This is a genomic window from Flavobacterium sp. 38-13 (assembly GCF_001899155.1).
GTDB lineage: Bacteria > Bacteroidota > Bacteroidia > Flavobacteriales > Flavobacteriaceae > Flavobacterium > Flavobacterium lindanitolerans.
The window spans coordinates 29509-85069 of sequence record NZ_MKVG01000006.1; the positions used below are offsets into that span (position 1 = coordinate 29509).

The 55561-nt window shown below is 38.0% G+C and carries 48 protein-coding genes and 1 tRNA gene; 33 read left to right on the forward strand and 16 right to left on the reverse strand.

The features are described 5' to 3' along the window. The 7 genes from kdpA to BGO88_RS02240 form a co-directional block, all read left to right on the forward strand. A partial coding sequence (gene kdpA / locus BGO88_RS02210) for a potassium-transporting ATPase subunit KdpA (protein WP_286705788.1) occupies positions 1–1011 on the forward strand: 1011 nt, incomplete at its 5' end. A gap of 17 nt (positions 1012–1028) precedes the next feature. Further along, entirely contained in the window at positions 1029–3074 is a 2046-nt protein-coding gene (gene kdpB / locus BGO88_RS02215; RefSeq protein ID WP_286705789.1) for a potassium-transporting ATPase subunit KdpB, read from the forward strand. Positions 3075–3086: 12 nt separating this feature from the next. Continuing rightward, entirely contained in the window at positions 3087–3647 is a 561-nt protein-coding gene (locus BGO88_RS02220; RefSeq protein WP_286705790.1) for a K(+)-transporting ATPase subunit C, read from the forward strand. 2 nt (positions 3648–3649) lie between these two features. After that, entirely contained in the window at positions 3650–4735 is a 1086-nt protein-coding gene (locus BGO88_RS02225; protein WP_286705791.1) for a porin, read from the forward strand. Positions 4736–4753: 18 nt separating this feature from the next. Further along, positions 4754–5884, forward strand: coding sequence for a sensor protein KdpD (locus BGO88_RS02230; RefSeq protein WP_056066604.1), 1131 nt, complete (start codon positions 4754–4756; stop codon positions 5882–5884). Between the two features lie 57 nt (positions 5885–5941). Further along, a complete protein-coding gene (locus BGO88_RS02235; protein WP_286705792.1) occupies positions 5942–6304 on the forward strand; it encodes a four helix bundle protein in 363 nt (120 codons plus the stop codon). A 182-nt stretch (positions 6305–6486) separates the two neighbouring features. Then, a complete protein-coding gene (locus BGO88_RS02240) occupies positions 6487–8217 on the forward strand; it encodes a sensor histidine kinase (RefSeq protein ID WP_286705793.1) in 1731 nt (576 codons plus the stop codon). 1 nt (position 8218) lies between these two features. Here BGO88_RS02240 and BGO88_RS02245 read toward each other — a convergent pair whose 3' ends face one another. Continuing rightward, positions 8219–8653 (reverse strand): nuclear transport factor 2 family protein, encoded by a 435-nt coding sequence (locus BGO88_RS02245; protein WP_286705794.1) that lies wholly within the window; start codon positions 8651–8653, stop codon positions 8219–8221. 108 nt (positions 8654–8761) lie between these two features. Here BGO88_RS02245 and panB point away from each other — a divergent pair, with 108 nt between their 5' ends. The 5 genes from panB to BGO88_RS02270 all read left to right on the forward strand — a co-directional run bounded on the left by panB (position 8762) and on the right by BGO88_RS02270 (position 13933). Next, complete coding sequence (panB, locus tag BGO88_RS02250; protein ID WP_056066593.1) at positions 8762–9580, forward strand: 3-methyl-2-oxobutanoate hydroxymethyltransferase; 819 nt, start codon at positions 8762–8764, stop codon at positions 9578–9580. Positions 9581–9635: 55 nt separating this feature from the next. Further along, on the forward strand, positions 9636–10325 hold the full coding sequence (locus BGO88_RS02255; protein ID WP_286705795.1) for an RluA family pseudouridine synthase: 690 nt from the start codon (positions 9636–9638) through the stop codon (positions 10323–10325). An 87-nt stretch (positions 10326–10412) separates the two neighbouring features. Then, positions 10413–11750: a DUF5723 family protein gene (locus tag BGO88_RS02260; protein ID WP_056066585.1), complete on the forward strand. Its 1338-nt coding sequence runs from the start codon at positions 10413–10415 to the stop codon at positions 11748–11750. Between the two features lie 10 nt (positions 11751–11760). After that, on the forward strand, positions 11761–13086 hold the full coding sequence (locus BGO88_RS02265) for an aldehyde dehydrogenase (RefSeq protein WP_286705796.1): 1326 nt from the start codon (positions 11761–11763) through the stop codon (positions 13084–13086). Positions 13087–13144: 58 nt separating this feature from the next. Beyond that, complete coding sequence (locus BGO88_RS02270) at positions 13145–13933, forward strand: hypothetical protein (RefSeq protein WP_286705797.1); 789 nt, start codon at positions 13145–13147, stop codon at positions 13931–13933. A 69-nt stretch (positions 13934–14002) separates the two neighbouring features. Here the strand turns inward: BGO88_RS02270 and BGO88_RS02275 are convergent, their stop codons facing one another. From BGO88_RS02275 to BGO88_RS02290, 4 genes are all read right to left on the reverse strand, one after another. Next, complete coding sequence (locus BGO88_RS02275) at positions 14003–14659, reverse strand: response regulator transcription factor (RefSeq protein ID WP_056066579.1); 657 nt, start codon at positions 14657–14659, stop codon at positions 14003–14005. Beyond that, the gene (locus tag BGO88_RS02280; RefSeq protein ID WP_245867777.1) at positions 14646–15311 is read right to left on the reverse strand and encodes a sensor histidine kinase; all 666 of its coding nucleotides are present in this window, start codon (positions 15309–15311) and stop codon (positions 14646–14648) included. Before BGO88_RS02280 ends, BGO88_RS02275 begins: the two co-directional genes overlap by 14 nt. A gap of 98 nt (positions 15312–15409) precedes the next feature. Then, positions 15410–15946 carry a hypothetical protein gene (locus BGO88_RS02285; RefSeq protein WP_235498551.1) on the reverse strand — a complete coding sequence of 179 codons (537 nt, stop codon included), beginning with the start codon at positions 15944–15946 and terminating at the stop codon, positions 15410–15412. Positions 15947–16056: 110 nt separating this feature from the next. After that, positions 16057–16569, reverse strand: coding sequence for a hypothetical protein (locus BGO88_RS02290; RefSeq protein WP_235498550.1), 513 nt, complete (start codon positions 16567–16569; stop codon positions 16057–16059). A gap of 280 nt (positions 16570–16849) precedes the next feature. On the opposite strand from BGO88_RS02290, the gene BGO88_RS02295 reads away from it, so the two are divergent. The 6 genes from BGO88_RS02295 (at position 16850) to BGO88_RS02320 (ending at position 23863) form a co-directional block, all read left to right on the forward strand. Beyond that, complete coding sequence (locus BGO88_RS02295; protein WP_056066571.1) at positions 16850–18859, forward strand: hypothetical protein; 2010 nt, start codon at positions 16850–16852, stop codon at positions 18857–18859. 77 nt (positions 18860–18936) lie between these two features. Continuing rightward, entirely contained in the window at positions 18937–21084 is a 2148-nt protein-coding gene (locus BGO88_RS02300) for a hypothetical protein (RefSeq protein WP_286705798.1), read from the forward strand. Beyond that, positions 21081–21905 (forward strand): N-acetylmuramidase domain-containing protein, encoded by an 825-nt coding sequence (locus tag BGO88_RS02305; RefSeq protein WP_286705799.1) that lies wholly within the window; start codon positions 21081–21083, stop codon positions 21903–21905. The genes BGO88_RS02300 and BGO88_RS02305 overlap by 4 nt, the downstream gene beginning before the upstream one ends. Before the next feature lie 27 nt (positions 21906–21932). After that, positions 21933–22307 carry a hypothetical protein gene (locus BGO88_RS02310; RefSeq protein WP_286705800.1) on the forward strand — a complete coding sequence of 125 codons (375 nt, stop codon included), beginning with the start codon at positions 21933–21935 and terminating at the stop codon, positions 22305–22307. 94 nt (positions 22308–22401) lie between these two features. Then, positions 22402–23262, forward strand: a complete 861-nt coding sequence (gene ypfJ, locus BGO88_RS02315; protein WP_277017099.1) for a KPN_02809 family neutral zinc metallopeptidase — start codon at positions 22402–22404, stop codon at positions 23260–23262. Between the two features lie 67 nt (positions 23263–23329). Next, positions 23330–23863 (forward strand): GNAT family N-acetyltransferase, encoded by a 534-nt coding sequence (locus tag BGO88_RS02320; protein ID WP_286705801.1) that lies wholly within the window; start codon positions 23330–23332, stop codon positions 23861–23863. Between the two features lie 7 nt (positions 23864–23870). On the opposite strand, the gene BGO88_RS02325 is transcribed toward BGO88_RS02320, so the two are convergent. Beyond that, positions 23871–25406 (reverse strand): YifB family Mg chelatase-like AAA ATPase, encoded by a 1536-nt coding sequence (locus BGO88_RS02325; RefSeq protein WP_286705802.1) that lies wholly within the window; start codon positions 25404–25406, stop codon positions 23871–23873. 192 nt (positions 25407–25598) lie between these two features. On the opposite strand from BGO88_RS02325, the gene BGO88_RS02330 reads away from it, so the two are divergent. Both BGO88_RS02330 and BGO88_RS02335 read left to right on the forward strand, forming a co-directional pair. Continuing rightward, positions 25599–26801: a sensor histidine kinase gene (locus BGO88_RS02330; RefSeq protein WP_286705803.1), complete on the forward strand. Its 1203-nt coding sequence runs from the start codon at positions 25599–25601 to the stop codon at positions 26799–26801. 67 nt (positions 26802–26868) lie between these two features. Further along, positions 26869–28227, forward strand: coding sequence for a CoA-disulfide reductase (locus tag BGO88_RS02335; RefSeq protein WP_286705804.1), 1359 nt, complete (start codon positions 26869–26871; stop codon positions 28225–28227). A gap of 112 nt (positions 28228–28339) precedes the next feature. On the opposite strand, the gene BGO88_RS02340 is transcribed toward BGO88_RS02335, so the two are convergent. The 7 genes from BGO88_RS02340 to BGO88_RS02370 all read right to left on the reverse strand — a co-directional run bounded on the left by BGO88_RS02340 (position 28340) and on the right by BGO88_RS02370 (position 36911). Continuing rightward, positions 28340–30319, reverse strand: a complete 1980-nt coding sequence (locus tag BGO88_RS02340) for a protein-disulfide reductase DsbD family protein (protein WP_056066543.1) — start codon at positions 30317–30319, stop codon at positions 28340–28342. Beyond that, positions 30316–31620, reverse strand: coding sequence for a tRNA lysidine(34) synthetase TilS (gene tilS / locus BGO88_RS02345; RefSeq protein ID WP_286705805.1), 1305 nt, complete (start codon positions 31618–31620; stop codon positions 30316–30318). Before tilS ends, BGO88_RS02340 begins: the two co-directional genes overlap by 4 nt. A gap of 39 nt (positions 31621–31659) precedes the next feature. Next, positions 31660–32946 (reverse strand): anthranilate synthase component I family protein, encoded by a 1287-nt coding sequence (locus tag BGO88_RS02350; protein WP_286705806.1) that lies wholly within the window; start codon positions 32944–32946, stop codon positions 31660–31662. A gap of 115 nt (positions 32947–33061) precedes the next feature. Beyond that, complete coding sequence (gene lpdA, locus BGO88_RS02355; protein WP_286705807.1) at positions 33062–34468, reverse strand: dihydrolipoyl dehydrogenase; 1407 nt, start codon at positions 34466–34468, stop codon at positions 33062–33064. A 192-nt stretch (positions 34469–34660) separates the two neighbouring features. Then, positions 34661–34873, reverse strand: coding sequence for a hypothetical protein (locus tag BGO88_RS02360; protein ID WP_286705808.1), 213 nt, complete (start codon positions 34871–34873; stop codon positions 34661–34663). Between the two features lie 135 nt (positions 34874–35008). Continuing rightward, positions 35009–36361, reverse strand: coding sequence for a Na+/H+ antiporter NhaA (nhaA, locus tag BGO88_RS02365; protein ID WP_286705809.1), 1353 nt, complete (start codon positions 36359–36361; stop codon positions 35009–35011). A gap of 91 nt (positions 36362–36452) precedes the next feature. Beyond that, the gene (locus BGO88_RS02370; RefSeq protein ID WP_056066528.1) at positions 36453–36911 is read right to left on the reverse strand and encodes an Lrp/AsnC family transcriptional regulator; all 459 of its coding nucleotides are present in this window, start codon (positions 36909–36911) and stop codon (positions 36453–36455) included. A gap of 168 nt (positions 36912–37079) precedes the next feature. Between BGO88_RS02370 and BGO88_RS02375 the strand changes: the two genes are divergently transcribed. Beyond that, positions 37080–38303, forward strand: coding sequence for an aminotransferase class V-fold PLP-dependent enzyme (locus BGO88_RS02375; RefSeq protein WP_286705810.1), 1224 nt, complete (start codon positions 37080–37082; stop codon positions 38301–38303). A 473-nt stretch (positions 38304–38776) separates the two neighbouring features. Then, positions 38777–40960: a S9 family peptidase gene (locus BGO88_RS02380; RefSeq protein ID WP_286705811.1), complete on the forward strand. Its 2184-nt coding sequence runs from the start codon at positions 38777–38779 to the stop codon at positions 40958–40960. A 55-nt stretch (positions 40961–41015) separates the two neighbouring features. Here BGO88_RS02380 and BGO88_RS02385 read toward each other — a convergent pair whose 3' ends face one another. After that, positions 41016–42950: an amino acid permease gene (locus BGO88_RS02385; RefSeq protein WP_056066519.1), complete on the reverse strand. Its 1935-nt coding sequence runs from the start codon at positions 42948–42950 to the stop codon at positions 41016–41018. Between the two features lie 296 nt (positions 42951–43246). On the opposite strand from BGO88_RS02385, the gene BGO88_RS02390 reads away from it, so the two are divergent. The 11 genes from BGO88_RS02390 to BGO88_RS02440 all read left to right on the forward strand — a co-directional run bounded on the left by BGO88_RS02390 (position 43247) and on the right by BGO88_RS02440 (position 53904). Continuing rightward, complete coding sequence (locus tag BGO88_RS02390) at positions 43247–43882, forward strand: peroxiredoxin (RefSeq protein WP_056066516.1); 636 nt, start codon at positions 43247–43249, stop codon at positions 43880–43882. Between the two features lie 63 nt (positions 43883–43945). Beyond that, entirely contained in the window at positions 43946–44254 is a 309-nt protein-coding gene (locus BGO88_RS02395; RefSeq protein ID WP_056066513.1) for a thioredoxin family protein, read from the forward strand. A 30-nt stretch (positions 44255–44284) separates the two neighbouring features. After that, positions 44285–44542 carry a DUF6952 family protein gene (locus BGO88_RS02400; protein WP_056066510.1) on the forward strand — a complete coding sequence of 86 codons (258 nt, stop codon included), beginning with the start codon at positions 44285–44287 and terminating at the stop codon, positions 44540–44542. A gap of 774 nt (positions 44543–45316) precedes the next feature. After that, positions 45317–45814: a thiol peroxidase gene (gene tpx, locus BGO88_RS02405; RefSeq protein WP_286705812.1), complete on the forward strand. Its 498-nt coding sequence runs from the start codon at positions 45317–45319 to the stop codon at positions 45812–45814. A gap of 14 nt (positions 45815–45828) precedes the next feature. After that, positions 45829–46203, forward strand: coding sequence for a diacylglycerol kinase family protein (locus BGO88_RS02410; RefSeq protein ID WP_056066505.1), 375 nt, complete (start codon positions 45829–45831; stop codon positions 46201–46203). Positions 46204–46243: 40 nt separating this feature from the next. Continuing rightward, the gene (locus BGO88_RS02415) at positions 46244–48724 is read left to right on the forward strand and encodes a DNA translocase FtsK (protein WP_286705813.1); all 2481 of its coding nucleotides are present in this window, start codon (positions 46244–46246) and stop codon (positions 48722–48724) included. A 1-nt stretch (position 48725) separates the two neighbouring features. Further along, complete coding sequence (gene lolA1 / locus BGO88_RS02420; RefSeq protein ID WP_286705814.1) at positions 48726–49370, forward strand: outer membrane lipoprotein periplasmic chaperone LolA1; 645 nt, start codon at positions 48726–48728, stop codon at positions 49368–49370. A 7-nt stretch (positions 49371–49377) separates the two neighbouring features. After that, a complete protein-coding gene (locus tag BGO88_RS02425; RefSeq protein ID WP_286705815.1) occupies positions 49378–50835 on the forward strand; it encodes an LptF/LptG family permease in 1458 nt (485 codons plus the stop codon). Next, positions 50835–51971, forward strand: a complete 1137-nt coding sequence (ribB, locus tag BGO88_RS02430) for a 3,4-dihydroxy-2-butanone-4-phosphate synthase (RefSeq protein ID WP_286705816.1) — start codon at positions 50835–50837, stop codon at positions 51969–51971. The genes BGO88_RS02425 and ribB overlap by 1 nt, the downstream gene beginning before the upstream one ends. Before the next feature lie 157 nt (positions 51972–52128). Further along, positions 52129–52213 (forward strand) — tRNA-Ser (locus BGO88_RS02435). A 296-nt stretch (positions 52214–52509) separates the two neighbouring features. Beyond that, positions 52510–53904: a site-specific integrase gene (locus BGO88_RS02440; protein ID WP_286705817.1), complete on the forward strand. Its 1395-nt coding sequence runs from the start codon at positions 52510–52512 to the stop codon at positions 53902–53904. 61 nt (positions 53905–53965) lie between these two features. Here the strand turns inward: BGO88_RS02440 and BGO88_RS02445 are convergent, their stop codons facing one another. Together BGO88_RS02445 and BGO88_RS02450 are read right to left on the reverse strand one after the other, a co-directional pair. Continuing rightward, on the reverse strand, positions 53966–55195 hold the full coding sequence (locus BGO88_RS02445) for a tetratricopeptide repeat protein (RefSeq protein ID WP_286705818.1): 1230 nt from the start codon (positions 55193–55195) through the stop codon (positions 53966–53968). A 14-nt stretch (positions 55196–55209) separates the two neighbouring features. Next, positions 55210–55561: hypothetical protein (locus tag BGO88_RS02450; RefSeq protein ID WP_286705819.1), on the reverse strand; the 352-nt coding region annotated here is incomplete at its 5' end.

The following is a 55561-nucleotide window of genomic DNA, read 5'->3' on the forward strand; positions in this document are numbered from 1 at the left end:
ATAAAGCATGTGGGGACAAATGGTGGAGGTTTTTTTGGTACCAATTCAGCCCATCCACTTGAAAATCCTAATTACCTGACCAACATTGTTGAAATGATTGCCCAGATGATTATTCCATTTGCGATGGTGTTTGCTTTAGGATTTTACTTAAACAGAAGAAAACTATCCTGGATGATTTTTGGCGTAATGACAGTCGGATTCCTTGCGTTGACTATTCCAACCGTAATTACAGAAATGAATGGAAATCCTGCCATAGCGCAAATGGGAATTGATACAACCTCCGGCGCTACCGAAGGTAAAGAAGTACGGTTTGGAGCTGCCGCATCCGGATATTGGAGCATTGCTACAACCGTTATCTCAACAGGTTCTGTCAATTCAATGCACGACAGTGCCATGCCTCTATCCGGAATGAACCAGTTACTTGCCATGATGATTAACTGCTTTTATGGAGGATGTGGTGTAGGGATATTAAACTTTTACATTTTTATCATCCTTGCTGTTTTTATAAGCGGACTCATGGTAGGCAGAACTCCTGAATTTCTGGGTAAGAAAATCGAAGCCCGCGAAATGAAAATCGCCATGATTATTGCCTTACTGCATCCTTTCTTAATATTGGTTGGAGTTGCGTTATCAACAGCATTTCCGGAACAAGGTGCCAGCACATTGAACAATCCGGGATTTCATGGATTTAGTGAAATCTTATACGAATTCACCTCATCTGCGGCCAATAACGGAAGTGGTTTTGAAGGTTTGGGCGATAATAATCCGTGGTGGAATATTACAACAGGAATCGTATTGCTGCTTTCCAGATTCCTTCCCATAATAGGTCCTGTGGCAATTGCCGGAATCCTCGCTTCAAAAAAACACATTCCGGAAAGTGCGGGAACTTTAAAAACCGATACTTCAACTTTCGGATTAATGGTATTTGCAGTTATTTTCATCATTGCAGCGCTTTCCTTCTTCCCTTCCCTCACTTTAGGACCTATAGCAGAATATTTCACGCTTTATTAATCAAATGATTTTCAAAAATGAAAACTCAAAATAAATCACTGTTTCAGAAAGAATTGCTCAAAGAAGCATTCGTACAGTCTTTTCTGAAACTCAATCCTGCAACCCTGTTCCGCAATCCGATTATGTTTACGGTTGAAATCGGAACAGTAGTCATGCTCTGCGTTTGTTTGTGGATATTGACCGGTGAAGAATCACAAGGTAGTTTTGTGTACAACTTTACCGTTTTTATAATTTTACTATTCACATTATTGTTTGCCAATTTTGCGGAAGCCATTGCGGAAGCAAGAGGTAAAGCCCAGGCGGACAGCCTTCGAAAAACAAGAGAAGAAACACCTGCCAAAAAAATATTTCCGGTTGGAGAAATGTATGTAGACGAACTTCAGATTGTTCCTTCCTCCAGCCTGGTTAAAGGCGATATCTTTATCTGCGAAGCCGGCGATACTATTCCAACCGACGGAGAAATCATTGAAGGTTTGGCAACTATTGACGAAAGTGCCATAACCGGTGAAAGCGCTCCCGTAATTCGCGAAGCGGGCGGAGATAAAAGTTCCGTAACAGGCGGTACAAAAGTCTTATCAGATAAGATTAAAGTTCGGGTGACAACTGAACCCGGCGAGAGCTTCCTGGACAAAATGATTGCATTGGTTGAAGGGGCGTCAAGACAAAAAACACCTAATGAAATCGCACTGACTATTTTATTAGCAGGCTTTACTTTAGTTTTTATTATTGTTTGTACGACTTTAAAACCGTTTGCTGATTATGCCAATATCACTATAACCATCGCTTCTTTTATTTCTTTATTCGTCTGCTTGATTCCAACAACTATTGGTGGATTGTTATCTGCCATTGGTATTGCCGGAATGGACCGCGCCTTGCGTGCCAACGTCATTACAAAATCAGGTAAAGCCGTAGAAACTGCGGGTGATATTGATGTATTGCTGTTAGACAAAACAGGAACGATTACAATTGGAAATAGAAAAGCAACGCAATTTTATCCTACCGCTGGCATATCCGAACAGGAATTTATAAAGGCCAGTATTCTATCGTCCTTAGCTGACGAAACACCGGAAGGCAAATCAATCATTGAATTGGCAGGAAAAGAGGCTACAAAAAACCTTTCTATAGAAGGTGCCACGCTGATAAAATTTACGGCAGAAACACGCAGCAGCGGTGTCAGACTTCCGGATGGTACCAGAATCCGAAAAGGGGCTTATGACGCTATCCGAAAATTAAGCGAAAAAGCAGGAAATACTTTTCCAAATGACACATCTGATAGAGTTACTGAGATTTCCAGCAACGGGGGTACGCCTCTGGTGGTTTCTGAAAATGATAAGGTTTTAGGAGTAATCGAATTACAGGATATTATCAAACCCGGAATACAGGAACGTTTTGAAAGGCTGCGCAGAATGGGTGTCAAAACCGTAATGGTTACAGGTGACAACCCATTAACAGCCAAATTTATTGCCGAAAAAGCCGGTGTGGATGATTTTATTGCGGAAGCCAAACCCGAAGACAAGATGAATTACATCAAAAATGAGCAAATCAAAGGGAAACTGGTTGCCATGATGGGCGATGGTACAAATGATGCTCCCGCTCTTGCCCAGGCCGATGTGGGCGTTGCCATGAACAGCGGAACACAGGCTGCCAAAGAAGCCGGAAATATGGTGGATTTGGATAACGACCCTACAAAACTGATAGAAATTGTAGAAATCGGAAAACAATTATTAATGACACGCGGAACATTGACCACTTTTAGTATCGCTAATGACGTTGCCAAGTATTTTGCCATCATTCCTGCCCTGTTCATCACCGCAATTCCTGCGCTGCAAGGTTTAAATATCATGCACCTGCATAGTCCGGAAAGCGCTATCCTATCGGCAGTTATCTTTAATGCAGTTGTGATTCCGTTTTTGATTCCGCTGGCTTTAAAAGGAGTCACATATAAACCTATAGGTGCTTCTGCCCTATTAAGACGAAACTTATTGTTTTATGGATTAGGCGGTATCATTGTTCCTTTTATCGGAATAAAAATCATCGACATGATAGTTACATTATTCATCTAAACTAATAGCAAAATGAAAAATTATTTATGGATTGGAGTAAAGTTAACACTGGTTACACTTGTCTTTTTTGCCGGACTCTATACACTGTTTATTTTTGGAATAGCACAAATGGCTCCCAATCAAGGAAAGGGAATCATGACGGAAAGCAATGGAAAAAAATTCTATAGCAATATAGGCCAATCCTTTACTGATGCCCGTTATTTTAACTCAAGACCTTCTGCCGTAAACTATAATGCAGCAGGTTCCGGAGGAAGCAACAAAGGACCAAGCAATCCGGAATACCTGGCCGAAGTCCAAAAAAGGATTGACACTTTCCTTATCCAGAATCCGGAAATCAAAGTTGATGAAATTCCGGCTGATATGGTCACAGCCAGCGGTAGCGGATTAGACCCAAATATCTCCGTACAAGGTGCAAAAGTCCAAATCAAGCGTATTGCAAAAGCAAGAAACATTGAAGAAAAAAAGTTGGAAGACCTTATTGCCCAAAATACTGAAAAGCCACTTTTAGGACTGTTCGGACCAGAAAAAATTAACGTATTACAACTAAACCTCGCTCTCGATAAACTCAAATAACAATGAAAAAATTAGCTACTGCAGCTTTTATCGCAATGGTCTCTCTTGCACAAGCACAGAAAGACACTATAAAAACCCCTGAATCACCACTAAAAATATCAGGCTATGCCGAAATCTATTACCTATACGATTTCGGAGTGCCTGAAAACAATACCAGACCCGGTTTCGTATATTCCCATAACAGGCATAATGAAGTTTCTTTAAATCTTGGATTTGTCAAAGCCAACTATGAAAAAGGAAACGTAAGGGCTAACCTGGCAATCATGGCAGGAACTTATGGCAATGCCAATCTTGCTACCGAAGAAGGCATTATGAAAAACATTTATGAAGCTAATGCCGGTGTAAAACTCTCAAAAACCAAAAATCTTTGGATTGATGCCGGGATTTTTGCCTCACACATTGGTTTTGAAAGTGCCATCAGTAAAGATTGCTGGGCATTGACACGTAGCATCCAGGCAGACAATTCGCCTTATTATGAAAGTGGTGCGAAATTATCCTATACTACAGACAATGGGAAATGGTTTGTGAGCGGACTCCTTTTAAACGGATGGCAAAGAATTAAACGGATTGACGGTAATAAAACATTGGCTTTTGGGCATCAACTAACCTATAAACCAAACGCGGCTATCCTATTGAACAGCAGTTCTTTCATTGGAAATGACAAACCCGATACTGATAAAAGGATGCGTTATTTTCACAATTTATACGGTGTTTTTCAGTTAAATGAAAAATGGGGACTAACTGCCGGTTTTGACCTTGGTGCTGAACAAAAGGAAAAAGGAAGCAACAGTTATAATTCATGGTACTCTCCTATTCTGATTGCGAAATATAAAGTTTCCGACAAAATCCATATCGCAGCACGAGGAGAATATTATGCAGACAAAAATGGGGTCATTATTGCAACAGAAACACCAAACGGATTTAAAACCTTTGGCTATTCTGTCAACTTCGATTACAATATCTATGACAATGTTGTATGGAGAATCGAAGCCAGAAATCTGAACAGCAAGGATGAAATTTTTACTGAAAATGGTAATCCCACCAAACAAAACTTTGCCGCGGCAACTTCGCTCGCCATATCATTCTAAAACCTAAGCCTGTTTATTTTGGAAAGCAAAAGAGAAGATAGCGTACAGCATTTTTTAAACCTGATTCAAAAATCAAGGAGAGGAAAGTTTAAAATCTACATCGGCATGAGTGCCGGTGTAGGTAAAACTTTTCGCATGCTTCAGGAAGCCCATTCCCTCCTAAAAAATGGAATCGATGTCAAAATAGGTTTTATAGAAACACACAATCGCAAAGAAACACACGACCTTTTGGAAGGACTTCCTGTAATTCCAAGACGTTATTTGTTCTACAAAGGCAAAGAACTGGAAGAAATGGATGTTCAGGCCATCATCAGCCTTCGTCCGGAAGTAGTAATCGTTGACGAACTGGCCCATACTAACATCGAGGGAAGCAAAAATGAAAAGCGCTGGCAGGACGTCTTTGAAATCTTAGAAGCCGGAATCAATGTAATCAGTGCAGTGAATATCCAGCATATTGAAAGCCTGAATGAAGAAATAAAACACATCACAGGAATTGAAGTCAAAGAACGAATTCCTGACAGTGTTTTGGCACAGGCGGATGAAGTCGTAAACATAGACCTTACGGCTGACGAACTGATTACAAGGCTAAAAGAAGGAAAAATCTATAAGGCTGAAAAAATAGAAATGGCACTTAAGAATTTTTTCAAGAGTGAACACATCCTGCAATTAAGAGAATTGGCCTTAAAAGAAGTGGCCAGCCAGGTCGAACGAAAAGTCGAAATTGAAGTTCCTAAAAGCAAAAACACCCGTCATGAAAAATTCATGGCTTGTATTAGCAGTAACGAAGCCACCGCAAAAAAGGTAATCCGCAAAACCGCACGTCTCGCCAATTATTACAACAGCAGCAAATGGTATGTCTTATATGTACAGCTTCCACATGAAAGTGCAGACCGGATTGCATTAGACAAACAAAGACATCTAATCAATAATTTTAAACTGGCTACAGAACTGGGCGCCGAAGTCATCAAAATTGAACATACCCGGATTGCCAAGGCCATTATCGAACAGGCTGAAAGCAAAGGTATTACTACGGTATGCATTGGAAAACCAAAAATGAACCTGATGAAAATTATTCTTTCTACAAGTGCTTTCAAACAATTATTAAATAAGCTATCTTCGAGTGAAATTGACCTGATTATTCTTAGTTGATAGTGGATAGTTTTTAGTGGATAGTGTATAGTTAGTTTAAGCCATAAAAAAAAGATTATGAAAAATAGTATTGTTAAGGACAAATCGTTTGTATTTGCCGTAAGAATTGTGAGGTTATACCAACATATTTCAGAAAATAAAAAAGAATTTATACTGTCAAAACAATTGGTTAGAAGCGGAACTTTAATTGGAGCAAATATTTGTGAGGCTTTGCAGGCTCCCTCAAAAAAAGACTTTAGCAACAAGATGAACATATCACTAAAAGAAGCCCAGGAAACCGAATATTGGCTACGTTTGCTTTTTGAAACAAACTATCTATCAGAAAAAGAATACCAATCCGTTCACTCAGACAGTATCGAACTCATCAAAATACTAACCTCAATTGTAAAAACATCCCGAACAAACACAGATGAAAGATGAAAGATGAAAGTCAAAAGTCGAAAGTCGAAAGTCGAAAGTCAAAAGATGAAAGACGAAAGTCAAAAGTCGAAAGTCGAAAGTCGAAAGTCAAAAGATGAAAGACGTTAGACTAACAACTATACACTATCAACTAAAAACTATCCACTATCAATTATCAACTATAAACTATTAACTATCAAACCGTGCGTATAAAAACAAAATTAAGACTGGGCCTCGGGATTCTTTTCTTACTCATCATATTGCTCACTGCTCTGGCGGTAAGACAAGTGCATGCCATTGCCGGTGATACTGAAAATATTCTTGTTGCCAATTACAATTCCTTAGACTATTCCCGGAACATGATGAAAGAGCTCGACAAGATTGAAGGTGAAAAACAATCTTTCGAAAATTTTAATCACTTTCTGGAATTGCAAGGCAAAAACATCACGGAAATAGGCGAAAAAGAACTTACCCAAAATTTAACAGAAGATGTAAAAGCATGGCAATCAAGACCCGAAGAACCATCTATCCTGCTTCAGATTCGGAAAGACCTTAACGATATCATGAAAATTAACATGGATGCTATCCAAAGGAAAAGTATCGTAGCGCAAAAAACAACAGAAAGTGCCATACTCTGGATTTCGATTACAGGGCTTACCTGTTTTTTGATTGCCTTAATCCTGTTGGTCAACCTGCCAAGCGATATTGCAAATCCTATAAAAGACCTCACAGAAAGTATCCGTCAGATTGCCGCAAAAAACTATTCGCAGCGGGTCAATTTTGAAACGCATGACGAATTTGGAAATCTGGCCAGGTCATTCAATACAATGGCAGAAAAGCTTCAGGAATATAGTGACAGTAACCTTGCCAGACTCATGATGGAGAAAAAACGGGTTGAAACGCTAATCAACAATATGCAAGACCCGGTTATTGGACTTGATGACAAAAACCTTATTCTGTTTGCCAATGAAGAAGCCTTAAAAATTTCGGGACTAAAAGCAGAGAATATTATCGGTAAAGCTGCTACCGAAGTTGCTGTTTCTAACGACCTTGTCCGTTCACTATTACAGCATCTTATGGATGAAAATATCGAAAAGTCACAGCAAACACTTAAAATTTATGCAGATAATAAAGAAAGTTACTTCGAAAAACAAATAGTACCTATACTTGTTCTTCCAACTGGCGAAGAAGAAAAAAAACATATTGGTTCATTTATTATACTACGCAATGTCACAGCCTATAAAGAATTGGATTTTGCCAAAACCAACTTCATAGCCATGGTTTCGCATGAATTCAAAACACCAATCGCTTCAATGAAAATGAGCCTGCAATTACTGGAAAACAGCAGTGTCGGTAATTTAAACGATGAGCAGAAACAATTGGTTTCAAGCATTAAGGACGATGCTAAAAGATTACTCCGTACTACAGGAGAACTGCTGGACATCACCCAGGTAGAAACCGGAAAAACACAACTCAAAATAGAAAACTGTAATCCCGATGTAATCATTTCTGATGCAGTAGAAGCTACAAAAATACTGGCAGAACAAAAAAAGATTAGCCTTAACCTGACTGTTCCCGAATTGTTGCCTGAAATAAAAGCCGACCAGGAAAAAACAACCTGGGTCATTACGAACCTCATTTCAAATGCTATCCGCTATTCGTATGAAAACTCAACTATTTTCATTGCCGCAGAAGCCAAAGAAAATGCGCTGATGATAACTGTCAAAGACAACGGAATAGGCATTTCTCCACAGTACAAAAACAAAATCTTTGATAAATATTTCCGGATTCCGGGTTCGGAGAAAGAAGGAACCGGCCTCGGACTCGCCATCAGCAAGGAGTTAATAGAAGCGCAAGGCGGTACAATTTCCGTTGAGAGTAACTTAGGATTCGGAAGTGAATTTGTCGTCACGCTCAAAATCAGCAATGATTAACTCAAATCTTGATTTTACTGTCTCCATAGTAAATAATTTTCCATAGATTTTCCTTCTTAATCAGTTGAATGGAGTTGACGCCTTTATGGGTTAACTCGCCATTGATGTAAAATTCAAAAGGTATCCAGGCGTGAGCCATTCCACCATCAACCTTAATAGTAAAGGAAAGCAGCCGTTCTTCAAATTTGGTTTCCTTAGGAACCGTTGCAACATATCTTTTAAAATCAGCCGCTTTTGTGACTACAAGCTTGTTTCTTCTCGGACTTTGCACTACCGTCTGTAACATCAGGTCTTCATCACTCACAGCATTAATTTTCAGGCTGTCTCTGGCATGTATACCTTCAAAAAAAGTTTGTATCGATTGGCGGATTTCAGCTTCCTGGGCCATTAGCGGTTGAAAGGAAACAAAGAAAATCAATAGTACTAATTTTCGCATTATAATCTTTTTAAAGTTAAGGAAGTAAAATTAGCAGAAAAAATTATAGGTTGTGTGGCAATGGTAAATAAAGCAATTTGTACATTTACATCTTCTAATTCCTACACTATGTCTGTTGCAAAAAAAGATTATAAGAGAATCACAACCAAATCGCTGATTGAAATGAAGGCCAATGGCGAAAAAATTTCAATGCTGACATCCTATGATTTCACTATGGCAAAAATTGTCGATACTGCCGGTGTTGACGTAATTCTGGTTGGCGATTCTGCCTCAAATGTAATGGCGGGTCATGAAACTACCCTGCCAATTACCCTTGACCAGATGATATATCACGCTTCCAGTGTTGTCAGGGCAGCATCACGCGCTTTGATTGTAGTGGATTTGCCTTTTGGAAGCTATCAGTCTGACCCAAAAGAAGCCCTGCGTTCCTCTATCAGAATCATGAAGGAAAGTGGTGCTCATGCCGTAAAATTAGAAGGCGGAAGCGAAATCAAAGATTCCATCAAAAAAATCCTCAATGCCGGTATTCCTGTTATGGGACATTTGGGGCTCACACCACAATCTATATATAAATTCGGAACTTATACGGTTCGTGCCAAAGAAGATGCCGAAGCCGAAAAATTACTGGAAGATGCCAAATTACTTGAAAAACTAGGCTGTTTTGCATTGGTATTAGAAAAGATTCCTGCAAAATTGGCTGAAAAAGTAGCACAAAGCATTACCATCCCTGTAATTGGAATTGGTGCCGGAGGTGGCGTTGACGGGCAGGTTCTGGTTATTCACGATATGCTTGGAATGAATAATGAGTTCAGCCCGAGATTTTTGAGAAGATACATGAATTTATATGATGACATGACCAATGCCATTGGAAAATATGTTACCGACGTGAAGTCACACGATTTCCCTAGCGAAAAAGAACAATACTAATTGTCTTTTGATTATTTGAACTACCAAGTCGCCGAAATCTAATTTTCAAAAAACAATGAAAACCATTTCAACAAAAAATAATCTTCAGGTACTGCACGAAGACAATCATATTATTGTCATCAACAAACGTGTAGGCGACATCGTTCAGGGAGATAAAACAGGCGACAAACCCCTAAGCGATGTAGTAAAAGAATATATCAAGGAAAAATACAATAAGCCGGGCGAAGTTTTTCTGGGTGTTGTCCATCGTCTGGACAGGCCTACAACCGGAATCGTAGTATTCGCCCGCACTTCCAAAGCACTTTCCAGGCTCAATGATTTGTTTAAAAACCGGGAAACGCAAAAAACATACTGGGCTGTTGTCAAAAATAAGCCCGCAGAAGCTTCGGCAAAGCTGGTTCATTATCTGAAAAGAAATGAAAAGAACAACACTTCAAAAGCACATAGCAAAGAGGTTCCTGATAGTAAAATAGCAAGCTTAGATTACACGATAATCCGCGAGCTCAATAACTATTATGCTCTGGAAATTAATTTACATACCGGACGCCATCACCAAATCCGGGCACAACTGGCGGCTATTGGAAGCCCAATCAAAGGTGATCTGAAATATGGTGCCGACAGAAGCAATGTTGATGGTGGCATTCATTTGCATGCCCGCAAACTCACCCTCACCCATCCCGTTACCAAAGAATTATTAGAAATAACCGCACCCGTTCCTAATGACCCTATTTGGAAAGCAATCTGATATTTTTAAGAATAAAGATTCTTTTTTTACGTTAATTTAGTATCCCCAATACAAAAAATCTATACATTTAACTTAAAAAACTTCCCTATGAAATTACCAATCTTATTATGCCTACTGATTGGCACGAGTGCTTTCGCTCAGGACCATTTTTCCGGAATTACCACTTCCAGAAGAGGCGGATTATTAAATGCAAGTACAAACCCCGCCGAACTTGCCAACCTGAAAACAAAATATGAAGTCGGGGTATTTTCCTTGAGTTTTAACCTTTCCAATAACCGATTGGGTTTTGATGACCTCGTTAGCGGTGATGATTTGGAACAAAAGCTATTTGAAGGAAACAAGGATGTCGACCTCCGTTTTGATGGCGAAGTATACGGCCCGGCCTTTGCAATGAAAATAGAAAAATGGGCTTTTTCATTCAGCACTAAAGCTTATGGAAAAGTAAATTTCACCGATGTTGACCCAACAATTGGAGATGCCGTTACCAATGGAGCCCTGAACAGTATTTTTGGCGCCTCAACCATCCAAAGTGATAAAAACCAGCGCGCCAACGGAACCACCTGGGGCGAAGTGGCCTTTGGAGTTGCCAGAAATGTATATGAAACAGAGGAACACAAGTTGAGTGTGGGCGTAACCTTAAAACTCCTCTTTCCCGGCTCCTATGCGAATTTAGGTCTTGACAAATTCTCCGGAACCATCACTAACAATCTTGGAAATGTGAATATGACAGATGCTTCAGCAAGAATGAACATTTCTTATTCAGGAGATTTGGCAGACGATTTTTCAGATTTTGGCAATTATACCAGTTCTCTTTTTGGAAAATTAAATGGCTTTGCTACAGATTTGGGAGTGAACTACCAATGGAAAGACGATAATGACGGCTATAAAATCAATGCCGGAGCAGCCGTACGCAACATTGGAAGCATGACATTTAAATCCGATAACAACAGTAACAACAATTACGAACTAAATATCCCTGCCGGACAGTCGCTCAACCTGAACCAATTTGAAAGCGTAAGCAGCTTTAAGGAAATTGAAGAAATCCTGCTTTCGAGTGGTTATCTGACTGCTACTTCCAATGGCAGCGATTTTAAAGTAAAACTTCCAACCGTTTTTTCTGCTTATGCTGACGTAAAAATTATTCCTGATTTCTACGTTACCGTATTCGGACAGCAAAAATTCAATAAGGATAACAAAGACGACCAGGTTACGGCTCAAAACGTGATTTCGGTTACGCCACGATATTCCAGAGAAAGTTTTGAAGTATTTGCTCCGTTAGCGTCAAATGAAATTTCAGGATTCACAGCAGGATTGGGATTCAGAGCCGGAGGTTTCTTTATAGGGTCAAGTTCAGTGGTTACTGCCTTGATTAATGACGGAGAACAGGCAGATTTTTACCTCGGATTCCGTTTCGGATTACAATAATTTAAAAATTATGAACCATAAAGAAATCAATCAAAGAAAAGAAAAGCTTAAAAAATTCTCTCATGTCATTTCACTTCATGAAAATGATATTATAGAGGCACTGCATAAAGACTTCGGAAAACCGGCTTTTGAAGCCTATCTTACTGAAATAAATGTAGTGCAATCTGACCTGAAAGATACCATAAAAAATATCCATGCCTGGGCTAAACCTAAAAAAGTCCGGGCATCTATTCTTAATTTTCCGTCTTCTGATTATATCTATACAGAACCTTATGGAAAAACACTGATTATTTCTCCGTGGAATTATCCTTTCCAACTGGCTATCTGTCCGTTAATTGCGGCCTATGCGGCTGGTAACTCCATTGTTCTCAAACCTTCTGAATTAACACCCCATACATCAAGCTTAATTTCTAAAATCATACGGGAAACTTTTGATGTTAAGGAAGTCGTGGCCGTTTTAGGAGATGCAGAAATTGCCAAAAGCCAGCTGGCCAAACGTTGGGATTATATCTTTTTTACAGGAAGTCCGGCCGTTGGAAAAGAAATTGCAAAAGCTGCAGCCGGGAATCTTACGCCTGTAACTCTGGAACTGGGCGGTAAAAATCCCTGTATAATTGACAAAAATGCCAATCTTCAAATCGCAGCAAAACGTATTGTCTGGGGGAAATTTATCAATGCCGGACAAACCTGTATTGCTCCTGATTATCTTCTCATACACAAAGGGGTTAAGACAAAATTCATCCGCCTGTTGCAACAGGAAATTATAAATGCTTATGGCGAAGACCCTAAGCTTTCACCTGATTTTACGCGAATCATAAACAAAAAGCATTTCTTCAGACTGGTTGGAATGATAGATGAAGCAAAAACAATCACAGGAGGAATCCACGATGAAGAAAGTCTTTACATTGCGCCAACACTTATTGACGAACCTTCTTTCGACAGTGCCATCATGAAAGATGAAATTTTTGGGCCACTGCTCCCATTGATTTCTTATGAAAATGAAAGCGACCTAGAAAAAATAATTTCAAAATATGAAAAACCGCTGTCGTTATATGTGTTTACAGATGACAAAGCTTTTGCAGAACGCGCTATCCGGAAATTTTCATTTGGTGGCGGATGCATTAACGATACTGTCGTACACTTTTCAAACAAAAGGCTGCCATTTGGAGGTGTTGGCAACAGCGGTATGGGCGCCTATCACGGTAAAAAAAGCTACGATACATTTTCACACCAGAAGGCTATCGTAAAAAAAGCTACATGGCTTGATATACCGCTGCGTTATGCCCCTTATGGAAATAAACTGAAAGTAATCCGAAAACTATTGAAATGGCTCTGATTCAGTTTATAATTCCAAAATATTGATTACTTTCGCGCAATAATTGACAAACTTATTTATGCAAAAAATTACTACGACTAAAGAAAAGATTGAAGAAATCAAGCAACGTGGTTATCCTTTGGAATTTGGAGAAATTCTTTCTCAAGCCTTAAATAATTATCAGAAAATTGTGTGGATTGCCGGAGCCGGAGTATTACTTCTTTCCATCGTATTCTTTGCAATAATAATGGGTCTTGCCGCTATATTCATCGGGTTGAGTACTTTTGGGCGGGATATTGCCGATTTTCAAATCCAGAATTTTTCTGCTGCCGGAATCATTGTTGCTCTTGTTGGGGGTGCAATCGCTGTCGCGCTTATTAAGCCATTTTATGCGGGTATATTGCGGGTTGCCCACCATGCCGATGCAAAAGAAGATTTTGACTTTTCTACGCTTTTCTATTATTACAAAAGCGAATACCTAAAAGAAATTATAATTGCTGGTATTTTAATAGGATTTTGCAGTAACGGTATCAGTACTGCCCTTGAATTAACCGGAAACACAATTCTTGGGTCAGTTATTAGCTATATCATCATTTTATTGACCCTATTCACTACCCCGCTGATTATTTTTGGTAACCTAAAAGCTATTGAAGCGATACAGGCGAGCCTGATGCTGGTTTCAAGAAATTTCTTTATGTTATTGGCTCTCATGATTGTCGCAGTAATTCTGGCCGGTTTAGGAGTTTTTGCTTTCTGTATTGGTATCCTTTTCACTATCCCACTGATTTTTTCTGTACAATACATGATTTATACAAATGTCATTGGTATTGACGAAAAAAATGAACTGGAAGAAATAGGAAATTCGTAGTCAGATTATTAAAAGATTTATACTCTATAAACAAAAAAAGCCCCATCATTTGATGGGGCTTTTTTTGTTTTACACACAAACGATTTTGTTTTTAATCGCATACAAAACCAGTCCGATTCTTGTTTTGATTTCCAGTTTGGCAAAAATACTTTCCCTGTAACCATCTATTGTTTTGGGGCTAAGGCACATTTCATCTGCTATTTCCTTATAGGTTTTCTCACTGCAGGCCCTTTTAATAAAATCGAGTTCTTTTTCCTTAAATTCCAGCTTTTTGTCCTCATTATCGATTCTGTTGACCAAAATACCGGAAACCATTTCTGTAAAAAAGTATCCTTTCTCTATGACTGTTTTTAAGGCATCATAAAAAATCTGCGGTGTTGTGTCTTTTAGCAGGTAGCCTTTGGCTCCGTTTTTAATCATTTGTATGATGATGTCTTCCTCATTATTAACAGAAAGTGCGATGGCTTTATAATCCGGCCGATTTTCCTTTAGCCAGACCATAGTTGCCAATCCGTCAAGAATGGGCATGTTTACATCTAGCAGTATCAAATCAACTTCTATGTCCAGATTTTCCTCTTCCTGAAGAAACTGTATGAACTCTTTGCCGTTTCCAAAATTGTGTGTGACTTCAAAATCGCTGAAACTATTAATCAGAAATTTCAAAGATTGTGAAAACAGCAAATGGTCGTCTACGATGATAACCTTATTTTTTCTATTCGTTTTCATGATTAATTCTTTTAGGATAGGTAAACAGTACCACAGTTCCTGAACTATCAGATGTTACGGAAACAGAAGCTCCGATGAGCTTAGCCCTGACATGTATGTTATTCAATCCCGAACCGCTGCTTTTCTTCTTTGAATTAAAGCCGATTCCGTGGTCAATCAGCTTGATTTTAATATTGTCATGGTCCAGGCAGTCTATTTGAAAATCAATAATCTCACTGTGGGAATGCTTTAAGATATTGAGAATCGCTTCCTGAAAAATCCGATATATAATCAGTTCGTGTTCAACGTTTATTTCAGGAAAATCACCATTTATGCTAAAATTACAATCTATTCTTTTTAATTTCCGGATACGGTCCAGATCCAGCTGTATGGCCTCTAAAAAATTGGATTCCAGTAAATTATCTTTATTTATAATCCTTGATAGGGTTCTGATTTCATCTAACGACTTTCCTAAAATGTTTTTCAGGTCGTCAAGTTCCTCCTTGGTCATGGCTTTCTGATTTTGGATATACATGTTGACCTGCATAATGGCAACAGACAAAATCTGACCAATATTATCGTGAAGTTCCCTGCTGATTTCTGTCAGTGTCTGGTCCTTCATTTCTATCCTTGATTTCACCAATTCTGACTGAAAATGGAGATCGGCTTCCATTTTTTCAATCAAAAAATTGGTTTTTTTCTTGTGGAAATAGAAAAAGAGCACCAAAATTAACACCAGTAAGGTAAAGAAGACAATACTTAATGAAATAACTAGTAATTGTATTTCTTTTCGCTCCATATAAATCCAATTATAAAACAACCATACATCAAGACATTGAGAATGAACAGTACAAGACTGTAAACACTTTCATTACTTTCAATCAGGAACCACTTAATAGCCAGCATAAAAGGCAAATAAGGGACGTGAAGAAGCAGGACGCCTAAGATAAACCAAAAAAAAACCGATTTACTGAAATTCAATATTTTTTTTGAATTAAATATTTCAACCAGATACAGACAGGACATTAGCAAGACAAACAACACTCCCAATGTAAAACTATAGGTAAATGTTTCTGAAATATTTTTTTGGATGAAAATAAAATTAGCGAAATAAAAAAGTATAAAAACAGCCAGGAATACATCAACTAATCTTCTATGGCTGCGTTGGACTAACAGGTATTTTAAAAGAAGTAGATAATAAGAAAGGCTAACGAGCATATAAAAATTATACACACCATAATTAATCCATCCGGTCCATCGGGTGAGATTGCTGCCTACAAACTCTGTCAGGACAGAAAAAAAGATCATACCTAGCAAGGACTTAGCCTTATTACCGGGAAGTTTGTTGTAAAACAACAATCCTACTATTCCCGCTAATAAAGCCAAGTAAATGCAATAAAATCTTAAGTCCTCTAACATTATTTTTTGAAAGGATATGTCATTTTAGGAGGGTTACCCATTGAACCATAATTCATTACTGAAAGATCGGTTATATCATAATGAGGCTCTTCCTGCATAGTCGAAACATTCAGCATCCCGGATTTCTGCATATCGGTTTTGGCACCCGTCGGTGATAAAAATATAGTGGTCATCCCCGCTTTTTCAGCATATTTCGGGTCATCAGGATACCTACCCAGATACAATCTGATTCCATCTACTTTATAACCCTTATTAATTCCTTCTGTCTTGATATAATTGATATACTTTTCCAATTCTTCAACAGAATACCATACTGCATTCGCATCTTCTTTTATACTATCCTCCGCTTTTGAGCGCACCGCTTTTGAATTGTAGTTCATATGCATCTCTGTAGCCAACTCATTAGAAATCAATTGTGTTGGCTTGTCATAAATTCTATCCTCACTACACGATTGAAAGAAAAAAGTTAAACAAAATAATCCAGCTAAAAAAATAGTTTTTGAGCTTTTCATGTTTTTCAAGTTTAAGTTGTTAATAATCGCCAAAACTATCTCAATTAGGAAAATATCGCAAGGGGAAAATTACCCTTTTTTAGCAAGCCATTCTTCCTCTCCCAACCGGGAAAAGCGCTACAATAAATCTACAGGAAATAATCTTAAAAAAATCAGGCAATATGCTCTTTTACAGCTAATTGCCAAATAAGAATTTTACACCGTCGGTTTTTAGCTAAAAGACAAGGTGTAATCTGAAAAACCTTAACAGAGTAAGAATCTAATAATTAAATTTAAAAAAATGTCACAAGTAACCCCTCTTGGCTACCCACACGCTGGAGCCGGAACCGTAGAAATTCTTTTGGAGAAAGAAGATGGAGCAGATTTCGCAGTCCTTTTTTCTCCGGACCCGAACAACATGCTTTTAAGAGATAACGGATTGCCAATGCAGTTCTATTATTATCCGAAGTATCCAAGACTATCCAAACATCCTGACGGAAGATTTAAATTCTCTATGCAGGTATTCAAATCGGAAGCAGACGGTACTACTGTAATTGGTGCCGAAGGACTTGAAGAAGAAGCAGGAGCCTATACAACACTTACCAGTACTATTGACCTGCCGGAAGCATTGCTGAAAAAAGCAATCGACAAATTAAAAATCAAACTGGATGCCGAATACAAAAGCCAGAGAACTTCAAAACTATTCGGACTCTTCTCTTTCCTGAGAGGTGTCGATAAAGATTTTAACGCTACAAACGTAAGGCCGATACAGCTAACGGAAAACACTATTGCCATGCACGTAGTGGGTGAAAAATCCCAAAGCAATCCTTTTGGAGGCTCCAACCCTTGGTCATTTAATATTCAGGGAGAAGGCAGCGGAACCACTTTTGGACTTGGCGATAATGCCCTTTCTATCTTAATGGGAAGAAACAGTGCCTCATTGGTTAGAAGTGCTTTAGAAAATGGTACCAATAATCTGGTTGTTGAAAACAATATTAAGTATAAAGCTTATATGCCAACAACCGAAATCAAGGTTACTGTAAATGCCAAAAAAGTACACAACTATTTCTCTTCCAAATTCAGTGCAGGAATCAGCTGGTTCCGTGTAAACTGGGAACATGAATATGAAAAAATTGTAACAGAAGGCGGTATCACAACCGAAATCATTACAGATAATCAGTTCTCTGATGCCGAAAGAAAAAAAGTGGAAGAACAGCTGATGACAAAGGCCAGAGACTTTGCTTTTGAATTGTTGAGAAAGCAGATATTGGACCCAACCGATAAGAATTTTGGAGGTGAAACTTCAGAATCGGAAAAACTTCTTAATATCTGGAACCAGGGAGCCAGTATGGGATTCAGCTTAAAGTCCGGGCAACAGGTTAGAGAAGTGAATTTCACAGACAGTATCCGATTCTCTTCTATTGAAGTGCTAAGCTCAAAAATCAGCGGTAACCTTACTCCTCTTACATTAAAGTCCGGAACTGAAGCTAAAACAGAACTGAAAAAATACATCTCTGAAATCCAATTGGATGAAGATTTTTCAAAAGTTCAGGTAATTGCTTCTTTGAACGGAGGATTAATCAAATTAGACAAAGACAGCGACATCGTCAATGACAGTCCTGTAAGCCAGGTTTCTATTGAAGTGGGCTATCCGGATTCTAAAGGGAAAATTATCTGGAAAAGTTCCGGAAGAATGATTGCTCCGGAAGGCACTCCGTATGTAAAAACCACAAGCAGAGCCGGCAAAGAAATCGATGCCATCTTTCCTGCCACCTGGAACGACAAATCCAAAGAAAAAAATGCTTTCGTTTTTGACTTCGTAAAAAACAACGGAGCAAGTAAAGTTAAGGTAAGGCAGAATATCATGTATGAAAAAGACAAACGGGTAAAACTGAAAGACACTGTCAATGAATATGAATTTGAAGGTACTAAAATCTTCATTCCGCTATTGGTTCAGAACATGATTAATTACAACCTGTCTACTGAAGAATTGTTTGAATCAGATACGCTGGAAGTCACATTTAAAGCAGACAAAATGGCGACTAAAAAGTTCAAATTCACCGCAGATAACTATGAGGAAATGCTTCCTTATAAGGCCTGGTATGAATTAGACTATAACATCAAGCCTACAGAATACAAAGTAAAATATACCTGTAAGGGCAAGATTGGTAAAAAAGCTAAAAAGGTTACCATTTCAACAGATTACCAAAAAATAGATTATCTGGAAGGTGATATCTTATTTGAAATTCCAACTGGAACCGATGCGCAAAATGCCGACATCGAAAAAATAAGAGCTCCATTCATGGAATAGTATTTTTTAAACAGTTACAAAAGGGACAAATGTCCCTTTTGTTTACTAAAACCCAAAGATTCTCAAAATTAGAAATCATGCCTGACTTAAAAACCTTTAAACTGGAAGGAACAAAACTGGTTCCTACCAATCGATTCAATCTGGAACCCGCAAAGCCGAGTAACTCATTTACTACGGTCGTAAGTCCTGATGCACCTTTCACTGTTATTGAACATCCTATTATCCATTCTATCAATATTGACAGACCTGTCATAGGTATCCTTCCAATCAACAGATATTTTCCTTTACTCGATGGAGATATGGCAATAGATGAAAGTGCCTCTTTTAAAGACTATAGCGATAGCAATATCACCCTGCTTTTCCCCGAAATTGAAATAGCACCAAACAACAATACGCTTTTCTATTATGAAAATGTATTGGATAAATCCGGAAAAAACAGCGGACTTATGGGAAGAGTGACACTCAAATACACCATCAAAAACAAGCCGTTAAAAGCCAATGAAAAGAATATCGCCCTAAACCTGAAGGAAGCTGTATTAAACCTAAAAATAAAAGACGACAGCATCAAGATTAACGGCATAGTAACACCCGAAAAAAATGAAATCCAGTTTGATTTAAAGGATGAAGCTGTCAAAATCGCATTTCTTAACCTGATTACCCAAATCAATAACCTCAAAAGTAGTATCGACCTGTTTTTTGAATTTAAAGGCTATTCCAAATTCAGGAAGAATTTTTTAGTAGCCCGGAATATCGGTTCCATAAAAAACCTGAAATTCTTCGGAAACGAACCAGGAACAGAAAACATCAGGACACCAAAAGCATCCATCCTAAGCAATCCGCTCGTCATCAAATCAAATGCCCCGAATACCATAATCTCAAGGCGTTCGATATTGGAAATTCAAAAGGAAAACCACCTGAATACGGATGTACAGGCAGAACTCGTAAAAAGTACTTTTCTCCTGCGGGTAAACAAAACGTTGAACTATCCTCTGTCATCAGATGCTGCTACAAGCCTTTATAAAACCATTGGTGGCGGTTTTATCAATAACCCATTCAACCTCAATGAAGATTTTTCCCAATTCAGGCAAATCTTTGTTCCGGGAGTCCATTTCAGCAAACTTTCCATCTACAAATCCACATTACAACCCAACACCTTTTTGCTTATCTCAAAAACATACGGGCTATCACGCGACCTCGATACCATGAAACCTTGTATTTCTACCATATTTCATGCTTATGAAGACGGAACGAGTACCCAGGAAGAAATCTCTAAAATCAGCTTTCAGTTTGCCTTAGGTCCTAACCTATCCGAATTTGATTTGGCGAAACTGAAAATTGAATTGCTACAGAATAATTACATAGACGGCGACAAGACCGATTATTTTGAAAAAGTCCAGTTTCTTTTTCCTAATGACATCGAATCCGATTATGAAATCAGTGGTAATTATTTCCTGCAACAGTCCGACATCTCTACAGACGGCAAACATTTCCTGTTCAATCTGTCAACGGAAAACCTTTCGGAAGCCAGTATATTGATTAATGCCCTGAACAATACCATATCCCAATTCGCAAATATCAATTTCAGGCACAAAGAAATCAAAGACACCAGCATTATTGAACTCAATCTCGAAAAAACGATTGGTGAAATGATTGAATCTGTCATTGACAATACCTCCAAAACGATTAAAATCAGTAACAAGTCCATCTCAAAATGCAGGCTTAATTCCGTCTTATTTGTCAATAATGAAAATGCTGCCTATTTCAACAGCACCTATTTCAACAAATTTCCTGACTTAATCAGTAGTGAAAGTAAAATTTTAGATAGTATCGCTTTAAATCCTAATACCAAATCATCTACGGTAAAAAATATTTTTTTTGATTTTGAAAGTATTGAAGATATCAGTTCCGAATTCAGCCAGATTGTTTCCCAATCCACCAGCTACAACCGCTACCTGCAAATTGAAATCAAAAAACAGAAAACTACCACTTCCAAAATCACTATGGAACTGATTGTGGAACAAACCGGAAGCCGATTCACCATTGAAAAATTAAAGGCTGAATTTGCTATTCCGGTATTATTCAATTTTATCGTCAAAAACAGCATTTCAACCAATACGCTGTTATCCTATAAGGTAAACTACTTTGACAAGAATGACAACCTTGTCAAATCGCAAAATCATGTATTCGATTACTCCACCTCATCTAAAATAACCATCAACCAATGAAAACAATTCGATTAGGAACAAAGTCGGCAGAAGTGAATTACCTGAATGAACTCCTGCAAAAATTAGGATATCCGCTGCTGGTATCCAATTACTTCAGTCCGGAAACCGAAAAGGCCGTGAGAGATTTCCAGCTAAGCCATTCTTTGGTTGTGGATGGAATTGTAGGGATTAAAACCTGGTCCAGACTCTTAGAGATTGCCAATGTTGGATATGCTTCCAACAACAAACTGCTTTCTGAACAGAATCTTATGGATTTTGCCAGTTTTCACAATTTGGAACTTACCATTGTAAAAGCAGTCAATGAAGTAGAAAGCGGCGGAAAAGGTTTTCTTGTTGACGGACGCCCAAAGATTTTATTTGAAGGACATGTCTTTTGGAGAGAATTAGACAAGAGGAATATTAATTGTAGTAATTATGTAAATAATGATACTCAAAATATTTTATATCAAAGCTATACTAAAAAATATTATGTGGGTGGTTCAGGTGAATATGACCGTTTGGAAAAAGCCGCCGACCTAAACCCCGATGCTCTTTTTAGGGAAGCGGCTTACTGTTCGGCTTCCTGGGGATTGTACCAAATCATGGGATTCAACGCCCCATCATTAGGCTATGCGAGCATAGACGAATTTGTAGAGAAAATGTACCTGAACGAAGGTGAACACTTAAAAGCTTTCGGACTGTTTCTGGAGCAAAACAATCTTATCCGGCTACTAAAAAACAAGAATTGGGCAGAATTTGCTCTTAAGTACAACGGAAAAGGCTATAAAACCAACAGATATGATGAAAAGCTGATAAAGGCTTATGCCAGATATTCCTCTTGAAACAATAAAAAAATAAAACCGTATACTATGAACCCATCTGTAAACCAAATGATTGCCACTTTATCCAATAGAGTCTTGCGTTTTGAAAAAGCAAACAGCGACAGAGATTATTCCGACGGCGGCTGGTATGAAGAAACAAAATATGCACTTTTTTTATATCCGGACTTTACCGTACTCTATATTCTGGAATCCTTTAGCAGCGTATCTGGCGGAGGACTTTACCTGCCCAATAAGAACACCCAGGAATATAAGGGCACATGGAATGTCTGTGAAGAAAACCAAAAAATATGCCTCCATTTGACATTTGAAGATAATTCCTCTCAAAAAATAGAAACTGAAAATTTAGGTTATGGCATTCAGAAATTAGGAGACCAGGTCTGGAACCGATATCTTATTAGCTGAATAATTAACAAATAAAAAAGATTTCTAATTCCATTCTCATAATTATTTACTTTTTATTCAAAAATGTATTTAATTTGTATAAAAACACAAAATCATGAAATGGCAAGGCAGACGTCAAAGTGACAATATGGAAGACCGAAGAGGTCTGGGTTCAACAGGCAAAGTAGTTGCCGGAGGTGGACTTATTGGAATTATCATTTTATTAATTAACATTTTTGGAGGCGAAAGCGCCCAAAATCTTGCTCCTATTTTAGAACAAATGCAGCAGGGACAGTCGGCACCAACCGAATCCAGAGAACTGACTGCCAAAGAAAAAGAAGAAGGAGAGTTTGTAAATGCACTGCTTGTTGACAATGAAGATGTCTGGACGGAAATTTTTAAAGAAAATGGCTGGACTTACAAAGCTCCAAAATTGGTTTTGTTTAGCGGACAGGTAAGTACTGCCTGCGGTGGTGCCAGTTCTGCTTCCGGCCCATTCTACTGTCCGGGTGACCAAAAGGTATATATGGACATGACTTTCTTTGACGAATTAAAATCAAAATTTGGGGCAAAAGGTGGCGATTTTGCCGTGGCCTATGTAGTGGCTCATGAAATTGGGCATCACGTACAGACGCTTTTAGGAACCTCAGCCAAAATGAGACAGATGCAGCAAGGACTAAGCGAAGCCGAAGCCAATAAGCTTTCCGTAGCCTTAGAACTCCAGGCTGATTTCTATGCCGGTGTATGGACGCACTATAATGAACAAATGAAACAAATCTTAGAACCCGGCGATATTGAAGAAGCCCTAAGTGCCGCAAATGCCGTTGGCGATGATGCCATCCAAAAGAAAATGCAGGGACAGGTTGTTCCCGATTCTTTTACGCACGGCACATCAGAACAGCGGATGTATTGGTTCAACAAAGGATTTAAGACCGGAGATATAAAGCAAGGCGATACTTTTGCTGAGATACGATAAAAATATAAAAGACTCGGTTTCGGGTCTTTTTTTATAAGCATGCATCTCCTACATTTGAAAAATGAGCATGGGACTTACTTTTAGAGAACTAAAAAAAGCTGAACTGATTACCATCAAAGAGATTAATCGTTCAGAAATAATCCACGAAATTTACAAATATGTAAAAGGAGCGCTGATTCTCAAACCCGAATATTGTGTTGTGAAAGCTTTTGACCCTAAAGAACTGGAATATATTATCACTTCACAGAACCGTATTCTTGAAGAAGGAGGAAAAGTTATCGGTGCTTTTGACAACGATACGATTGCAGGTGTAGCTTCCGTTGAAAACAAAAAAAGAGGAATCCGTTCAGAATATTGCAAGATAGACATTCTGTATGTCAGTGCTGATTACAGAGGAAAAAGAATTGGCCACAAACTGATTGAGGAATGTAAAAAAATTGCATTGGATTTTGGAGCAAAAAAACTCTACATTTCTGCTACGCCAACAAAGGCAACCATTGATTTTTATAGAAATGAAGGTGCTGTTATAACCAAAGAAATTGATTCCGATTTATTTAAGCTTGAACCTCTTGATATCCATCTTGAAATAGATTTGACTTAATTCGGCATTATCCCAGCCAACCTTCCCTATCCAAACTCCTGTATTGAATGGCTTCCGCTATATGGTGCGAACTTATGTCGGTAGCATTTTCCAAATCAGCTATTGTACGGGCTACTTTTAATATCCGGTCATAGGCTCTGGCGGAAAGATTCAACCTTTCCATAGCCGATTTTAATAATTCCTTCGAATTCTCGTCTAACGGGCAAAACTCACGAATCAGTCGGGTTGACATCTGGGCATTGTAATTTACTTTTTCATAATCTGAAAAACGCATTACCTGAATTTCTCTTGCCTTGATTACCCGTTCCCGGATACTGGCACTGCTTTCTGCTTTTCTTTCTTCAGAGAGTTTATCAAAAGGAACCGGCGTTACTTCAATATGAATATCAATCCTGTCCAGCAACGGCCCTGAAATTTTATTCAGATAGCGGCTCGTTTCATGAGGCGATGATGAAATGGAAGACTCCGAATTATTAAAAAAACCACTCGGACTTGGATTCATACTTGCAACCAACATAAACGATGACGGATAGGTTATGGTAAATTTTGCCCTTGAAATAGTAACTTCCCTGTCTTCCAAAGGCTGACGCATGACTTCCAATACTTCCCGTTTGAATTCCGGCAATTCGTCCAAAAACAATACGCCGTTATGGGCCATTGAAATTTCTCCTGGCTGTGGGTAACTTCCTCCTCCAACTAATGCCACATTAGAAATGGTGTGGTGCGGACTTCGGAATGGTCGCTGGCTCATCAATCCGGCTTCTTTTATTTTTCCCGCTACACTGTGAATTTTTGTGGTTTCCAATGCTTCCCGTAAAGTCATAGGTGGTAGAATACTGGGCAAACGTTTTGCCAACATTGTTTTATCGGCACCTGGCGGACCAATCAATATAATATTGTGTCCTCCGGCTGCTGCAATTTCCATACAGCGTTTAATGGACTCCTGCCCTTTTACATCGCTAAAATCAGACTCCGGAAATTCTAAAGTCTTATAAAACTCCGCTCTGGTATCAAAAACGGCAGGAACTATATTTCCCTTACCTTCAAAAAAATCAATGACTTCCTGTACATTTTCAACACCATATACTTCCAGGTCCGAAACAATTGCAGCTTCTTTTAAATTCTGCTTTGGCAGAAAAAATCCCTTAAAACCTTCTTCTTTAGCTTTGATTGCAATGGGCAGAGCTCCGCGAATTGGCTGCAGGCTTCCATCTAGCGAAAGTTCTCCCATAATAACATAACGGTCCACCACATCAGATTGTAACTGACCTGATGCCACAAGAATGCCAATGGCCAAAGTCAGGTCGTAAGCAGAACCTTCCTTTCTTAAATCGGCCGGAGCCATGTTAATCGTGATTTTTTTTCCCGGAAGTTGGTAGCCGTTATTTTTTAATGCCGCAGCAATCCGATAGCTGCTTTCCTTTATGGCATTATCCGGCAATCCTACCAGGTGGTAGCCTATGCCTTTATCGATATTTACTTCGATGGTGATTGTTGTGGCTTCTACGCCAAAAACGGCGCTTCCATAAACTTTTACTAACATGGCGTATACTAAATTAATAAAGCTAAAATACTAAATTTCTTATTTGGAAACAGGAAAAATTTCAGGAGCAAATCTGTTAAACTCCATAGTAAATGTCGAACCAAATTAGAAATAGAATATTTTTATTGCGAAAACAAAAACCATTAACCCGTTTTTTTCGTATAAAAAGACATAACCTAATTTTTGCTTCAAATGATTTTCCCTCAAATACCACACAATGAGAAGGAGCGTCTTGATGCCTTATTGGCTTATAAAATATTAGACAGCGCTCCGGAAAAAGATTTCGACGACATAGTCAAACTGGCTTCTGAAATCTGCCACACTCCTATCTCAACCATTACACTGGTTGATAAAGACCGTCAATGGTTCAAATCAAAAATTGGCCTTGAATTTTCAGAAGGAGCCAGAGATACTTCTTTTTGTGCCCATACATTAAATAATCCACGCGAAATGATGATTGTGTCAGATTCGCTTGAAGATGACCGTTTTTATGACAATCCTAATGTTATCGGGCATCCGAATGTTAGGTGTTATGTTGGTGTGCCTTTAGTTGATCCGAACGGCCATGCTTTGGGTTCGTTGTGCGTTATTGACAACCAACCGAGAAATTTGGATAATTTCCAACTACTGGCCTTAGAAAAATTAGCCAATCAGGTTATCAATCTGCTGGAATTAAGGAAAAAGAATTTTCAATTAATGGAAAACCACAACATGCTGCTTTCCAAATATAAAGACCTGGAGCAATTTGCTTCTATCGTTTCACATGATATCAAATCTCCTTTGAACAATATCATGATGTTGACCCGGTTACTTCAGGAAAGCAATCATGACCAGCTTGACGGAGACGGAATGCAGATGCTGGGTTATATTTACAAATCATCTGAAGAGTTGAAAAAACTGGTAGATGCCATTTTGGAGTATTACAAATATGACAACGAACAGGTTATTGCCAATGAAAATATCAGGCTCAATGACTTCATGCAATATCTCATTGATATACTGGATACTAAAAATGAATTTCAGTTCATACTCCCCGATAAGAATCATAAGATTCGTTCCAATAAAATGGCTTTGGGACAGATTTTTTATAACCTAATCAGCAACAGTATAAAATACAACGATAAGCCAAAAGGCATCATCCATATTGATTTTTCTGAAACAGAAGATTTTAATATTATTTCTATCGAAGACAATGGCTGCGGTATCGACAAAGCCAACCATCACAAAATCTTCAACATTTTTGAAACTTTAGGAAAAACAGACCGTTTCGAGGCAAAAGGAACCGGAATAGGTCTTTCAACCGTACAAAAAATGGTACAGAAGTTAAACGGAAAAATAGAAATTGAATCGGAATTAGGGAAAGGAACCCGATTCAAAGTATTCCTCAAAAAGTAATCTCTCCCTATCTTTTTTTATATCAGCCAAAATGTTTACATTTAAGCATCTTGGCTGATTTTATTTTATGAAAAAACAGAAACTTATTATAATTGGCGGCGATGCTGCCGGAATGAGCGCCGCTTCGAAAGTGCGGCGGGAAAACAAAGAAATTGAGATCATCGTATTTGAAAAATCGGAATATACCTCCTATTCCGCTTGTGGCATTCCGTATTTTATTTCAGGAAAAGTAAGTTCTTCCGATGAGCTCATTATAAGGACACCGGAACAATTCAAAAAGAAATATAATATTGATGCGCGTATACTGCATGAAGTACTTGAAGTAGACACAGACCATAACAGAGTTTTGGTTAAAAACAGTCTTGAAAAAACACAATTCTGGGAAAATTATGACAAGCTGCTGATTGCTACCGGAGGAAAAGCCTATTGTCCTGAAGTAGAAAACAGGGATGCTGATGGCGTTTTTGGCGTTTCAACATTAAGAAGCGGTATAAAAATCAATCAATATATAGAAAATAAGAAACCAAAACATGCAGTCATTGTTGGCGGCGGTTATATTGGATTGGAAATGGCAGAAGCCCTTCTTATCAAAGGCCTCAAAGTTTCCTTAATTAATCGTTCCGAAGAAATCATGAATACCCTTGACCCTGACATGGGCAAGACCATTCGTGAAGCTATGGAAAATCTGGGCGTCACTATTTATCTTAAAGAAGAACTCAGGCACTTTGAAGTCAAAGACAATACCGTTTCTGCGGTTGTGACGAATAAGCAAAAACTGAAAGCCGATATGGTTATTTTAGGAATGGGAACAAGCCCAAATACTGCTTTTCTAAAAAATTCAAAGATTGCCCTGTCTGAAAAAGGAGCCGTTAAAGTTTCCAGAAGACAAAGAACCAATATCCGAAATGTGTGGGCTGCGGGTGATTGTGCCGAAACGTACCATCTTGTAAGCAAAAAACCTTTTCATGTAGCTTTAGGAACCGTAGCGAATAAAACCGGTGTAGTTGCCGGAAAAAACATTCTTGGGCAAAAGGCTGCTTTTCCCGGAATTGTAGGAACAGCCGTCTGTAAAATATGCTCCTATGAAGTAGCCCGAACCGGACTACTGGAAAAAGAAGCAAAGACTTTAGGAATAGACTACATAACGGCAACCATACAATCCAAAACCAGAGCCCATTATTATCCGGATGCCAAAGATATCTGCGTAAAACTTATAGCCGAAAAGAACACAGGAAAACTGCTTGGCGGACAGATTATTGGTGAAGAAGGCGCCGCAAAAAGAATTGATGTGCTGGCAGTCGCACTTACGAATAAACTCACTTTAAGAAACATTATCGATTTGGACTTATCGTATGCACCTCCCTTCTCTCCTGTTTGGGATCCTGTGCAGATTGCTGCCCGAAAACTAATTGGTAACCAGGAATAAAAACAGTTGCTCACAAAGACGCAGGTCGCTAAGCAAAAAGTATAACTTATGAAATCTATCTGATATAAAGTTTCGGATAATCGATAAAAAAATTAAAGAAAAAAGGGGGATTTTACAATCCCCCTTTTTTATGTTTTGAAATTCCTGATTTTAACCAGGCTTCATACTCTTCTTTATCTGGAGTGTAACCTACCGGCTCATTTAAATCATTTCCTTCTGAATCCAGAATAATATAATACGGTTGTGCATTTGCCTTATATCTTGTGATTTGAAAATCACTCCATTTGTTACCTTTAGTTTTGATTTTTCTTCCGGTTTCTTTAGAAACATATTTTTCAGCTTCTGCGAGTTCCTGCTTTTCATCCACATATAAGGAAATCAACACTACATCATTTTTTAGAATAGACTGGATGTTATTGTCAGACCATACAAAGTCCTCCATCTTACGGCAATTTTCACAACCAAATCCGGTAAAGTCTAATAAAATTGGCTTATTTACTTTTTTAGCATAGGCAACGCCCTGGTCATAATCTGTAAAAGCGACAATATCGTGAACTGCTAATTTTGCACCTTCGGGAAGTGCTTCACCGGAAGAAGTCCCTCCTCCTTTTGAGTTTCCAACTCCATACGGTGACTCGCTATAAGTTATAGACGGAGGGAAACCGCTAATAATTTTTAACGGGGCACCCCAAAGTCCCGGAATAAGGTAAATCGTAAACGATAATACCAAAAGACCTAAAGAAAACCTGCCCACAGAAATATGGGTTAGCGGACTATCATGCGGCAATGTTATCTTTCCGAATAAATAGAACGCCCAGGCTCCAAACACGGCAATCCATATGGCAAGGAAAACTTCTCTTTCCAGTAAATGAGTCTGCATTACCAAATCTGCCTTTGAAAGGAATTTAAATGCAAAGGCTAACTCTAAGAATCCTAAGGAAACTTTAACCGTATTCAACCATCCGCCTGATTTTGGAAGTGAATTCATCCATCCCGGGAATAAGGCAAAAAGCATAAACGGAAGCGCTAAGGCCAATGAGAATCCCACCATCCCCACAATAGGCGCGATACCGCCTTTAGAAGCAGCTTCGACTAAAAGCGACCCTACAATTGGTCCTGTGCAGGAAAAAGAAACTATTGCCAGGGCTAACGCCATAAAAAAGATTCCGATAAAACCGCCTCTGTCTGCCTGTCTGTCTACTTTATTAGCCCATGAATTCGGCAAAACAATTTCAAAAGCACCTAAAAAGGAAGCAGCAAAAAATACCAGCAGAATAAAGAAAATAATGTTAAACCAAACGTTGGTTGAAAGGGCATTCAATGCATCTGCTCCAAAAATTGCAGTAACCAATGAACCCAATATGACATAAATTAAAATAATTGAAACACCATATAATATAGCATTTCTTATTCCCTGAGATTTGGTTTTGCTTTGTTTTGTAAAGAAACTTACCGTCATCGGTATCATTGGAAAAACGCAAGGTGTCAGTAAGGCTGCAAAACCAGAGAAAAAAGCAATCAGGAAAATAGTCAAAAGTCCTTTTTCAGTTTCCTTTGCCGGTTTTTGAGTGGTTACGGTTTCTGCTTTTTTTTCGGCTTTGGTTGTTACCGGTTCAGAAAACGTCTTTACTTCCTGAGCAGTGAGATTTTTCAGGTCAAACTCAAAATATTTATTTTGTTGGATGCAGACCTTTTTACAGACCTGATACGACAGTTCAATCTGTACAAGGTTATTGTCTTTATTAGTAATCTTAATCTTCTGCTTTAGCTGTACGGTATTTTCGAAAAAGATCTCATCTATTTTAAAAATATCGTTGAATTCAGTACGTGTTTTACTTTCTTCGGCTTTACCTGTTGCCTCAAAATTACCCTCACCATTATTCATCAATACTTCCAATGGATTTACACCACCTTCTGGCGTAAACTGAGAATACATATGCCACTCCGGCTCAATCACGCCGTCAAAAGTCATTTCATATTCTGTATCAGATAGTTTTTCTATTTTGGAAGTCCATTTTACAGGGTCTAAAATCTGCGCATGAGAAGAAACAAGGGCGAAGAAGAAGAACAGCAGGAGGCTTATTTTTTTCATTTCAGGATTTCTATTTTTAATATTTGTTGAGTTGTATTGCTTACATAAAATCTACGGTCTGAACGTTTTCCTATAATCCAGACTATCTTATTGTCAGAAATCAGCAGCCATGTATTTTCTTTTTCGCTTAAAGACATTTTCTCGTCTTTAAAATACTTGCTGACTTTCTTTTTTCCATCGATTCCAGTCGGACAAAAATAGTCACCTTCCCGCCATTTTCTAATATACAACGGAAACTTTAACGTTTCTTTATCTACATAAATCCGGTGAGTATCTGAAGCCTTTATTATTTGGTCTGTTTCTGAGATTTTCAGAGGTATGGGCGTCTTGATTTCATTGCCAATTATTTCATAAATGCCGGAATCTTTTTCTTTGATAGGCTCTAAAATCAGATATTCTCTATCTTTCAGCAGCCTGTAGTTTTCAGAGAGAATTATTTTTCCGGATTGGGCTTCTGTGAGTTCATAAATATCTTCCCACGCTCTGAATCCGAAAGGTTTTAGCCATTCATACAAATAGGCCTTATAATTAGCCAGTCTTTTCAGTTCTGAAATATTGAAATGCTTCTGGTTTTCTTTTTCAGAAACGACCTGCTTATAAACCAAAACCGAAGCATCTTCTGCTAATGATTTTGCCTGTTGGAGATTATTCAGAGTATCCTCAAAAGAATCCAAAAAAGAAGGATTCAGGCTTTTCAGCATTGGAATAATATCATGACGCAGCTTATTCCGGAGGTATTTGTCGGATGCATTACTACTGTCTTCCCTCCATTCAATTTTATTTTCAACGGCAAAATTTCGGATTTCTTCCCGGTTAAAATTCAGAAGCGGACGTACAATCCTGTTGTTTTGGGCAGGGATTCCTGTCAATCCATCCAGTCCTGTGCCTCGTGTCAGATTAATCAGGAAAGTTTCCAGATTGTCATCCAGATGATGTGCCGTGAGTATATAATCGAGCTTATTTTCTTCAAGCAACTGATAAAACCAAATGTAGCGAAGTTGCCGTGCCGCTACTTGAATTGATAGTTTATTATCTGTAGCAAAACTTTCTGTATCAAAACGGGTTACGAATAACTTAATTTTGTTTTGTAAAGCAAAATCTCTGATAAATTTTTCATCCCCATCACTTTCATTTCCGCGAAGTTGAAAATTACAATGTGCCATCGTAAAAGTACAATCCGATTCTTTTAACAGATATGCCAAAACCATGCTGTCAAGACCTCCGCTAAGTGCCAATAACAGTTTTTTTTCTTTTAAGAAAGGAAGGTTTTCAGCTAAATGTTTTTGAAATTTTAAAAGCATTTCCAAAGATATAAAAAGGAAAAATGAATACCTAGCACCTTACGATTCCAATACTTCACGCATGGCCTTTGCTTTCAACAGGCATTCTTCATATTCTTTTTCAGCAACCGATAATGCTGTTATGGCACTGCCTACAGAAAAGGAAACATATCCGTTTTGTTGGTTATACAATATACTACGTATGACAACATTAAAATCAAAATCGTTTTCCGGTGTAAAATACCCCACAGCCCCGCTGTAAAGACCTCGTTTGGTTCCTTCCAGATCTTCAATAATTTTCATTGCAGAGATTTTTGGCGCTCCCGTCATACTTCCCATAGGAAATGTTGTCCTGATAATTTCTACAGCAGATTTTTCTTTATCTGCTTTGGAAATAACTGTTGAAATCAAATGATGCACCTGTTTGAAGGTATAGGCCCCGCAAAGTTCCTCCACTTCTACAGAATTTTTTGCTGCCGTTCTCGACAAATCATTTCTCACCAGGTCAACAATCATGATATTTTCCGAACGTTCTTTTTCATTGGATAATAACCTTTGCTTTATGGCTTCATCTTCCTGAAAATCCGGATGTCTTTTTGCCGTCCCTTTAATAGGTTGCGAAATAATCTTATCCTTCTCTTTTCTTAGGTACCTTTCCGGTGAAGCCGATAAAAGATACTGTTTGTTGTTTTTAAAAAATACGGCAAAAGGCGGTTCCGAAATCTTATTCAGACTTTTATAAGTTGCTATAGGGTTAATTGTTGCGTTTTCTGCAAAAAATTCCATGCAGAAATTGGCTTCATATATGTCTCCCCTATGGATATGCTCCTGCATCTCTGAAATTTTTTGCAAATAGCTCTGTTCAGAAATGCGTTGCTGTATTTTTAATTTTTGTTCAGCGTTAACCGGAGTAACCTGTTTGTTGATTGCTTCCAAATCCTCCTCTATTTCATCATCACACATATTCAGGTAACAAATCTCCAACTGATTGCCCTTCAAAAAGAAAAGTTTTTTAGGTTGGAAGAAAAACAGGTCAGGAAAGTGCAATCCGTCAAAATTGGCAGATACCAAAGCTTCCGTATCATTTTTCAAATCATACGAAAGATAGCCAAAAAGCCAGTCTTTAGTCGTTTGCTGGTATTGTTTCAGGTCTTCAAAAGCATTATGCTCGTCTGTCTGGATTAACGTAAAAGCATCGACGGCAAGCACTGCATCAAAAGACGTATAATTTTGACGGTAGTCATTGCTGTCTAAAAAAAGGGCTTCGCGAAATTGTTCGGACCAGCCTAAAAGCTGCTGTTTAAATTCCTTTGGGTTTTGGACCTCTATAATGATGGATGTTCTCAAGAATGCTTTGTTTGGAGACAAAATTACGATTTAGTTGTGAAAAATAATCGCTATATCAGGCATGAAAAAACCCGCTTCTTTTGAAAGCGGGCTTTTTTATCATAATTAGCGTCTGTTACATATGTATTGACCTGTTGTCTGTTGCAGCAAGTGCCGCTTCTTTTACAGCTTCAGCATAGGTTGGGTGAGCATGGCTCATTCTTGCAATATCTTCAGCAGAAGTCTTAAATTCCATTGCTGTAACTGCCTCCGCAATCAAATCGGCAGTTCTTGCACCAATCATATGGATTCCTAAAACTTCATCTGTTTTAGCATCGGCAAGGATTTTTACAAAACCGTCTGTATCACCGCTAGCACGCGAACGTCCTAAAGCCTTGAATGGGAAACTTCCTGCTTTATATTCTACTCCTGCTTCTTTCAATTGCTCTTCTGTTTTTCCAACAGCGGCAACTTCCGGCCATGTATAAACAACTCCCGGAATCAGGTTGTAATCAATATGCGGTTTTTGTCCGGCAAGAGTTTCTGCAACAAATACACCCTCTTCTTCAGCCTTATGTGCTAACATGGCACCTTTGATTACGTCACCAATTGCATAAATATTCGGAACCGAAGTCTGTAAATGGTCGTTTACTTCAATCTGACCTCTTTCTGTAATTTTCACCCCTGCTTTTTCAGCATTTAATCCGTCAGTGTAAGGACGACGTCCTACTGATACTAAAGAGTAATCTCCATCAAGAGTAATAGTTTCGCCTTTTGCATTTTCAGCCTGAACCTGAACACCATCTCCGTTTCTTTCAACTGATTTTACTTTGTGCGACGTATAGAATTTCATTCCTTGCTTTTTCAATACTTTTGTCAATTCTTTTGACAAACCGGCATCCATACCCGGAATGATTCTGTCCAGATATTCTACTACAGAAACCTGTGCTCCTAAACGCAGGTAAACCTGCCCTAATTCCAAACCAATAACACCACCACCAATAACAATCAGGTGTTTAGGAACTTCTTTTAAATTCAAAGCTTCTGTTGATGTGATGATTCTTTCTTTGTCAATTTTGATAAATGGCAAGGTAGATGGCTTCGAGCCGGTTGCGATAATCGTATATTTTGCTTCAAGAGTTTCAGATGAACCGTCGGCTTTGGCTACATTGATGTGCGTTGCATCTTCAAAAGAACCAACTCCCTGAAAAACAGTAATTTTGTTTTTATCCATAAGGTATTTGATTCCTGAAACGTTCTGGTCTACCACGGTTCCTTTGCGGGCAACCATCTGTTCAATGCTGAATTTTACTTCTCCGGTTATTTCGATTCCGTGTTCCTTGAAATGCGAAACCGCATCATAGTAATGGTGCGAAGAATCAAGCAATGCTTTTGACGGAATACATCCAACGTTCAGGCAAGTTCCTCCTAAAGTACTGTATTTTTCAATGATTGCGGTGTTAAAACCTAATTGTGCAGCTCGGATTGCAGCAACATATCCACCAGGACCTGAACCTATAACGACTACGTCAAATGAACTCATGATATATATTTTTTTGTGTTTTTAAAATTTGTGACACAAAATTAAGGAAGTTTTTTTGTTCTAGGAAACGCTTCGCTGTTTAAAAGTTTTCTTATTGTTTTATTGGTCTTTAAATACCGTAGAAGTCATTTCAGTCCATAAAAAAACTGCCCAGGTTTTATTCCGGACAGCTCTTTTAATTTTTATTATCTGCTATATTGGCGACTGGTCGCAGGTATAGACTTGCGGGCAGGCAATATAATAGACACAATATTTCGGACCTGTCACAGCACCACTACACGAGCAGCCGCATAATGATAAATCAATGGAAGTGTCCAAATCTACCGATCCTTGTCCTTTAATTGCTTTTAAGTTTTCTTTTGAGAGTACTTCTACTCCGGCGATGTTTAAAATGTTTGTTTTCATAACAATTATGTGGTTAAGTTAATAATCTCAAATATAATCATTTACGTTTTTTTATTTTTACGATTTTCCACATATTTCAAAACTTTAACAAAATAAACCTATAATAATCAGGTTATTCCTTATTAAATAGTATAATTAAACATCAACTCTTGTTATTTCGGTTTTAGGCTTTCGATTAAGCAAAAAATACCCTAAAATTCCGGCAATTATAGAAGCGGCAAATATGGCTATCTTAGCTTGTGTAACATGTTGCGGGTTGTCATAAGCAAGTGTTGTTATAAAAAGACACATTGTAAAACCAATACCGGATAAAACACTTATACCCAAAAGATGGCTCACTGTCATTTTCTTTGGAAGCTTTACCAATTTCAGTTTAAGCAACAAAAACGTAATTCCAAAAATACCGAGAAACTTTCCTACTATCAGTCCTGTTACTATACCCAAAAAGATATTATTTGAAAACAAATCACCAAAGTCAATATCAAACACAACTCCGGCATTTGCCAAAGCAAAAATGGGCATGACGATAAATGAAACGACAGGATGCAGGCTATGTTCAAGACGTTGCAAAGGTGGAGTTGCATGTTTTGTCATCGATTTCATTTTTTTTATGATGTTTAACTGTCCTTTCGTCAAGGTAACCCCTGAGAGTGATTCTGTTTTATCCAGTTCACCGGAATACGACCTGATTTTAGACAGAAAACCTTTTTCACTTATTTTAGTAGTAGCAGGAATGGTAAACGCTACTAATACAGCCGCTATTGTGGCATGGACACCTGAAAGTAAAAACGGAATCCATACACCAATAATACCTACAATACCATAAAAAAGTGTGCTCCTTACCCCTATTTTATTGGCTAAAATCAGCAGTAGAAAAAAGAGCAATCCTAATCCCAGACTCCACATCGATATTTCATTAGTATAGACTAAAGCAATCACCAAAACAGCACCAATATCATCTACAATCCCAAAAGCCGTAAAAAAAATCTTCACAGACACCGGAACCCTATCTCCCAATAAGTATAAAATCCCAAGCACAAAAGCAATATCGCACGCCATAGGAATTCCCCATCCATTGATGGCCTGGGTATCAGACCCGTTAAAAAGAAAAAAAATAAGTGCGGGAAAAATCATTCCGGAAATCCCAACTATAATAGGGAGGACTGCATTTCTAAAACCTGACAACTGGCCGTCCACCATTTCCCTTTTCAACTCCAGACCCAAAACAAAAAAGAATATAGAAATCAAACCGTCATTAATCCAATGATGCAAATCATAATCCAAAAAAACAGTATCATTAAATCCAATCGAGATTCTGTTTTTCCAAAATCCTAAAAAAGATTCCGACCAGGGTGAATTGGCTAAAATCATAGCAATAATGGCAGCGCCCAAAAGTACCACACCACCCATAACAGAATTGCTTATAAAAGATTTTAACGGATTGATTATGTATTTGTCAACTGTAGTCTGTTGTAATTGATGCTGCATGTAATTTTTTTTGGTTATTCTCAAAAATAGATTTTTAACATTTAAAAACCAATGATTACAAGCACATTAGCATTTATTTAGCTTTTTGAAATCAAAAGACAAAAGCAGTAGTATTCTTGACTTCTCCAATCATAAACATACTGTGCGTACTGCCAATATGCTGCAGACTTGTAAGCTTTGTAACCATAAATTCCCTGTACTCTTCCATATTTTCCACACAAATTTTAAGTATGTAGTCATAATCACCGCTTACATGAAAACATTCGAGAACTTCATTGAGCTGTACGACCTCTTTTTCAAATTGCGAAATAAATTCTTTAGTGTGCTGCATCAATTTTAAGTGGCAAAAAACAACAAATCCTTTCTGAATAGTGTTCCTGTCGAGAAGAGCTACATATTTTTTTATGATTCCTTCCCTTTCCAGTTTTTTTATACGTTCATAAACAGCTGTAACGGAAAGGTCCAGCTTTAGGGAAAGTTCTTTAGTCGTACGCTTGGAATCCTCCTGCAGCAGTTTTAAAAGTTTTTTGTCAATAGTATCTAATGTCATCATTGATGGATTTTCGGTTGATATAATATTTTACAATACAATTCAGATTAAAAAACTATCAAAATTATAATTTATAGTTTAATATTCTAAATTTTAAATATATAATTGATTTTTTACTTATTTGATTGTTTTTTTGGTTTTTATTTTACTATTAAATAGCACCATATTATGAAAGATTTTAATCCGGCAGACAATATTCAGGACTTACAATATTTTGGAGAATTTGGAGGCGTAAACCCTTCTATCTCTGATTCTTCTACTTATACTTTTTTATCGGCAAAAACAATGTTCGACACTTTTGAAGGCAATGCTGAAGGGTGTTACCTGTATTCACGCCATTCCTCTCCAAGCAACCTGTATCTCGACAAGGCTCTGGCTGCTATGGAAGGTACAGAATCTGCAAATGTGGCGGCTTCTGGTATGGGTGCGATTACACCAACCTTATTGCAATTGTGCGGAAATGGTGACCATATTGTTTCCAGCAGAACTATTTACGGAGGAACTTATGCCTTTTTAAAGAATTTTGCTCCTAAATTTGGTATCAAAACAACTTTTGTAGATATTACAAAGTTGGATGTTGTTGAAGCCTCTATTACACCTGACACTAAAGTTCTTTATTGCGAAACTGTGAGCAACCCACTTCTTGAAGTGGCTGATATTGCCGGTTTAGCTAAGATTGCCAATAAACACAATATCAAGTTGGTAGTCGATAATACTTTTTCGCCATTGTCTGTTGCTCCTGCAAAACTGGGTGCCGATATCGTAATACACAGTTTGACAAAATACATTAATGGTAGTAGTGATACCGTAGGCGGTGTTGTTTGTGCATCACAGGAATTTGTGAATAGCCTGAAAAATGTAAACAATGGTGCGAGTATGCTTTTAGGACCAACAATGGATAGCCTTCGTTCTGCCAGCGTGATGAAAAACCTAAGAACATTGCATATCCGTATTAAACAACATAGTTACAATGCTCTTTATCTTGCTGAAAAGTTTGAGAAAGATGGATTGAAAACAGTCTACCCAGGATTAAAAAGCCATCCGAGCCACGAATTATACAAAAACATGATTAATCCCGAATATGGCTTTGGAGGAATGATGACGATTGATGTGGGTACGTTAGATAAAGCAAATGAGCTGATGGAATTGATGCAACAGCGAAATCTGGGGTATCTGGCCGTGAGTTTAGGATTCTACAAGACTTTGTTCAGTGCTCCGGGAACTTCTACATCAAGCGAAATTCCTTTAGAAGAACAAGCAGAAATGGGATTGACCGATGGATTAATCCGTTTTTCAATCGGATTGGACAATGATATTGAAAGAACTTATTCTATGATGAGAACCTGTATGGAAGACTTAGGAATACTGGATAAGTCTATGGCTTTAGCATAATAACCAACCTAAATAAACCGTGATGCCTTTTTAGTTCCAATCTGGAATTATAAAGGCATTTTTTTCTTTAGAACACTGGCTTCTCTAATTCCTCAGATTTTCACTTATTTTAAAATCTGGGATAATCTAGGTAATCTGTGGCGTATATATTTGATTATTTATAATTTAAGAACGCGGATAACGCTGATTTCACGGATTTCCATCCGTCTCTTAAAAATCTGTGTTAATCTATGCAATCTGTGGCATGCCTTTTTGATTTCAGCATAATCAGGAACGCGGATTACACTCGTTTTTGTATTATCAACTACATCTTAATATTCTGCAATAATCCGTATAATCTTTAGTGTATGTATTCAAAAAATCAAAATCTTATAAGGTCAAAGATGGCATTACTTTTTTAAGGAATATTTGTAACAATCTTTCATTTCCACGACTACTATTTTGAGTAAATTAGCGACTTTAATTTTAACAACATGAAAAAAATATCTTTTTTATCGGCTTTCCTTCTGGCTGGGATTGTCGCTTATGCCCAAAAGAACCTTACTATTGAAGAGGCTACTTTTGGACAATATCGAAACTTTGCCGTTGAAAACCTGGTGGCTCCAAAATGGAGAAAAGACACCAAAGCCATAACCTATCTGGATAATTCTTATTCAAAGCTGGTTTCAAAAAGCGAAGAAGGCAATTGGACAGAAACAATTGTTTTGACAAAAGCCGACCTTCAGACAGCCTTGAAAAACAAATTTTCTACTGATGAATTCCAATTGAGAATGTTCCCGTATTCTTATACGTGGATTGACAAAAGCACATTGGAATTTGAAGTAGACGGAAAGAACTCCAAATATCTTATCCAATTTGATGTTGATAAAAAAGAAGTCAAAAACGGCATTGCTTTTTCTTCAGATGGAAGAAACCAGATTATTTCGTCAGATGGAAAATATGCAGCCTGGCTAGATAACAATAACATTAAGATTACTACCAATTCAGGGCAAACAACTAACGTGACTTCTGATGAAAATGCCGGGATAGTAAACGGAAGCGATTATACACACAGACAGGAATTTGGAATCAACCGCGGAATGTGGTGGAGTCCAAAAAATGACAAGCTGGCTTATTACAGAAAAGATGAAACAATGGTTGCCGATTATCCGCTTACTGATTTTAGTGCGCGAATTGCCGCCAATAAAAACATCAAATACCCAATGGCGGGTATGAAAAGCGAGGAAGTAACTCTTGTGGTTTATGATATAAATACCAAGAAATCGGTAACATTGCAAACCGGAGAACCTAAAGAGCAGTTCCTGACCTGTATTACTTGGGACCCAAGCGGGAAATTCGTTTATATTGGCGTATTAAACAGAGAGCAGAACCATTTGAAATTAAACAAATATGATGCTTCAACGGGAACTTTAGTAAAAACGTTATTTGAAGAAAAAGCTTCTACTTATGTTGAGCCGTTACACGACCTGACTTTCCTTCCAAATTCTGCAACAGAATTTTTATACCGAAGTGAAAAGGACGGTTTTGAGCAATTGTATCTTTACAATACAGATGGCAAACAAGTTCGAAAACTGGGCTATAATGATGTTGTGGTTACCAGCCTATTGGATTTTGATAAAGAAGGAAAGAACGTATTCTACATCGGAACATCAAACAACGGTCTGGACAGACAGTTTTTTAAAGTGGATTTGAAATCAGGCAAAACAACACAATTGACAACTACATCCGGAATGCATGCCGGTAGCATTAGCAGTGACGGAACCTTATTGCTGGATCAATTTACCAATATAACTACTCCTAATGAAGTGGCCATTGTAAATTTAAAAACAAACAAATCAACCAATCTGATTAAAGCAAGCAATCCTTATCTGGGAAAAACAAATCTTCCAAAAATGGAATTGGTAAAAATAACTGCTGCCGATGGTAAAACACCATTGAATGGGCGTTTGATTTATCCTGCTAATTTTGATGCTACTAAAAAATATCCTGTAATGGTATATGTTTATGGCGGACCTCATGCACAGTTGGTACAAAACGAATGGCTTGGTGGAGCGGGTCTGTTTGATTTCTTTATGGCACAAAATGAATTTGTAGTCTTTACGGTCGATAACAGAGGAAGTGATGCCAGAGGAAGAGATTTTGAGCATGTTATTCACAGAAATCTGGGACAAAACGAAATGGCAGACCAGATGAAAGGAATCGAATTCCTGAAATCAAAAAGTTTTGTTGACCAGGACAGAATCGGGGTTTACGGATGGAGCTTTGGAGGTTTTATGACTACTTCTCTCCTTTTGAACCATAATGACGTTTTCAAAGTAGGCGTTGCCGGAGGTCCTGTTTGCGACTGGAAATACTATGAAGTAATGTATGGTGAAAGATATATGGATATGCCGCAGGAAAACCCTGAAGGTTATGAAAAAGCAAGCGTTATCAACAAAGCCAAACAATTGAAAGGACATCTGTTAATGATTCACGGAGCACAGGACCCGGTTGTTGTACAGCAAAACAGCATGGAATTTATCCAGGCCTGCATCAAAGAAGGAAAACAGGTTGATTATTTCTTATACCCTACACACGAACACAATGTTAGCGGTAGAGACAGAATCCACTTGAATCAAAAGATTGCAGATTATTTCTTCCTGTATTTGAAAAAATAATTTCCACTAATAGAAAAGAAAAGCCGGCTGATTAAGCCGGCTTTTCTTTTTATCTTTAATTCTCCTTTATAAAATTCAGTTTGCTGTGTTTTCTGCTATAGCCAAAGTAAATTGCCAATCCAACTAACAGCCAGATAAAGAAGTAAATCCAGTTCCAGACACTTAATTCTGCCATCATATACAAACAGCAAATTAATCCCAATAATGGTATGAGTGATAGATTTTGGCGGAATGCCCACACAGCCAGTCCTACCAAAACGGTAAGGAAAATCCACATTGGTATTTTGTGCTTGAATAAGGCAAAACCTGTTTCATATTTTAATGATTTATCTATGGGAAGCGATTCTACAACGGCAATGTATTCTGTTTCGTTTTCCTGAAAATCGCTTAATATCTGCTCTAAATCCGTAGTCTTATTAAATACCCTTTCTTTATGATTTTCAACCAGGAATTTATATACTTCTTCCGTTTCAGCTTTATTAAGAGAAGTAACGATGGAAGCCGGACTGTTAATCTGCGGTACATTCGTTATAAAATCCATCGTGTTCTTTTTGTTGTAGGTAAACGAATAAACAATACCTGCAAGCAGTAAAACAGGAACGATGTATTTGGAATTGATATAAGGCGTTTTGAACTTCCCTCGCGGAATATTTGGTTTGTTCTGCAATACAAGTACACCCGTACAAACAAGTACAAAAGCAAATAATGTTCCTATACTGCACAAATCCGTAACCATGGTCAGATTTAGGAAAAGAGCCGGAATAGCAACCACGAAACCTGTTACGATGGTTGCAAAAGATGGCGTCTTGAATTTAGGATGCACTCTTGAAAATTTCTGTGGCAACAAACCATCGCGGCTCATGCTCATCCAGATTCTTGGCTGTCCCATCTGAAATACCAACAATACGCTGGCCATAGCTACAACGGCACTTACCGCTATAATTCCTGACATCCACTTCAAATCCAGCTTTTCAAACACAAAAGCCAAAGGGTCACCTACATTCAGGGAATTGTATTTTACCATACCAGTTAATACCAACGCAATAGCAATATACAGAATTGTACATATAATAATAGCCCACATCATCCCTCTAGGAAGGTCGCGTTGCGGATTCTTACATTCTTCGGCCGTAGTAGAAATGGCATCAAAACCAATATAGGCAAAAAACACAGCAGAAACTCCTTTTAGCACGCCATTCACCCCATTTGGTGCAAACGGATTCCAATTTTCCGTATCTACATAAAAAACACCTACAGCAATTACCAAAAGTATGACACATAGCTTGACAACAACCATCAGGTTACTGGCATTTCTGGATTCTTTCATTCCTCTGTATACCAAAGCAGTTATCAAAACGATGATGAATAAGGCAGGAATATCTGTTACCAGATGAAAAGAACCTATTACAGGCGAAGTTGTCCAGGCTGTATAAGCATCCTGTAATCCTGCATCCAGATTGGCGAATGATTTTCCGCCCTGCATTAAGGCAGTTGCTTCTGCATAGCCGTTAGAAGCTGTGAGATAATCCATCTGTATCCATTGCGGCAGATGGAGACCACCGCTTTCGAGCAGTCCGGTGAAATAATCACTCCATGATATGGCTACGGTAATATTCCCGATGGCATATTCCATAATCAGTGCCCAACCAATAATCCAGGCTATCAATTCCCCAAAAGCAACATAAGAATAAGTATAGGCGCTACCTGAAACAGGCACCATTGAAGCAAATTCAGCATAGGCAAAGGCTGCAAAACTACAGGCTAAGGCTGTAAACAAGAATAAAAAGATAACTGCCGGACCACCATCAGCACTGGCTTTTCCAATAGTACTGAAAATTCCGGCACCAACTATGGCTGCAATTCCAAAAGCCGTCAGGTCTCTGGCTGTCAGGTGTTTTCCTAATGAACTGTGTCCGTCTATTTCGTTTTTTTCAACCTGCTTTAAAATATCCTGTACTGTTTTCTTTCTGAATAAACTGGAAAAACTCATATATGGAAGTGCGTATTTAATTGATTTTGTGGAGAATCTATTTCTATGGTTTAAAATTTAACCAAAAACAAATATATAAAACCAAACTTAATAATAGGATTTATGAAAAAGAAAAATGCCAAAACTGCGAATTCAATAAAAATAGAAATCAAAAATTAGAAGATTCTCAGCCTACCCAAAACAATAGCCTTAAACTATCGATAAATAAATATATATAATAATTTTCTATGTGTAAAAGTAAATCATAAGTGTAGTTTTGCATCAGATAAAAAAATAACTTTTAAACCAAATATATTATGTCATTAGTAGGAAAAAAATTCCCAAGCATTGCAGTAGATGCTATCTCAGAAATGGGTGATAATCTAAAAATCAACATTTTTGAAGAAGCAGTAAACAACAACAAAAAAGTATTATTGTTCTGGTATCCAAAAGATTTCACTTTTGTTTGCCCAACAGAACTACACGCCTTCCAGGCTGCATTGCCAGAATTTGAAAAAAGAAACACTATCGTAATCGGAGCTTCTTGTGACACTAACGAAGTACACTTTGCATGGTTGAATACACCAAAAAGCAACGGGGGAATCGAAGGTGTAACCTATCCTATCTTAGCGGATACTAACCGTAACCTTGCTAACATCCTTGGAATCTTAGACATAGAGTCTACTAGCTACAGCGAAGAAACAGATTCAGTAATCATCGAAGGTTCAAACGTAACTTACAGAGCTACTTATTTGATTGATGAGACAGGAAAAATCTTCCACGAAAGCGTAAACGATATGCCGTTGGGAAGAAACGTTGCTGAATACTTAAGACTAGTCGATGCTTATACTCACGTACAAACTAAAGGTGAAGTATGTCCTGCTAACTGGGAAGAAGGAAAAGAAGCGATGTTTGCTACAAGAGAAGGTGTTGCTTCTTACCTGAATAACTAATAACAATTTCGATTGCCGTCTTTAATGTAAAGACGGCAATTTATAAACACAAAAAAGATTGCTATGTTAATTGATTTAAACGAAGACACATTACAGAATTTAGTAAATTCTAACGAAAAAGTTGTCGTGCAATATTCTGCTTCCTGGTGTGGAAACTGCCGTATCATGAAGCCAAAATTCAAAAAACTGGCTTCAGAAAACGAAAATATCACTTTCGTTTTGGTAGATGCTGAAAATTCACCGGAATCCAGAAAATTAGCCAACGTTTCCAATCTGCCTACTTTTGCGACTTTCGTAAACGGACAGTTGGTAAACCAGACGCAAACAAATAAAGCAGAAGTTTTATCAGAATTGGTAAATGAAATAGCTTAATTGAACCATTAAAAATTTAAGAAATCAAATATGAAATTACCCGTTATCAAACATCTGACTCAATTTATTGAAGAAAATGACCAGGATTATATAATTGAAACCATCGAAGTGCTTGAAGCTTTGACCGAAGTCCCGTCACTCAAGGATGAAGAACTGGATGTTATCGGGGAATTGATTTCTAATATGTACGGTGCTCTTGAAGTCAATAAGATGATTAAAGACGGTACAGATAAAAAGGAAGCGCTCAATAAGTTTATGCAGCGGGTTCTTGGCTCCATTGACAAATAAATCCTTTTTGCCTTATAAAATTTGCTCTCTTTACGGGGGCTTTTTTTTTGTTTATTACTTCTGTATTTTCATAAAGTGCTACAATAGTTTTTAAAGTTTGAAATGTTCCTAAAAAACAATATGTTTGTAGGGTAAGCTTAGAAAGTTTCTTTTTTGTTATGACAGGTGAAATGTTTCCAATAAAAAGTTTTTCTATTCTACAGATACCGCATCTTGTAGAGTCTGGCTGTTTGATGGCTGACAAGTCTCTAATCCGCAAATCCAAAATCATCTTCCCGAATTTATAAGCACCCGCGAGTGTGCTTAAAAACCTGAATCTATACCGCTAAATTTTTAGTGGGCATTGCTATGCCCGCCGCTTACTCGCAGGTATATTTTTCTATAGGTTTTATATTCCCCTGATACAAGAATTTTATTTCAAAACATTTAAAAGTTATTATCATGGCTAAAGGAAAAAACTTAAAAGCCCCGACAGTTGATTTAAAAGAAAAGAAACAAGAAAAAATAAAACAAAAATTAGAAGCTAAACAAAATCGTAAGCGCAAATAATAATTCTGTCCAAAGCCCATTGCTGTTGCAATGGGCTTTTTATATTGATTCACTGCTACAAACCTGAATTGAAAGCAGCTCTATATCACCAATTCAAACATTTCAAATCACTTTTCTAGCCGTCACCAAATCCCCGCCGGTTCCATATACCATGAGAGTTTTTTAACATCACTCCTTTTAACAAATATATTTTTCATACTTTTGAACCTTATAAAATTTAAAAAAATGGCAACAGTAACATTAGGAGGAAATCCAATAAAAATAAGCGGTGAGTTACCTAAAGTAGGTTCAAAAGCACCTGATTTCAAATTAGTAAATAAAGATTTAGGCGTTGTATCCCTATCTGATTTTGCAGGAAAAAAATTAGTGCTGAACATTTTCCCTAGTATCGATACGGCCACTTGTGCTACTTCTGTCAGAAGTTTTAATGCTAAGGCAAGCAGTTTGGAGAATACTACTGTACTTTGTATTTCAAGAGACCTTCCATTTGCTCAGAAACGATTCTGTGGTGCTGAAGGACTGGATAATGTAATCTGCCTTTCTGATTTCAGAGATGGAAGTTTTGGAAAAACCTACGGATTGGAAATTGCAGATAGCGCTTTGGCAGGCCTGCATTCCCGTGTGGTTATTGTTCTTGACGAAAACGGTACTGTGCTGCATACAGAACAGGTTTCTGAAATTGCCAACGAGCCGGATTATGAAAGTGCATTGGCCGTACTTTAAATTATAATACAAATATGAAGACAGACCATTCTTTTGTAACCGGGCGGCTAAAAAGTTTTAAGTATGCCATTCGTGGTGCTTACAAACTAATTTCAACCGAACATAGCGTTATGGTCCAATTCTTTCTGGGAATTGCAATCACAATTGCCGGATTCTATTTTAATATTTCCAAAACGGAATGGCTATTCCAGACAATGGCAATTGGGCTGGTCTTAAGTATCGAAGGATTGAATACGGCTGTGGAAAAAATAGCCGATTTTATTCATCCCAATTTTCATGATAAAATTGGTTTTATAAAGGATGTCGCTGCCGGAGCCGTGTTTTTTGCTGCGGTAGCCGCCATCGCTGTCGGCCTCATTATATATATACCGAAATTTCAAAATTTGTAGAAAATTTATTTATTTTTACATCTAATCATCTCCTCTTTTAATGGCTAAAACGACAAAAAAAGAAACTCCCGGCAAAAAGGATTCTCAATCTTCTGAGAAGAAAACATGGAAATTGACAAGACAACACAAAGTAATCTTCGGAGCTTTATTAGTCTTGTTTTCTATTGCCCTTTTGCTGGCTTTTATATCCTTTTTCTTATACGGTCAATATGACCAGAGCGCTGTAGATGCATTGGCAGACCGTTCTGTAGAAGTTCAGAACTGGTTAGGGAAATTTGGTGCTTACCTTGCCAATTTATTCTTATACCAGGGATTTGGTGTAGCCTCATTTCTTTTGGTACGCTTATTCTTCATAACCGGAATGTACCTTATTTTAGATTTGCCTGTAAAAAAACTTAAAAACACCTGGTTTTGGGATTTGTTTGCCATTATCATCATTTCCATATTATTTGGATTCTTTGCCGATTTCCTACCTGAACTGGGAGGTGTTATTGGTTTTGAAATGAATCTTTTCATGCAGGATTATCTTGGAAAAGCAGGTACCCTACTCCTATTGGTTTTTGGATTGCTTGTTTACCTGATTTTCAAAATGAAAGTTTCGCCGGATGCTATCAAAAACTATTTCGAGGAAAAAAAGAGAAAAGCAGAAGAAAGAGCCGTGGCCGAATCTGTTGCAGCTCCTGTAGCCGTTCAGGAACTGACAGACGAAATTTTGGAAGAGGATATTATCGAAGAAGAAGATATTATTGAAGAAGAGGATGAGGAAATTGAAGAACCTACCCTAAAACCGCTTTCCCAATTTGAAATCAATAAGGAAGCGTTAAAACCTACCATCAATAATCCTTCACATATTACCATCGAGCCAATCGTCAAGCCTCCGGTAGCTCCGGTACATTCGCACGAACCGGAAATTATAGAAACGAACGACGACGCTTTCGTCATTGAAAAATTTGCCGATGAAGATACGGTTATAGAAAACCTGGCTTCAAAACTGGTTGCCGATTTCGGAGAATTCGACCCTACTTTAGACCTGTCGAATTACAAATTCCCAACACTGGACCTCCTGAAAGAATATTCAAATGGTGGAATTACAATCAATCAGGAAGAGCTTGAAGAAAACAAAAACAGGATTGTTGAAACCTTACGAAACTATAAAATAGAAATTGCCCAAATCAAAGCTACGGTTGGTCCTTCTGTAACATTATATGAAATTGTTCCGGAAGCCGGTATCCGAATTTCAAAAATCAAAAGTTTGGAAGACGATATTGCCTTATCATTATCTGCTTTGGGAATCCGTATTATTGCGCCTATTCCGGGAAAAGGAACTATTGGTATCGAAGTGCCTAACAAGAATCCTACTATGGTTTCTATGAAAAGCGTTATTGGGGCTGCAAAATTCCAGGAAGCTGAAATGGAACTTCCTATTGCACTTGGTAAAACAATTTCCAACGAAACATTTGTTGTCGATTTGGCAAAAATGCCTCACCTTTTAATGGCGGGTGCTACCGGACAAGGAAAATCTGTCGGTTTAAATGCCGTATTGACGTCATTGCTTTACAAAAAACACCCGGCGGAAGTAAAATTTGTTTTGGTAGACCCTAAAAAAGTCGAGCTTACGCTATTCAATAAAATAGAACGCCATTACCTGGCCAAACTTCCTGATACGGAAGAAGCTATCATAACAGATAATGCCAAAGTAATCAATACGCTAAATTCCCTTTGTGTTGAAATGGATAACCGTTATTCTTTATTAAAAGACGCAATGGTGCGTAATATTAAAGAATACAACGAAAAGTTTAAGTTAAGAAAATTAAATCCTGAAAACGGGCACCGGTTTTTGCCTTATATCGTTTTGGTAGTCGATGAATTTGCCGACCTTATTATGACCGCCGGCAAGGAAGTGGAAACTCCTATTGCAAGACTGGCACAGTTGGCAAGGGCCATCGGAATCCATTTGATTATTGCAACGCAACGACCATCCGTTAACGTTATTACAGGTATAATCAAAGCGAACTTCCCTGCAAGGATTGCTTTCCGTGTTACCTCAAAAATCGATTCCAGAACTATTCTGGACACTCAGGGTGCCGACCAGCTTATTGGCCGTGGAGATTTACTATATACCAACGGAAATGACGTCATCCGTGTGCAGTGTGCCTTTGTAGACACTCCGGAAGTAGAAAAAATAACCGAATTTATAGGCGCACAAAAGGCCTATCCTAACGCATACCTGCTTCCCGAGTACATCGGAGAAGAAAATGGCATTAAACTTGATGTGGATATTAGCGAAAGAGATTCCATGTTCAGGGAAGCTGCCGAAATCATTGTTACAGCACAGCAAGGTTCAGCCTCCTTATTACAGCGCAAGCTGAAACTGGGCTATAACCGTGCCGGAAGATTAATTGACCAATTGGAAGCCGCCGGAATTGTTGGCCCTTTTGAAGGAAGTAAAGCCAGAACCGTTAATATTCCTGACTTGAATTCTCTTGACCAATTCTTTAACAATGAGCAAAATGATTTTTAAAATGAAAAGGTTATTACCCGTTATTGCATTATTTTTTATCTCCCTTACCTTTCAGGCGCAGAACAGCCAAAAAGCCAGAAATCTGCTGGATGAAGTATCCGCCAAAGTAAAAAGCTATGATAATATTGCTATTGACTTTAAATATTCCCTTACCAATCCAAAGGAAAACCTAAATCAGGAAAGCAAAGGGAATGTTATCATGCAGGGCAATAAGTATGTCCTGAACTTCATGGGAGTGACCAAAATCTATGACGGAAAAAAAATATATAATATTGTTCCCGAAGACGAAGAAATAAGCATTTCAAAATTTGACGAAAATGAAGAAGATGCCGTAACGCCATCCAAAATGCTGACATTTTTCAATCACGGATTCAAATATTCCTGGGACATCCTGCAAAACGTTCGCGGTAGAAAAATCCAATATGTGAAACTGGTTCCAACAAGCTCTAAAGACGAAAGAAAAGAAATCTATTTGGGTATTGATGTTCAGACCAAACATATCTACAATCTTATGGAAATAGGAAAGAACGGCTCAAAAACTACAATCACTGTTAATTCTTTTAAAACCAATCAGCCATTATCAAAAAATCAATTTACCTTTGCGGAAAGTAAATACCCTAATTACTATATCAACAAACTAGATTGATACATCGGTGAAAATTCTTGACAGATACATTTTAACGACATTTCTGAAGACATTAGCTACGGTTTTTGTAATCCTCTTTTTCATTTTTATCCTACAGGCAGTTTGGCTTTTTATTGCAGAATTGGCCGGAAAAGATTTGGATGTTCTTCTAATCGTAAAATTCCTTTTGTTCTATTCTCCAAAGATGATTCCTTTGGTATTGCCGCTTTCCATATTACTGGCCTCTATCATGACCTTCGGGAATCTCGCAGAGAACTATGAATTTGCGGCCATGAAATCTTCAGGAATTTCGCTCCAGAGAGCCATGAAAAGCCTGATGGTATTTATTGTCTTTTTAAGTATCATAGCCTTCTTTTTTGCCAACAATATTATTCCGTCAGCAGAATATAAATTCCTGAATCTTCGTAGAGACATTGTCCAGACAAAACCCGCTATGGCTATTGCAGAAGGACAATTTAGTGACGTAGGCGATTACAATATCAAAGTCAACAAAAAATCGGGAGACAAAGGCGAAAAGCTGAGCGGAGTGACTATTCATAAAAAAGCGGCCAACGGCATTGGAAACAATATTGTCATCAAGGCCAAAAATGGCTTATTGGTGAATCAGGAAGAATCTACTATGCTGCAAATGATTTTGTTTGACGGCAATTATTACGAAAATATTATCCCTAAGAAATACGAAGAGCGCAATAGAGTGCCTTTTGTGAAAGCTTCCTTTAAAAAGGACATCATCAACATCGATTTGTCCAAACTGAATACTGTGGAAGACGAATCGAATATTACGAATACCAATGCCATGCTTAATGTAAGTGAGCTTACTTACACTCTGGATTCACTTCATAAAAACTTTAATAAGGATTTGGTTTCCTTTGCAGAAAATATTTACCAGAGAAGCGGAATTATTAATTTTAGAGATCCAAATGCAGCAGCTGCCATCAGCAAACCTAAAAAAGACTCTAACATAACAGATCCGTTAAGCATTTTATCAACAGCCGACAAATCAAGAGCATTGGAAATTGCAATAAGTAACCTTGAAAGCGCTAAATTCTCTATTGAAGGCACAAAACAGGAAATGGAATTAAAGCAAAAAAACATCAATAACCACTGGCTGGCTTTGTATGAAAAATTTGTCATTGCTTTTTCCTGTATATTGATGTTCTTTATCGGAGCTCCTCTTGGTGCGATTATCCGAAAAGGTGGATTAGGATTGCCAATCGTATTTGCCGTCCTCATTTTTATTACCTTCCATTTTATCAATACCTTTGGCCGAAAGCTGGCTCAGGAAAACGGAATCCCACCATTTTTGGGTTCCTGGATGTCCTCATTTATTTTGTCCCCTTTGGCCGTCTTACTGACTTACAGGGCTACAAACGACATCGGATTGATTAATATGGATATTATCCTCTCTCCTATCCAGAAAGGATTCCAAAAATTATTCAGAATTAAAAACAACACACCTAAATAATGTCCGAGAATAAAATTACAAAGCTCAATACTATTGAAGAAGCGATTGAAGACATCCGTCAGGGAAAAATTATCATTGTAGTTGATGATGAAGATCGTGAAAATGAAGGCGACTTTATTGCCGCTGCAGAAAAAGTGACGCCTGAAATGATTAATTTCATGGCAACGCATGGTCGTGGGCTGATTTGCGCCCCGCTAACCGAAGCCCGCTGCAAGGAATTAGACCTCAACCTGATGGTTACCAATAATACGGTATTACACGAAACCCAATTTACGGTTTCTGTTGACTTGATAGGACATGGTTGTACTACGGGAATTTCCGTACATGACCGTGCCAAAACCATACAGTTTTTGGTTGACGACAACACGAAACCTGAAGATTTAGGACGTCCGGGACATATTTTCCCACTAAGGGCAAAACAAGGCGGTGTTTTAAGAAGAACCGGACATACAGAAGCTGCTATCGACCTGGCACGTCTTGCCGGGCTAAAACCGGCCGGAATACTTGTGGAAATCCTAAACGAAGATGGTTCTATGGCACGTTTGCCACAGCTGTTTGAAGTGGCTAAAAAATTCGACCTGAAAATCATTTCAATCGAAGATTTGGTAGCTTACAGAATGCAGCACGACAGTCTTATCCAAAAGAAAGAAGATTTCGAAATTGAAACCCGTTTTGGCACATTCAGACTTAGAGCTTATGTACAAACCACAAATAAGCAAGTCCATCTTGCCCTTACCAAAGGAAGCTGGAATACAGGAGAATCAATATTGACCCGTATTAATTCCACACAAGTCAATAATGACATCTTAGGGACGCTTACAAACGATCCGGATCAAAAACTGGAAAGAATGTTCCAACGTATCAATGAAGAAGGCAAAGGTGCCATTCTGTTCATCAATCAGGAAATCCAGCCTATTGAACTCCTGAATCGTATCACAGAACTAAAAGGATTACAGGAAAAAGGAGTTTTTAAGGCGCCACAGGTGAAAATGGACAACAAAGATTTTGGTATTGGCGCACAAATATTGCATGATATTGACGTTACCAACATCCGTTTATTATCCAATTCAGAGCAGACAAAACGTGTCGGTATGATTGGATATGGCTTAGAAATCATGGAATACGTCGAATTCTAAAAAAATAAATGAATTTTATTTTTGGTGTAAACACTAGAAAATGAAATAATTAAAAATGTTGCTGAAAAATGTTTTGAATTTTACCTTCAAAATGTTTTGAAACTCAAAAAAGGTTTCTATATTTGCACTCGCAATCAGGAAATGATAGCAACATACTGGAGAAATGGCAGAGTGGTCGATTGCGGCAGTCTTGAAAACTGTTGACTGTAACAGGTCCGGGGGTTCGAATCCCTCTTTCTCCGCGAAACGGCGAAAATGTTAAAATAAGCTTTAACGAATTCAGGCCAAAAAAAACTCTCAAACCGCATGAAGTCTATAGTTTTAACCAACTATGGACTTTTTTGTTTTTGGCCCCTTATACACAAAATTTACAAAAATGCCCAAAAAGTTTGTGGCACATTCGTGGCACAGCGGACAATTTAAAAAAGTGTGCCACAGATTTACACATAATAAACTGTATATCAACAAGTAAAGCACGTTTACATCTTGATTTAAGAACGATATTATCCGACATTTATTAACCTTAAAAAATTTTATTATGTTGGAAAACAGCTATGGGCTCACCTTCTTTTTGAAGACCCCAAGAAAATTAAAAGATGTGAGAATGGTTTATGCTAGGGTAACAGTTGATGGAGTGCCCAAAGAAAAATCAACGAATGAGCAGTGGGATATTAATCGATGGGACCAAAAACTTGGACGCGCAATTGGTCACAAGGAAGATGCCAAGGTACTCAATAACTTTCTTGACTCTTTAGAAACGAAGATTATCAATAGAAAAACTGAACTATTAAATCTTGGTAAAGCTATAACTGCTGAGAAATTAATCATGGTAATCAATGGGCGAATCGAGAAACGTAATAAGCTATTGGAAGAGTTTAAGGAACATAATGATGAAATAAAAGCCTTATCTGATGTGGGAGAGCTTTCAAAAGCGACATATGCAAAATATGAAAAAGCCAAAGGTCACATCAGCGATTTCCTGATGTTCCAATATGAGGTTGAAGATATGGAATTTGTCGATCTCGATTTTGCATTTATAAACAAATATGACCTATACCTCAGGACTGAGAAAAAATGTAATAATAATACAACTTTAAAATACATATCGAACTTTAAAAAAGTAGTGTTACGTGCAATTGACAAGGAAATCATAAAAATGGACCCGTTCAGACGTTTTAAGAGAAAACGCACCAAGGCAAATAAAAGACCTATTTCGAGCGAGCAGCTACGAACCTTGGAAAACAAAAAATTCTCCACGGAGAGATTAGAAGTGGTCCGAGATATATTTGTTTTCCAATGTTATACAGGCTTGGCTTATATCGATGTTTTCCAGTTACAGAAGAACGACATTCAAGTGGGAATCGATGGTGAATGGTGGATTATTTCAAATAGACAGAAAACAACTGCCGAGACTAAAATCCCATTACTACCAAAAGCAATCGATTTAATCAAGAAATATGAAAATCATCCCACCTGTCTTAAAAGAAATTCTGTTCTACCAGTACGATCGAACCAGAAATGTAATGAATATCTCAAAGAGATTGCCGATCTATGCAATTTTAATTTCAAATTAGAAACGCATAAGGCAAGAAGAACTTTTGCGTCTACTGTTACCCTTAAAAATGGCGTACCCATGAATATTGTTAAGGAAATGCTTGGACATGCCTCTATTTCCCAAACTGAAGAATATGCTATCACGGAAGAAGTAAGTATTGGACTGGAAATGCAAAACCTTAAGCAAAAATTGATGGAACAAGAATCAGGTAAGGAGAACAATTTGCAAATAATTGCAAGGCTTAAAAAGGAACTAGCTGCCATTGAGAATAATATATGCCAGAAAGAAAATGGTTTCGATATTGACATCAGCGTATTAAATGACCTTGAATTGCAGATTATCTCCTTAAAGGACAGGCTACTTTCAAAGACCGCATAATCAAATCAAAAAGCCTCCCATTTTTTTTGGGAGGCTTCTAATTACCTATAGGATTTGACAGCTATTTCTTTCCATTCGCTTTTGCCTCCTTCTCTTTTGCTTCCCATTCCTTTGCAAGTTTTTTATCCTTCTTAACCCCATATTCTCCATATCGTAATATATAATGAAGCATTCCCATTGCATACGAATCTCCTTTCTCTGCCGCTTTGGTATACCATTTAATCATCTCATCTGGATTGCTAATTTTTGATTCTTTATAAAGCTTTGCAAGAGAGAGCATGGCTTGAATGTCGTCCTTTTCTGCTGCCATTTCATACCATGTCACTGCATTCTTATAATCATCCCTATTATATGAGATGTCTCCCAATAAACGCATAGCTGATTTGTCATTTTTGCGGGCACCTTTTTTCAATAAAGCCTCTGCTTTTTTTTCATCCTTCGTTACTCCTGTTCCAGAATAATAGAATGCTCCAACAGTTGATATTGCCATCGGATCATCCTTGAGGGCTGCTCTTTCATACCATAATAAACTTTCCGAAAGGTTCTTTGTGACGCCTTGTCCACGGTAATACATCGACCCTAGATAAGACATAGCGCTAGTACATCCCAAATCTGCCGCTTTTTTTGACCATTTAAAAGCTTCGGAGTAATCCTGCACCACTCCATGTCCATAATTGTAGAGAGCGCCTACGCAGTACATGGCGTAAACATTTCCTTTATTGGCAGCATGCTGGTAGGAAACCATGGCTTTTTCATAATCACCCTTGTCATAATATATGTTTCCTAACATACATAGTGCCGCGGCATTTCCTTTGTCTGCCGTTTTTTGAAAATGGGACATGCCTTTATCAGGACCATTTTTCTCAAAGAGTTCCAAGCCCTTTAAAAAATCGGGATCGCTTTTATCTTTGATCCGCTGTTCCTGGTGCTTTATGATTTCCTCAACGGCATAGGCATCTTTAAATTTCTCAATAGGAACGATACTCTTGTTGCTGCCTGCAAATTTCATATACTGGTTCACCTGTGAACGTAGTGTTTTTAAAATTTCCTTATCAGGTTCAAATGGCATTGTCTTGTTAAGGGATACTATAATAATATAACTTATCTTATGGCTCCATTTGCCTAGCAGCCTTTCAGTTTCGAGGGCTTTTGTCGCGGCAGTTTGATAATCACCGGCGGCAAAGGCTTCTTCAGCTTCTTCAAACTGTATTCGTGCCTTGAGGTCGTTTTGCGCCCACACCTGGATTGAGGATAGGATTAGTACTAAAATTGTAATTAGTTTGTGCTTCATTATGTCTGTTTTAATCAATTATTCCAAAAATCATCCGCTTTTTTTGCTGCACCTTTTATTGGCTTGTCGGTTTTTCCAGATTCCCAAAAATCCGCGTTCTTGCTGTTTTTGACTGCATCGGCTGTACTTCCCTTATACTCCATAGTTACCGGAGTCAATTGTGCTTTTGGAGAAAGGCTGACCAGGCTGTTCCGCATCTGCTCTGCCGATTTTTTTTGTGTATAATAGCCCATCAGTACTATATCCTGCCTGCTGGTTTTCTTCTTAATATCGGCCACCAGCATATTTTTGAAAGGCCAGGTACCATCATTGTACTTCGCTACAGGAAAAACATTGCTGGTGTAGATATTTGGCTTGGTTTCATCC

Bases quoted from the DNA above. Each gene is read 5' to 3' on its own strand.
- kdpB (WP_286705789.1), top strand. From the start codon at position 1,029: ATGAAAACTCAAAATAAATCACTGTTTCAGAAAGAATTGCTCAAAGAA.
- BGO88_RS02220 (WP_286705790.1), top strand. From the start codon at position 3,087: ATGAAAAATTATTTATGGATTGGAGTAAAGTTAACACTGGTTACACTT.
- BGO88_RS02225 (WP_286705791.1), top strand. From the start codon at position 3,650: ATGAAAAAATTAGCTACTGCAGCTTTTATCGCAATGGTCTCTCTTGCA.
- BGO88_RS02235 (WP_286705792.1), top strand. From the start codon at position 5,942: ATGAAAAATAGTATTGTTAAGGACAAATCGTTTGTATTTGCCGTAAGA.
- BGO88_RS02245 (WP_286705794.1), bottom strand. From the start codon at position 8,653: ATGCGAAAATTAGTACTATTGATTTTCTTTGTTTCCTTTCAACCGCTA.
- panB (WP_056066593.1), top strand. From the start codon at position 8,762: ATGTCTGTTGCAAAAAAAGATTATAAGAGAATCACAACCAAATCGCTG.
- BGO88_RS02255 (WP_286705795.1), top strand. From the start codon at position 9,636: ATGAAAACCATTTCAACAAAAAATAATCTTCAGGTACTGCACGAAGAC.
- BGO88_RS02260 (WP_056066585.1), top strand. From the start codon at position 10,413: ATGAAATTACCAATCTTATTATGCCTACTGATTGGCACGAGTGCTTTC.
- BGO88_RS02265 (WP_286705796.1), top strand. From the start codon at position 11,761: ATGAACCATAAAGAAATCAATCAAAGAAAAGAAAAGCTTAAAAAATTC.
- BGO88_RS02270 (WP_286705797.1), top strand. From the start codon at position 13,145: ATGCAAAAAATTACTACGACTAAAGAAAAGATTGAAGAAATCAAGCAA.
- BGO88_RS02275 (WP_056066579.1), bottom strand. From the start codon at position 14,659: ATGAAAACGAATAGAAAAAATAAGGTTATCATCGTAGACGACCATTTG.
- BGO88_RS02280 (WP_245867777.1), bottom strand. From the start codon at position 15,311: ATGGAAGCCGATCTCCATTTTCAGTCAGAATTGGTGAAATCAAGGATA.
- BGO88_RS02285 (WP_235498551.1), bottom strand. From the start codon at position 15,946: ATGATCTTTTTTTCTGTCCTGACAGAGTTTGTAGGCAGCAATCTCACC.
- BGO88_RS02290 (WP_235498550.1), bottom strand. From the start codon at position 16,569: ATGAAAAGCTCAAAAACTATTTTTTTAGCTGGATTATTTTGTTTAACT.
- BGO88_RS02295 (WP_056066571.1), top strand. From the start codon at position 16,850: ATGTCACAAGTAACCCCTCTTGGCTACCCACACGCTGGAGCCGGAACC.
- BGO88_RS02300 (WP_286705798.1), top strand. From the start codon at position 18,937: ATGCCTGACTTAAAAACCTTTAAACTGGAAGGAACAAAACTGGTTCCT.
- BGO88_RS02305 (WP_286705799.1), top strand. From the start codon at position 21,081: ATGAAAACAATTCGATTAGGAACAAAGTCGGCAGAAGTGAATTACCTG.
- BGO88_RS02310 (WP_286705800.1), top strand. From the start codon at position 21,933: ATGAACCCATCTGTAAACCAAATGATTGCCACTTTATCCAATAGAGTC.
- ypfJ (WP_277017099.1), top strand. From the start codon at position 22,402: ATGAAATGGCAAGGCAGACGTCAAAGTGACAATATGGAAGACCGAAGA.
- BGO88_RS02320 (WP_286705801.1), top strand. From the start codon at position 23,330: ATGGGACTTACTTTTAGAGAACTAAAAAAAGCTGAACTGATTACCATC.
- BGO88_RS02325 (WP_286705802.1), bottom strand. From the start codon at position 25,406: ATGTTAGTAAAAGTTTATGGAAGCGCCGTTTTTGGCGTAGAAGCCACA.
- BGO88_RS02330 (WP_286705803.1), top strand. From the start codon at position 25,599: ATGATTTTCCCTCAAATACCACACAATGAGAAGGAGCGTCTTGATGCC.
- BGO88_RS02335 (WP_286705804.1), top strand. From the start codon at position 26,869: ATGAAAAAACAGAAACTTATTATAATTGGCGGCGATGCTGCCGGAATG.
- BGO88_RS02340 (WP_056066543.1), bottom strand. From the start codon at position 30,319: ATGAAAAAAATAAGCCTCCTGCTGTTCTTCTTCTTCGCCCTTGTTTCT.
- tilS (WP_286705805.1), bottom strand. From the start codon at position 31,620: ATGCTTTTAAAATTTCAAAAACATTTAGCTGAAAACCTTCCTTTCTTA.
- lpdA (WP_286705807.1), bottom strand. From the start codon at position 34,468: ATGAGTTCATTTGACGTAGTCGTTATAGGTTCAGGTCCTGGTGGATAT.
- BGO88_RS02360 (WP_286705808.1), bottom strand. From the start codon at position 34,873: ATGAAAACAAACATTTTAAACATCGCCGGAGTAGAAGTACTCTCAAAA.
- nhaA (WP_286705809.1), bottom strand. From the start codon at position 36,361: ATGCAGCATCAATTACAACAGACTACAGTTGACAAATACATAATCAAT.
- BGO88_RS02370 (WP_056066528.1), bottom strand. From the start codon at position 36,911: ATGACATTAGATACTATTGACAAAAAACTTTTAAAACTGCTGCAGGAG.
- BGO88_RS02375 (WP_286705810.1), top strand. From the start codon at position 37,080: ATGAAAGATTTTAATCCGGCAGACAATATTCAGGACTTACAATATTTT.
- BGO88_RS02380 (WP_286705811.1), top strand. From the start codon at position 38,777: ATGAAAAAAATATCTTTTTTATCGGCTTTCCTTCTGGCTGGGATTGTC.
- BGO88_RS02385 (WP_056066519.1), bottom strand. From the start codon at position 42,950: ATGAGTTTTTCCAGTTTATTCAGAAAGAAAACAGTACAGGATATTTTA.
- BGO88_RS02390 (WP_056066516.1), top strand. From the start codon at position 43,247: ATGTCATTAGTAGGAAAAAAATTCCCAAGCATTGCAGTAGATGCTATC.
- BGO88_RS02395 (WP_056066513.1), top strand. From the start codon at position 43,946: ATGTTAATTGATTTAAACGAAGACACATTACAGAATTTAGTAAATTCT.
- BGO88_RS02400 (WP_056066510.1), top strand. From the start codon at position 44,285: ATGAAATTACCCGTTATCAAACATCTGACTCAATTTATTGAAGAAAAT.
- tpx (WP_286705812.1), top strand. From the start codon at position 45,317: ATGGCAACAGTAACATTAGGAGGAAATCCAATAAAAATAAGCGGTGAG.
- BGO88_RS02410 (WP_056066505.1), top strand. From the start codon at position 45,829: ATGAAGACAGACCATTCTTTTGTAACCGGGCGGCTAAAAAGTTTTAAG.
- BGO88_RS02415 (WP_286705813.1), top strand. From the start codon at position 46,244: ATGGCTAAAACGACAAAAAAAGAAACTCCCGGCAAAAAGGATTCTCAA.
- lolA1 (WP_286705814.1), top strand. From the start codon at position 48,726: ATGAAAAGGTTATTACCCGTTATTGCATTATTTTTTATCTCCCTTACC.
- ribB (WP_286705816.1), top strand. From the start codon at position 50,835: ATGTCCGAGAATAAAATTACAAAGCTCAATACTATTGAAGAAGCGATT.
- BGO88_RS02440 (WP_286705817.1), top strand. From the start codon at position 52,510: ATGTTGGAAAACAGCTATGGGCTCACCTTCTTTTTGAAGACCCCAAGA.
- BGO88_RS02445 (WP_286705818.1), bottom strand. From the start codon at position 55,195: ATGAAGCACAAACTAATTACAATTTTAGTACTAATCCTATCCTCAATC.